The sequence below is a fragment of the Synechococcus sp. BDU 130192 genome, from assembly GCF_963876085.1.
Lineage (GTDB): Bacteria > Cyanobacteriota > Cyanobacteriia > Cyanobacteriales > MRBY01 > MRBY01.
The window spans coordinates 115,344-171,250 of the sequence record NZ_CAWNNO010000059.1; the positions used below are offsets into that span (position 1 = coordinate 115,344).

The following is a 55,907-nucleotide window of genomic DNA, read 5'->3' on the forward strand; positions in this document are numbered from 1 at the left end:
ACAAACTGCTGGGTATTGCTTGTCAGGGGGCGATTCCGTTGGGTTTGATGATGGTGCCTTTCATTGAAAGCGTCAACAAATTCCAAAACCCCTTCCGTCGTCCGGTGGCGATGGCTGTTTTCCTCTTTGGGACTGCGGTCACCCTCTGGCTCGGTGCGGGTGCTTGTTTCCCCATTGATGAGTCTTTGACTTTGGGCCTGTTCTAAAACCCACGCCTAATTTTTTGGACTAATTTTATTTTTCATTTCTAAACAGATTGGCGATCGCCCCCTTTGGCTCCGGCTAAACGATGGCGATCGCCTTTTGCGTGACCCCTATCAGCATTTCCAGACGGAGAAGCGTCAAGGCTAGACCCTGTGCCATGTATCATTTAGGCTGAGAAACATTCCGTGACACGACGCCTAAGCGATATGAGCAACCAGACCTCGAAAATTACCTACACTTTTACCGACGAAGCCCCCGCACTGGCGACCTACTCCCTACTCCCCATTGTGGAAGCCTTTACGACTGCGGCCAATATTGAGGTGGAAACTAAGGATATTTCCCTCGCTGGGCGGATCATTGCGAATTTTCCGGAATATCTCACCGCCGACCAACGCCGCCCCGATGCCCTCGCTGAATTGGGTGCTCTCGCAAAAACTCCCGACGCCTACATCATCAAATTGCCCAATATTAGTGCCTCCATTCCCCAATTGACGGCAGCGATCAAAGAATTACAGACTAAGGGTTACAACGTGCCGGATTATCCCGCTGACCCTAAAACCGAGGCAGAGAAGGAGATTAAAGCGAAATATGCGAAAGTTCTCGGTAGTGCCGTAAACCCAGTGCTGCGGGAAGGCAATAGCGATCGCCGGGTCGCCGCTGCCGTTAAAGAATATGCCCGGCACAATCCCCACAAAGTCGGGGAATGGACAAAAGACTCCAAATCCCACGTCGCCCACATGGATGAGGGAGATTTCTATGGCAGTGAACAATCGGTCGTTATTGAACAAGCGGGCACCCTGAAAATTGAACATCAAGGCACCGATGGCACCGTCACCGTTCTCAAAGAAGCCATTCCCGTGCTTGCGGGTGAGGTGGTCGATGCTGCGGTGATGAGCGTCAAGGCCCTGCGTGCTTTCTATGAAAAAGAAATCGCCGCCGCTAAAGCCGAGGATATTTTATTGTCCCTGCACGTCAAAGCGACGATGATGAAGGTGTCTGATCCGATTCTCTTTGGTCACGCCGTCACCGTTTACTACAAGGACGTTTTTGCGAAATATGCCGATACTTTCCAAGCCTTAGGTGTTAGCCCCAATAACGGTTTAGGGGATGTTTACGCCAAAATTGCCAATCTTCCCCCAGTAGAAAAAGCGGCGATCGCAGCAGATCTCCAAGCGGTTTATGACAAGCAACCCCGTTTGGCGATGGTCAATTCCGACAAGGGCATTACCAACCTCCATGTGCCCAGTGATGTGATCATTGATGCGTCGATGGCGGCAGCGATTCGCACCTCCGGGAAAATGTGGGGAGCCGACGGGAAACCCCACGATACGAAGGCGATGATTCCCGACCGCTGTTACGCCACCATGTACCAGGCCTGCATTGAATTCTGTCAAGAAAATGGTGCTTTTGACGTCAAAACCATGGGCAGTGTCGCCAACGTGGGACTAATGGCGAAAAAAGCCGAAGAATACGGTTCCCACGATAAAACCTTTGAAATTGCCGCCGCTGGTCAAGTGCGCGTCATTGATGGGCAGGGCAATATTCTAATGGCGCATCCCGTGGCAAAAGGCGATATCTGGCGGATGTGTCAGACCAAGGATGTGGCGATCCAAGATTGGGTGAAATTGGCCGTTAATCGCGCTCGCCTCACAGGGAATCCCACCGTATTTTGGTTAGATGAAAACCGCGCCCACGATGCCAAAATTATCGCTAAGGTTAAAGAGTATTTACCCCAGCATGATCCGAGTGGCTTGGATATTCGCATCCTACCGCCAGTGGATGCGATGAAATTTACCTGTGCCCAAATTAAAACTGGTCAGGACGTCATTTCGGTTACGGGAAATGTGCTGCGGGACTATCTAACGGATTTATTCCCCATTCTCGAACTGGGTACGAGCGCTAAAATGCTCTCGATTGTGCCGTTGCTGGCTGGGGGTGGTTTGTTTGAAACGGGCGCAGGCGGTTCTGCACCGAAGCACGTCCAACAGTTCCTCGAAGAAGGCCACTTACGGTGGGATTCCCTGGGAGAATTTTTGGCGATCGCCGTTGCCCTCGAAGACCTCGCCCAGAAAACAGGCAACGAAAATGCCCTCGTTTTGGCAGAGGCCCTAAACAAAGCCAACAGTCAGTACCTCAACAACGATAAATCTCCCTCCCGCAAGGTGGGCGAAATTGATAACCGGGGCAGCCATTTTTATCTGGCGATGTATTGGGCCCAAGCCTTAGCGGAACAGGACAAAAACCTCGAATTAAAAGCGAAATTTGCCCCCTTAGCCCAAGCCTTAACGGAAAACCAAGACAAGATCGTGGCGGAGTTAAATGCGGCTCAAGGTCAATCGGTTGATATTGATGGGTACTATTTTGCTAATTCTGAAAAAGCGAGTCAGGCCATGCGTCCTAGTGAAACTTTAAATCAGGCGATCGCCACCTTGATTACTGCTTAAAAACCCAATTTTTCGAGGATCGGCTTCGTGGAAACAAAATATTTTCTGAGGCCGATTTTTTGATCACTGGTTTATCTAGCAAAAAAGATATACTAGGAATAATTTTAAAGCCCACGAAAAAAAGCGATGGATTTGCTCACAGTTCAAGAAGCGCAAAATAAACTCCAGCGACTCATTGATGAAATTGCTGATAGCCATCAACCGATTGTGATTTCTAGTGAACACAATAAAGCTGTGATGATTTCACAAGCTGATTGGGACGCGATCCAAGAAACCCTTTATTTAGTCAATATTCCAGGCATGAAGGCATCCATTCAAGAGGCAGCTAGAGAACCTCTAGAAGAATGCATTGCCTTGGAGAATCTGGACTGGTGAGCTGGAAAATAATCTTGTCAAAGCAAGCAGCTAAAGATGCCAAAAAGATTGCATCTGCTGGTTTGAAGCCAAAAGTTCAAAAACTTCTGGGAATTCTCCAAGAAAACCCCTATCAACCTCCCTACGAAAAATTAGTGGGCGATTTAAAAGACTATTATTCACGCCGCATCAATATTCAACATCGTCTGGTTTACCAAGTTTTAGAATCCGAGAGAATGATTAAAATTTTGCGGATGTGGAGTCACTACGAATAAACATTTGACTCTTTTCTTAAAAACCCAATTTTTCGAGGAGCGGCTTCGTGGAAACAATATGTTTGCCGAGGCCGAGTTCCTTAGGAGAAATACCCAATGCAAGAGCCACTAATTGGGGCAAATGGAGCACAGGAATCCCTAATTTCTGGCCAATGACTTTTTCGACTTCTGGTTGGCGCGAGTCTAAATTGAGATGACAGAGGGGACAGGGGGTCACAAGGCAATCTGCCCCGGCGGCGATCGCCGCTTGTAGATGTTTCCCTGCAAGACGAAACGCTTGTTCTGTGGCATAACTAGAGAGGGGCCAACCACAGCATTGGGTGCGACCATCATAGATAATTGGCGTTGCCCCAACCGCCGAGAAAACAGACTCCAGAGAATGGGGCTGGACAGGGTCATCAAAGGGAAGACTATTTTGAACCCGGAGGAGATAACAGCCATAAAAGGCGGCACATTTGAGTCCTCGGAGGGGCTTAATTACTTTTTGGGTGAGCTTATCAAGGCCATAATCTCCCACGAGCGCCCAGAGTAGATGTTTGACTTCGCTAGTGCCTCTGTAGGGTGAACAGTGGGATTCACTCAGGAGATGATTGACCTGAGAAAAATAATCTGGATTATTGTCTTTGGCTGCTTTGAGGCGTTCATCGACATGGCCGATTACCCCTTGGCAGGTGCTGCAGTGGGTTAGTAAGGGTAAATTAAGCGATTCAGCCAACGCGATGTTGCGGGCATTGACGCTATCTTCTAGGAGTTGGGATTCTTCTTTGTAGGTGCCAGAGCCACAACAGGCAGCTTGCTTGAGTTCGATTAATTCAATGTCGAGGGCTTGGGTGAGGGCCGCCGTGGAGAGGTACAGTTCCCGACAGGCTCCTTGGGCGACACAACCGGGAAAATAAGCATAGCGCAACATTTCAGCCAAACCTTAGGATCTTGGAGGATGTAGGTTCATCTTATCGTTGCTCGTTTCGTAGTCTGTGAAAATAGTTATGTTTTGTTATGTCTAATGGTCTTTCTGCTTTGAATACGGATTTGGCGATCGCCCTCCAGTGGGGACAATTTCAGGCGCGGTTTTTTGGCCAAGTGGCCCACGAATTGCGATCGCCCTTGAGCACGATCATGGGGCTGCAGCAGCTCATTTTGAGTGATTTGTGTGAAAATCCCGCTGAAGAACGGGCCTTTATTGCCGAAAGTTATGCCGCCAGCCAAAAATTACTGGGGTTACTTGATTTGGCGATCGCCGTTTCAAAGTTAGATTATGGTCAAAGTTCTAAACAGGCGGAGTGGTTTGAGCTCGAAACGCTCCTCGCAGAACTAGAAAGCCTGCTCAGGGTGAAAGCTCAGAATAATAATTTGTGTTTGGCCATTGCCCATCCGGTCGGCGCTACCCTGGATATTTTTGGCGATCGCCACCACCTACACCAATTTTTCCTCACCCTCATCGACACCACCCTACAACGGGCTGAACAAGGAACAATTCACCTCAGTTACGGGCTACAACAACCCAATAAAATCACGTTTCAACTGACCTCAACCCAGACCACGGACTTTTGGCGTGAAACCCACGTGCCGGATTTAACCCTAGGTGATCGCCCCAGCCTCGAAGAAGTCCAACAACTGGCCCAAGCCCTTGAATTTTCTCCGGCCCTAAAGTGGCAACTGTGCAAAAAGCTGCTGGCGAGCTACGGGGGTACCCTAACCCGCCATTACCAAGACCAAACTATGCAGGTAATGGGGCAGTTTCCTCAACCGCACAGGTAATCACGCTGATCGGATGCTCGTGGTTATGGAGCACCATGGTAGTCGTCGCATTTTCTTTAAAACCAATGCGCTCATAAAACGTCTGTTGGTGGGTCGTCATCAAATAAACCCGCTCGACTCGGCACATCCGTGGGTGGCTAATCAGCGTTTCCACTAACTTACGGCCTAAGCCCAACCCTTGATAATCCGGGTGGATCACCACATCCCACACCGTCGCCCGAAAGACACCATCTGAGGTTCCCCTGGTAAACCCAATCAGGCGATCGCCATCCCACACCGTCACCACCGGATCACTGTAGGCGATCGCCGTTTCTAGATCCGCCAAAGAGCGTTCCCTCGCCCAAAATGCCGTCGCATTAAACAACGCCTGCAATTGCACCAGATCAACCCTGGCCTTATCCACAGAAAATAAGATATTGCTGCAATCCGAAATTTTATTCATAGCCTTTTAGACGCAGAGGGAATAAAACAAAAACACCTAGGGCAACCCTTTCCTTGTCCCACGGGAATGTTCTAGGACAGGCGGATCGCGAGTGCAAAAGAACAATAGCTAAAAAAGCCACCCATTCTAATTAACCCATTAGCAATCTTAACCTGAAAAATTTGTCCATCATTGTAACCAGTTCCGCCATACATCCGGTGATGAATTGTTGATTTTTAGCTTTTTCCCCAGAAAATAGCGATTTTCCAGACTGCTGTCCAAAAATCCTTAAATCTGCCCAAATCCCGTCAGACCCTGATCCCAGCCCCGCCATACTTCCCAAGACTTTGCTAAGGAGTGATGTTAGAATTTATTGCCATAGCTAGGGGTGTCTGTCATAGGAATCAGACTGAGATAGTCCCTTAGAACCTGAGACTGGGTAATACCAGCGTAGGGAAGCTGTTAATAGAGGATTAAAACAATATGAGAGCTGATTGGGTCGCCAAACGGCAAGGTCAAAGTAACGTCTCCCAGATGCACTACGCACGCCAAGGCGTTATCACCGAAGAAATGGACTACGTGGCAAAGCGTGAGAATCTGCCCGTTGACTTGATTCGCGACGAAGTAGCCCGGGGCCGCATGATTATCCCGGCTAATATCAATCACACCAACCTCGAACCGATGTGTATCGGCATTGCTTCGAAATGCAAAGTCAATGCAAATATCGGTGCGTCCCCCAACTCCTCCGAAATTAATGAGGAATTAGCCAAGCTACAACAGGCCGTTAAATATGGTGCGGATACTGTGATGGATCTCTCCACTGGGGGCGGCAACCTGGACGAAATTCGTACCGCCATTATCAAAGCCTCACCGGTGCCCATCGGGACTGTGCCCATTTACCAAGCCCTAGAAAGTGTCCATGGCAACATGGAAAACCTCACGGCCAATGATTTTCTGCACATCATCGAGAAGCACGCCCAGCAAGGGGTGGACTACATGACCATCCACGCTGGGATCTTGATCGAGCATCTGCCCCTCGTGAAAAACCGGATTACGGGGATTGTGTCCCGTGGTGGTGGGATTCTTGCTCGTTGGATGTTGCATCACCATAAGCAAAATCCCCTCTATACCCACTTTGACGACATTATCGAAATCTTTAAGCGTTACGATGTGTCCTTCAGCCTTGGGGATTCTCTGCGCCCTGGCTGTACCCACGATGCTTCTGATGAGGCGCAACTCGCTGAACTGAAAACCCTCGGTCAACTGACCCGTCGCGCTTGGGAACACGATGTCCAGGTGATGGTAGAAGGCCCTGGCCACGTCCCCATGGATCAGATCGAGTTCAACGTGAAGAAGCAGATGGAAGAGTGCTCTGAAGCACCTTTCTATGTGCTTGGCCCCTTGGTGACTGATATTGCGCCCGGTTATGACCACATCACCTCGGCGATTGGGGCAGCCATGGCAGGTTGGTACGGTACAGCGATGCTCTGCTATGTCACCCCCAAAGAGCACCTCGGCTTGCCTGATGCGGAGGATGTGCGGAATGGTCTCATCGCCTATAAGATTGCGGCCCATGCGGCAGATATTGCCCGTCATCGTCCTGGGGCACGCGATCGCGATGATGAGTTGTCCCATGCTCGCTATAACTTCGATTGGGAGAAACAGTTTGAACTGTCCCTCGATCCAGAGCGGGCTCGTGAGTATCACGATGAAACCCTTCCGGCAGACATCTACAAAACTGCGGAATTCTGCTCGATGTGTGGGCCAAAGTTCTGCCCGATGCAAACCAAAGTTGATGCGGATGCGTTAACGGAACTGGAAAAGTATTTAGCTAGTACTGCCGCCAAGGAAGAACTTGCCAAAGCTTAATCTTATTATTAGGGTGCATTAAGCCCGTGCGTAACGTACTCATTATTAATAATTAAAAGTGCGTTACGCTTTGCAGATACATTCTACAAAAGTAAATCTATTCAAAAATCTCATTAAACTATAATCCTTGTTTCTTTTACAGCAAAAATCACCGTGAAGAAATATATAAAAATAGTTACACCTTTTCAGGCACCATTTAATAGTAGTGATGAATTAATAACAAAAGAATCTGAAAAAAGTATAGCTATCAACTTTGAAGATGTATGCGGAAAATTTACAATCGGCTTTTCCGATGATATTGATAATAAGCTAGTTCAAGAATTAATCAATACTGATGACTCTTCTTATTCACCGCTATGGCGTAATAGTGATGTTCGAAAATATAAATATCTTATTTTGAAGTTTGAGTTGGAATCATTTTCTAAAAAAGAATCCTACGATAAACCTGTTGAAAATTTGTGCTGTGAGGGGACAATTTTATCTGAAAATGCTTTTTCTTGGAGAGAGGTGGACTTATCAAGTACTTCAGAGTACGTTTATCGTCTCTTTATGTTGTCTATAAACTGTATTTACTTAAACAGATATGGATTTGGGCGAGGATATATTCTAATAGAAGAAAAATTTTTCTCTAGAACAGAGCCAATACAATATGTATCTATTGAAGATCATGAAGGCAATCTAAAGTTCACACTTGAAAAAATCACGCTAGAAGAAATTTGGGACTATTTACTAGAGTCGGATCTCTTTTATCTTAGTCGTAGTCATAATAATATCAATCGCGCTATCATTGCTATTTCAAAGATCCAATATGAGTCAAAAAATTCTTTTACAAATTTGATGTTTTCAATGATGGCAATTGAGTCACTTTATGCAAGAGGTCAAGGTAATAGTATTTCAAGTCAGTTACTGGATAAAATAAAACTTTTTTTAGGTAATGAATTTTTGGAAAAAGCATCATTTAGTAAAAAAAGAATCAATCGCATATATCAAATCCGGTCTAAATATATTCATGGCAACTCTGACCTTAGTTTTCCTTTTGTTGAGACAGAGTATTATTTTGATACGGAGAGTGAGATATTAGAAGCTTTTGAAGATAGTTATTTTATTCTAGTCTCAACTCTGATTAAAATCATCAAACAAAGCTTGTTTAATTTTGATTTTTGTTATTCGCTTAATAAGTATTAACTTGGTGAGGTCTGGTAGGAGCGTTAATAAAATGTAACACAATTTTTTATTTATTAATTTAAATATGCCTGTAATTAGAGAAAGCTTTAATTATTTAAAGTTTGTTCTTTTGTTACAGAATCTACCAAAGCATTCATTTTTTCTTCTCTATGATGCAGAGATAGATGTTCTTTATATTGATTTCTATAATCCTCCAATATCGAGTGATGATGATGAATTGACAGATGATGATGTGGTTATTCGGTATGGAGAAAATGATGAAGTTGTGGAGTTAACTGTTCTCCACACAGGCGATAAGTAAAAAAGAAGTTATGATAATTAATATATTTTCTGTATAAAAATACAATGCAAATCCAACTTGATGACAGTAAAACCAAAGAACTCTTGACAGAAATTGTGATTGATCTGATTCAAAATCGTCAGGAAGTTATTCGAGAAATTTTCCTTGATGCCCTTGAAGAAGTGGGACTCGGAAAAGCAATCATTGAAGGTAGACAAAATGATTTTGTGAGCGAAGAAGGGATCTTTACTTTGTTAGATGAAGAATAATGGAAATACTGTTTGAATCTCGCTTTCAAAAAGATCTCAAAAAAATCAAAGATAAAAAAATTCGCCAAAAAGCCAAAGAAGTTATTTTACAGTGTAAACAGGCCGGGCAATTAAACGAAATTAATAATCTCAAAAAAATGCAAGGCTATCAGACTTTTTATCGCATCCGGCTAGGTGATTATCGCATTGGCATTGAACTTTCGGAGAATACATTGATTTTTACCCGCTTCTTGCATCGGAAAGAGATTTATCGATTTTTCCCATAGGCCATGAAAATGGAGTGATATTTTTGGGCTACCTTGACGATCGCCTTTTTAGGGAGTCAACGGACAACCCTGGTCACGAGTGAAGGAAACAACACTATGACGCGCATAGGGTTCTGCCTTGGAGGTCTTTAGCAATGTCAATGCGGATTTTTATGACGCTCATTTGGGGATGGCTCGCGAAAATCGACGGCAATATAGAGGATGGCCCATTCTTGGTGCTCAACGGCATAGTCATTGATTCACACAAATTTTCTACTCTGAGTCCTTCTACTGTTTCCTCACTAATTCCCATGGATAAAGTCGAGCTAAGCTTGTGGGCAAGTTTTTGTACCTTTGCTTTCTTTGCCTATGGTTTTTCAGCGTGGTATCGTCCTCTGTCTTGGATATCTCATTGGTCTTGGTTTAACGGGATTTTGGGGGCCACTGAACCCGCAACCTTCTTTGCTGCAGTGGGGGTTATTGGTTGGGGCGATCGCCTTGGGGACAATCCTCGCAACAATTTTTCTTCCCCGTTATCTCTGGCAAGTGCCGCGCCGCTTCTGGCCGATGCTGGGATTGGTGATGCTGCTGGCTGTAGTTTATAGTCAAGGGCGTCTACCCCGTCCGGCGACCAATGGTCTCTACAGTCTCACCCAAAGTCAGCCCAGTTTATTACAAAGTCCCGTAGAAATCCAAGGGAAAATTTACCGCTCCATCACCACACAAGAGCCAGACAAACAACGGTTTTGGTTTCGGGTGCAAAATGTAAACCTAGGGCAAAATGTTGCTCCTCAAAGAGAAAATTTATATGTCACGTTAAGCGGAGATTTTTCTCAATTTAAGCTTGGCGATCGCCTCCAGTTGACAGGGCGTTTATACAAACCCCAACCGCCCCAAAATAAATTTGCCTTCAGTTTTCCGGATTACCTACGCCAAAACAATACTTTTCTGGGTTTTAGTGCTTGGGAAGCGGTATTAATTCGGCGAGAAGAGTCGCTCACAGAAATACTGCGCCAACGGATTCAACGGAGCCATCGGGAATTTTTACCAGACAAACCCGCTAGCTTGCTCAGTTCCATGGTGTTGGGACGTCAGACCACCAATTTAGACCCCGCAATTTATGATTTGTGGGTCAAAGCGGGCTTGGCCTACACCGTCGCCGCGTCTGGGTTTCATGTGTCGCTGTTGTTGGGGGTCGTGCTGTGGCTCCTGCGTGATCAAGAAGAGAAAACACAATTCTATGGCGCGGCAGGAACTTTACTTGGTTACGTGCTGCTGACGGGTTTCCAGGCTTCGATTCTCCGGGCGGCCTTAATGGGGATGGGGGGTTTAGTGGCCCTAGTGCTTGATCGCAAGGTCAAGCCCATTGGTCTTTTGCTAGTGACGGCAACGGTGTTGCTCCTCATTAAACCGCTATGGCTGTGGGACTTGGGCTTTCAACTCAGTTTTTTGGCCACCTTTGGTTTGTTTACGACCCTAGAGCCGCTTCAAAAAAAGCTAGATTTTCTTCCCCCAACGGTGGCAACGGCGATCGCCATTCCTATTGCCGCCAGTATTTGGACATTACCCTTACTGGCCTACAAATTTAATGTGATCGCCACCTATTCGATCCCCACCAGTATTGTGCTATCGCCCGTCATTGGCCTAGTCAGTTTGGGCGGTATGGTCAGCGGTGCTGTCGGTCTATTCATCCCAGAACTCGGTGGGGCGATCGCCTATGGGCTGGGTTGGCCTTTACGGGGGATGATTTGGCTCGTGGAACAGGTTGTGGCGTTGCCTGGGAGCCAAGCGAGTGTCGCCGCGCTACCTTTGCCGCAACTGCTTGTTTTCTATGGAGTGATGCTGTTGATTTGGCGCTCTCCCTGGGCCCAAAAACAGGCCAAGTCCCTGATCGGCGGTTTACTAATCCTTTTCGTTACAGTGCTGGTTTATCGTCACTTCAATACCACTCAAGTAACAATTTTTGGCGATCGCCAAACCCCTGTAATTGTCGCTCAAGCGGGCGGTAAAACCCTGGTAATTAATGTCGGTTCTCCTGGATTTTGGGAATATACCCTCGAACCCTTCCTGCGTCGCAGCGGCCTCAATCAAATTGATGGCTTGCTTTCCCTGACGCCCCCCGACCCCGCCGCCCAAACCGTTGATTTTTCCGGTGAATTACCCGTCAAAGATTATTTTTCACTCCCCCAATCTCCAACCGATAAGGTTACGATGCTCCGCCCCCTTGAGCCTAAGCGTATCGGCCCGATCCGCTTGCAACTCCTCCAGGAAGATTTGCATATTTTAGAAATTCGTCTCCAGGGCCAAGCCTTTTATTTGCTCAGTAAACAAACCGCCGACGCCGACTTTATCGCCCAGTGGAATCCGGCCATTCTCATTGCAAAGGCCGCTGATCTCGATTTCAAAATCTGGCAGACCCTCAAACCCCAAAAGGCGATCGCCATTGGTTCTCCCCAGGGTCATTTTTTAGCGCCCAATCGCATCGTTTACTGGAGCGAAACCGACGGCACGATTCAATGGACGCCCCGCCAGGGTCTAAGCAGCCTTGCGCCCAATCTCCCCTAGGCCCAAAGCCTTTTCCTGAGCCAGTTTATGCCCCAAAGACTGTGGTAAAATAGGAGTCTATTTGACCGAAAAAATCCAGTTAAAAAACGCAAAATAATCTTCCTTAATGTCTTTTTCTCTGGTTTTTAACCTTTTTTGACCTAGCGGAGCCGAAATCCTATGACCTCCCCCCAGGAGCGCATTATTCCCACCGATTTAAGCAATGAAATGTCACGCTCGTACCTAGAGTACGCCATGAGTGTGATTGTGGGGCGGGCGTTACCCGATGCACGGGATGGCTTAAAACCCGTACACCGCCGCATTTTGTATGCGATGTATGAATTGGGTTTGACCCCAGATCGCCCTTTCCGGAAATGTGCCCGGGTCGTGGGGGAAGTCCTCGGTAAATATCACCCCCACGGGGATACGGCAGTCTATGATGCCCTGGTGCGCATGGCCCAGGATTTCTCCATGCGAGACCCGCTGATCAATGGCCACGGTAATTTTGGCTCCATTGATAACGACCCAGCGGCGGCCATGCGTTACACCGAATGTCGGCTCCAGTCTTTAGCGACCAACGCCCTGCTGCGGGATATCGAATCAGAAACCGTTGACTTTGCGGATAACTTCGATGGCTCCCAACAGGAACCCGTTGTTCTCCCTTCTCGGATTCCCCAGCTTTTGGTGAATGGTTCTTCGGGGATTGCGGTGGGGATGGCGACCAATATCCCGCCCCATAATCTTGGGGAAATTATTGATGGGGTGACGGCGCTGATCCACAATCCTGAGATCACAATCAAAGAACTAATGCAATTTGTCCCGGCCCCTGATTTTCCGACGGGGGCACAAATTCTCGGTCGTTCGGGGATTAAAGATGCTTACATGACAGGTCGGGGTTCGATCACGATGCGGGGAGTCGCCGAAATTGAAACACTCCGTCAAAATGGTCGGGAAAAAGAAGCAATTATCGTCACCCAACTGCCCTACCAGACCAACAAGGCGGCGCTGATCGAACGCATTGCCGATATGGTCAACGATAAGAAAATTGATGGCATCTCTGATATCCGCGATGAAAGCGATCGCCAAGGAATGCGGATTGTCATCGAACTCAAGCGCGATGCTTATCCCCGTGTTGTTTTAAATAATCTGTATAAACATACGCCCCTCCAGGCCAATTTTGGCGCGAATATGCTGGCCCTGGTGAACGGCGAACCCCAACTGCTCAACCTGAAGCAATTCCTCCAGGTGTTCCTGGATTTCCGGGTGGAAGTAATTACCCGGCGCACCCGCTACGAACTGCGCAAGGCCCAGGAACGGGATCACATTCTCCAGGGATTACTCATTGCCCTCGATAATCTCGATGCGGTGATTCACTTGATTCGCCAGGCAGCGGATACGGCGATCGCCCGTCAAGGGTTAATGGACGGCTACAACCTCAGCCAAGCCCAGGCCGACGCCATTTTACAAATGCAATTGCGTCGCCTCACGGCCCTAGAAGCGGACAAGATCGAAGCAGAACACCAGGATCTGTTGCTGAAGATTACGGATCTCGAAGATATCCTCGCGCGTCGGGAACGGGTTTACGCGATTATCGAAGCAGAGCTCACCGAAATTAAGACTATCCACCAGAGCGATCGCCGCACAGAATTGGTCTTGGATGACGGCGATCTCCAGGATATTGACCTAATTGCCAATGAGCAAGCAGCTATTTTGCTCACCGAACAGGGCTATATCAAACGCATGCCTGTGGCCACCTTTGACGCCCAAAACCGCGCCACTCGCGGCAAAGCCGCCACCAAAATGAAGGAAGACGATGGCGTCGATCACTTCCTCACCTGCTGCGATCACGACCATGTGCTGTTCTTTACGGAGCGCGGCGTCGTTTATTCTCTAAGCGCTTACCAAATTCCCCAGAGTTCCCGCACGGCCAGAGGTTTACCGGCGATTCAACTGCTCCCGATCCCGAAGGATGAAAAAATCACAGCGATGCTGGCGGTGAGTGAGTTTACCGAGGATGAATACCTCGTCATGCTCACCCAAAACGGCTACATCAAAAAAACCGCCTTGTCCGCCTTTGCCAAAATTCGCTCGAACGGTCTAATTGCCATTTCCCTCGAAGATGGCGATGAACTCCGTTGGGTACGCCTCGCGCGACAGGAGGACAGCATCATTGTGGCCAGTAGTGAAGGGATGGCGATCCACTTCCAGGCCGACCATAACCAGTTACGTCCCTTGGGCCGTTCTACGAGAGGCGTGCGGGCGATGAAACTCAAATCCGATGATGACAAATTGGTGAGCATGGACATTGTGTCGTCTCAAATTACGGCGGTGATCGCCGCTGCGGATACAGCAGAAGACGAGGACGATAACGAAGAAGTCACCGAAAATGTTGACCAGGGGCCTTGGGTGATTGCCGTAACCACAAAAGGCTTCGGTAAGCGGGTGCCCGTGGGACGGTTCCGCTTGCAAAACCGCGCTGGGGTCGGCCTCCGGGCGATTAAATTCAAATCTAAGGCAGATCGGTTGGCTTCCCTGAGAATTGTCAATCCCGAAGATGAACTGATGCTCGTCACGGGGCGCGGCATTATGATCCGTCAGGCTGTGGAGTCGATTTCGCTCCAATCCCGCAGTGCTACGGGGGTCAGAGTACAACGCCTGGATGGGGATGATGCGATTGTGGCAGTGGCCCTAGTACCGCCCCCAGCAGAAGAAGACGGTTTAGAAACTGTGGATATTGCCGCCGAGGAAGACAATTTAGACATGGTGGAGGTCACAGCTGAGGAAGAATAACCTCTCCCAAGGAATAACACCCTCCGCCTACGACACCTCCCTTAAGGGAGGATTTTTTTGCTACTTAATGCGGGGGTCGAGGAAACGATAACTTAGATCGGCGATCGCATTAAAGATCACCACCAAGGCTGCATAGATAATCGTGATGCCCATGATCACGGGGGTATCGTTGCGGTTAATGGATTCAATGAGCAGCGCGCCGATCCCTGGCACCCGAAAAATTTGCTCTGTCACCAAGGCCCCTGTCACAATGCTCGGCACGTCAATGGCAATCAGGGTGACAACGGGAATCAAAGCATTGCGCAAAATATGTTTGCGGAGCACGGCAAATTCCCCTAAGCCCTTGGCATAGGCCGTCCGCACATAATCCTGGGGCAACTCTTCGAGGATCGCATTGCGCACAAACCGGGTCAAAATTGCCGTTTGGTACAACGCGAGGACGGTGATCGGCAGGATCGATTGCTGGATCTGCTGCCAAAAACTCTGAAAGTCATTGACCACCAGGGTGCTGTTGTACAGCGAGGGGAGCCACTGCAATTTCACGCTAAAGACAATGATCGCCAGCAAACCCGTGAAAAAAGTGGGTAGGGAATACCCTAAGAAAGCAAAGGTGGTGGCCAGTTGATCCAAAAGAGAGTTGCGGCGCAGGGCAGAAATAATCCCCAGGGGTAAGGCGATCGCCACACTCAAACCGTAGGCAAGACCCACCACCCAGAGGGTCGTCGGCAGGCGTTGCCAAATCAGACCCAGCACAGGACTTTTACTGGTGAAAGAATAACCCAAATTCCCCTGGCACAGCGCCCAGAGCCATTTGACATAACGAAGATAAAAGGGCTGATCCAGACCCAGCGATCGCCGGATATTTTCCCGCACCTCGGCCGTGATCGCCGGATTATTCGCAAATTCACTGAGGGGGTCTCCTGGTGCCAAGGCCAAAATCGTGAAAATTACAAAACTGATGGCGAGCAATGTCCCCAGGGCGATCGCCAAACGTTTTAGAAGAGTACGCATTACCATCGGCCTCCCCTCTTCCCTAGAGACAACCGACCCCCGGTTCCAGTTGCCATTCCAGGGTATCCCCCACAGCGGTGCCGTCGTGGTAGGCCGCCAAAAGCACTTCGCTGGTTTTTCCCCAGACAATATTGCCCTCGGCATCCAAGGCGATCGCCCCCAGATCCCGTTTATTTACCGTTGCTTCCTGGATTGATTTTTCCATGGCGGTTGGCAAACTTAAACCATCCGTGACCCGAATAACCACCTTCGCCGCAAGGCATTCGTCAATAATGTCTTCCCCAATGCCCGTGCAACTAACCCCAGCCACCTGGGTCGCATAATTTCCCGCAGGCATCGCCGAATCACTCACCCGACCAATCCGCTCTAAACCTTTCCCGCCCGTAGATGTGGCCGCTGCAACCCGACCATTGTGATCCAAGGCCACCACCCCAATGGTGCCGCGCCGCGCCATTTCATCCTCGGCGACAACCCCGGCCATACTACTGCGAAAATTTCCCTTACGTTCTTCCAGCCATTCTTCGAGGCGTAAATCGGTCAGAGGATCATGAATGGGGAGCTGTAGTAACCGCACCATCTCTGCCGCACCAACATCGGACAACACCCGATCATCTTCCGTTTGCAACGCCTGGGCCACTTCGATGGGATTTTTAATGCGGCCCACATTAATCACGCCGCTAAACTTTTGGGCCGTACCATCCATCAGGGAAGCGCTCATGCGAATTTGACCATCGGACTGGAGCACCGACCCTGTCCCCGCATTGAAACGCGGCTCATTTTCCAATAATTTTGCCCCTAGGATAACGGCTTCCACAGCACTGCCGCCCTGTTCTAAGAAGTCATAAACCTCTTGGATAATCCTGTGGAGCGACTCCCGTACGGCGATTAAGCCCCCTTTTCCCTTGAGGGAACTGCCGGCCCCACCGTGAATAATGAGTTTTGGTTGCACTGTCATCCCGCTGATTCCCCAGAATTTTTAACTAAAAGCAAACGCTAGGAAATTCTATCGAGAAATGTCGGCCCTGCCTACGGTATCAGCCCAACTCCCCAAAAAAAGCGCCCCAGGATTCGACTCTCCTAAAACGCTTTTTCTGAATGAAGGAATGGCTTTAAAACCTAGAGGAAACTCTGGACGTTCTTACAGGTTTCAAAGAAGAAGCGGACATTATCTTCAGGGGTGCCAACGAGCACGCCATGGCCGAGATTGAGAATATGTCCCCAATTGCCGGCTTTACGCACGGTGTCAATGATCCGCGCTTTGATGAAGTCCTGGGAACCAAACAGCACACCAGGATCAATATTGCCTTGGACTTTCATGTCTTTACCAAGGCGCTGGCGGGCATCGGCCATATCCACCGTCCAATCGACGCTGACGATATCGACACCGGATTTACCCATGCGCTCTAGAACACCGGCACTGCCACTGATGTACAGAATCAGCGGGAAGTCTGGGTATTTTGCTTTGACTTTGTCCACGACCCGTTTCTGATATGGCAGGGCAAACATATCGTAGTCTTGGGGACTGAGTTGGCCCGCCCAAGAGTCGAACATTTGGATCACCTGGGCCCCACATTCGATCTGGTAGCAAACATAATCGGCGATCGCATCGGCAATTTTTCCAAGGAAACTGTGCAACACAGCCGGCTCAGAAAAGGCCATATTTTTGATGATGGCGTAGTTCTTTGAACTCTTACCTTCAATGGCATAGGCAGCTAGCGTCCAGGGGGCACCGACAAATCCCAGTACCGTCGAGGCATTGCCCACTTCCTGGCGGAGGGTGCCAAGGATTGTTTTGATAAAAGGCAAGGATTCTGCCGGATCAAAGGGGGTCATGGCATCGACCTGGGCCTGGGTGCGGATCGGGTTTTCAATGATTGGCCCTTTGCTTTCGATGATGTCGAAGGGAATCCCCATCCCTGGTAGGGGAGTGAGAATATCCGAAAACATAATTACACCGTCAGGCTGGAATGCATGCCAAGGTTGGAGCGAAATTTCGATGGCGAGATCAGGATTTTCAGAACGTTCCCGGAAGCTCGGGTACTTCTCCCGCAGGTCGCGATAAATTTTCATGTAACGTCCGGCTTGACGCATCATCCAAACCGGTGTCCGCTCAACTTTTTCCCCCCGTGCAGCCCTCAATAAAAGAGGTGTATTATTGCTTTCCGACATGATTTATTAAAATAATTTTTGTGCATTTGTAAGCTTATCATCTCGGTTTGTGAAATAAACTTGAGGCACTATCGTAAGCAGTTAACAATTATTAAGAAATATTGTGAACGATCCTTTCTCTCGTAATATTCAATTCTCTTCTTCGGGCATCGGCTGTTTTTTGACCTTTATTCTGATCGCGGCGTTACTGACTTCGGTGGGCCTCGGCTGGGTTGTCAACGGGTTTATTATTCTCATTCTGCTCATTCCCGTGGCGATCGCCTTGGGGGTGGTGGGCTTCCAGTGGTGGCTCAAGCGCAATTTGGTAGAGGCAGATTGTCCGGTCTGTGGCTATGAATTTACGGGTTTAAACAATTCCATGGCCCGCTGCCCTAGTTGTGGTGAAGTGGTGCAAATTACAGAAAAGAAATTCCAGCGCCAGACCCCTGAGGGGACGGTAGAGGTGGCCGCTGTGGAAGTGGACGGGCCGCAAGGGACGGATAACGCCGACGCTAAAACGGTGGATGTGCAGGTGCTAGAGCCGGGCGAAGATTAAACAGAACAGGTTATGATCTCTTGGGTATTGGCTTGATTTTCTTTGAGTATGTCCCATCCGCTAACCCGTTTATTCCGCTATGGTAGTCGCTACCGCAAACAGATCAATTTGGCGATCGCCTGTTCCGTTCTGAATAAACTCTTTGATCTGGCACCTCCGGTGCTGATCGGGGTGGCAGTGGATACCGTGGTACAGCGGGACAACTCCTTTGTGGCCCAGTTTGGTGTCACCAGCATCATCGGTCAATTGGTCGTCATCGGCATTTTGTCTTTCCTGATCTGGAGTGCCGAGTCCATCTTTGAATATTTCTACCAACGTCTGTGGCGCAATTTAGCCCAAAAAATGCAACACAATCTCCGTCTCGATGGTTACGGCCATTTGCAGGAACTGGAGTTGGGCTACTTTGAAGAACGCAGCACCGGGGAACTATTAGCCCTGCTCAATGATGATGTGAACCAGTTGGAACGCTTTCTCGATGTGGGCGCCAACGAAATCTTGCAGGTGATCACGACAGTGATTTTGATTGGAGGCTTATTCTTCTACGCGACCCCCTCAGCGGCCTGGATGGCGATGGCGCCGATTCCGATCATCATTTGGGGTTCGGTGGCATTTCAGAAAAAATTGGCTCCCCGCTATGCCGATGTGCGCGAAAAGGTAGGGGTACTCAGCTCGCGCCTATCCAATAACCTCAGTGGCATCACGACCATTAAAAGCTTTACGACGGAGCATTACGAGCTAGAACGGCTCCGCTTTGATAGTGATGCTTATCTTCAAAGTAATGAGCGGGCGATCGCCTTAAGTGCCGCCTTTATCCCCTTAATCCGGATTGCGATTTTGGCTGGGTTTACGGCGATTCTCTTTTTCGGTGGATTGCAGGTGGAACAAGGAGCCTTGGCTGTGGGTACCTACAGTGTGTTGGTGTTTATGACCCAGCGGTTGCTATGGCCCCTGACCCGCCTGGGACAAACGATGGATCTTTATCAACGGGCGATGGCTTCGAGTAACCGGGTCTTTAATCTCCTCGACACGGAAGTGCAAATTCGTTCTGGGGAAGTAGCCCTACCCACCCATACCGTCAAAGGAGAAATCAAACTCGACAATATTTCCTTTGCCTACTTTGAGCGGGCACCGGTTTTGCAAGATTTTTCCCTCCACATTCCTGCGGGTCAAACCATTGCGATTGTGGGGGCGACAGGTTCTGGGAAAAGTACCATCGTGAAATTGCTCCTGCGTTTCTACGAAATTAACCAGGGACAAATTACCGTCGATGGCCTTGATATTCGCGATATCTATCTCAAGGATCTGCGGCGCGCCATTGGTCTAGTGAGTCAGGATGTGTTCCTCTTCCATGGCACCGTGGCCGAAAACATTGCCTACGGCAATCCCGATGCAACTCTTCCAGAAATTATCCAAGCCGCAAAACTTGCGGAAGCCCACGATTTCATTGAAACCCTGCCCCAACAGTACGACACCATCGTCGGGGAACGGGGACAAAAATTATCCGGTGGCCAGCGGCAACGCTTGGCGATCGCCCGCGCCATTTTGAAAGATCCGCCCATCTTGATTTTGGACGAGGCTACTTCTGCTGTGGACAATGAAACCGAAGCGGCGATCGCCAAATCCCTCGAAAAAATCACCCAGCACCGCACTACGATTGCGATCGCCCACCGCCTTTCCACGATCCGCCATTCCGACTGCATCTATGTGATGGATCAAGGCAAAATTGTTGAACAAGGCACCCATGAACAACTCCTTGATCGGCAGGGTTTATACTACAGCCTCTGGCAAGTCCAAACCGGAGCACGTCTAGCAGTTTAACTTCCTTGGGTTTGGGTTTTAGTCGTTCTTTTTGACTTTTATATTTTTGAAAAAATATGGAGATGTTGCCCAAAATGACTTCCCTAGTAGAAATTGAAGCCGCCATCAAAAATCTGTCTGAAAATGAAATTCGCCATCTCTCGGAATGGATTCAAGCTTATCTTGCTGAGCAGTGGGATCAGCAGCTTGAGATGGATTTCAATACAGGCAAGCTAGATCAACTGATTGCCAAAGCCGAGGCAGACATTACGAACAATCAGGTCAAAGATTTACATGCAGTCCTTCGTAACCTCTGAGTTCTGGAAAGCCTATAAAAAACTGCCACCAGAACTTCAGCAGAAGGCAAACAATACCTATCATTTGTGGCAAGCCAACCAAGATTATCCCTCCCTTCACTTTAAGAAAGTAGGCAAAAACCTATGGTCAATTCGGATTACCAATAATTATCGAGCTTTAGCCCTAAAAAAAGGGGATGATTACTATTGGTTTTGGATTGGCAACCATGCTGAGTACGAGCGTCTTATTAATTCGTGACAACGGTTAGCTAGGCCAATTGTGGCTGTAATTCAAGAACAGCTTGTCTGGCCCATTGATCTGCCTGCAAAATGTCGTCTAGGGTCGGGTTTGTCTTGTTGTCGTTTTGGTGGCGATCACAAACCTTTTCGATCAAACGAGGGATATCGAGGAATTCAATTTTTTCTTCGAGGAAAAGGGCTACAGCTTGCTCATTCGCTGCATTTAAAACCGCTGGCATCGATCCCCCTGCCCGTCCCGCAGAATAGGCCAAGTTCATGCAGGGATATTTATGGTGATCCGGCTCCCGGAAGGTAAGATCGCCCGCCTTCACAAGATCAAATTGCTCCCAATCGGTGTGAATGCGCTCAGGATAGGAGAGGGCATAGAGCAAAGGCAAACGCATATCCGGCCAACCCAACTGGGCTAAAACCGAGGTATCTTGCAGCTCGATTAGTGAGTGGATGATGCTCTGGGGATGCACCACAATGTCGATGTCGTCGTAATCTTTACCAAAGAGATAATGGGCTTCGATCACCTCTAGACCCTTATTCATCAGGGTGGCAGAATCAATGGTGATTTTCTGGCCCATCGACCAGTTGGGGTGTTTCAGGGCATCTTTAACGGTGACAGTGGCTAATTTTTCTACGGGCAGATCCCGGAAAGCGCCCCCGGAAGCCGTGAGAATAATCCGCTTCAAACCCCCTTCCGGCACACCCTGGAGACATTGAAAGATCGCGGAATGTTCAGAGTCGGCGGGCAGAAGTTTCACGCCATGTTTTTCGATTAAGGGTAAAACCACTGGCCCTCCAGCGATCAGGGTTTCTTTGTTAGCAAGGGCAATGTCTTTGCCGGCTTCGATCGCGGCAATGGTGGGTAAAAGTCCGGCACAGCCCACAATCCCCGTTACCACGCTTTCGGCATCACCATAACGGGCCACCTCGGCGATCGCCGCTTTGCCAGCGATGATTTGGGGTTGGTAATTTAAATCTTTGAGGAATGCTTTGAGTTCGGGTAAAAGGCTTTCCTGACTGGTGGCGACAATTTCCGGGTGAAACTCCCGCACCTGTTCGGCTAGGAGTTGAATATTACGCCCAGCGGCCATCCCCACCACGCGGAATTTATCGGGGTGCGATCGCACAATGTCGAGGGTTTGCGTCCCGATTGATCCGGTGGAACCAAGGATAGAGATGGCTTTAGCGTTGGTCATGATACTTGTTTGCGTGAACCCGTTTGTTGCAGACAATCATCTCATAATCGGGGCTTCGTGGGGACGACTTAATGGGCGATCACCGCTGGGATTTCCTCGCTTTTCTGGAAAATCGTCAGTAAAACACCGAACATCAAATAATGGTGCGCCACGGTTTCCAGGCCGACCCGTTCCCCCATGGCGGTTCGTTCTGCCCGGGAATAGAAGCGCAATCCCCCAGGCGAAAAGGGAAAACCATCCCCTTGGCACAATTCTCCCTTGCCATAATCCGCTAGATAAAATTGGCCCCCCGGCTTAAGCACCCGCTGCACTTCCCCTAAAACCGTTTCGGGGTGGAGATAGTGCAAAAAGCTAATCGTATTAAACGCCGCATCAAAGGTATTTTCCGGAAAAGGTTGCGCCTCGGCATTCCCCTGGACAAAGGAAAGGCGATCGCCATGGATATTTTTCCGTTGGGCCTGGGTTAACATTTCTGGAGATAGATCCAACCCCACCCCCGTTAATTCTGGATAAAGCTTGCCGAGTCGTTTAAATAATTTGCCCGTCCCACAACCCAGGTCGAGCACATGGCCATCTCTGGGGAAATCAGCATCGGTGAGTAACCGCTTATGGACAGCCTGATAAAAAGGCGTGGTCAATAAAATGTCGTAATTTCTCGCCCAGCGGTCAAAAAAAGTCTGCTTCCGTTGAAAAAATTGTTCGCTCATGGAGATTTAGCCCAAGAAAACCACAAAGATCCTTTTCGCAGTGTACCGAAGCCCACCAAAAACGGCAGTATAGTAGGACAAATGCGCCCTGACCGTTGACGAGGAGAAAAAATGGGGAAAACACAATTTCAACCGGTAAGCCAGATCCTCGCCCTGGCAAGTTTAGCAACCCTGGCTTTTAGCCCCCAAAGTCTGGCCCAATCCCAAAAGACCTGCGATCTCTCTGGCACTATTTCTCAGATTCTCCAGCGTCCAGAACAGCAACAAACCCAGTGGGGCATTGCGATCCAAGATCCCCAGACCGATAGTTTCTTATTTGAGCACCAAGCCGACACTCTTTTTGTGCCAGCCTCTAACCAAAAACTCCTCACCACTGCCGCTGCCCTCACCGACTTAGGCGCAGACTACCAATATCAGACGCCCATTTCCCTCGTTCGGCATATCCACGGAGAAGTTCGTTATTTGGTAATTGAAGGTCAAGGAGACCCGACCCTAACCACGGCAAAGCTCCGCACCGCCCTCGAAGAACTTAAAAACCAAGGGATTACGGATGTGGGAGAAGTCGTGATTATTGATAGTCCGCCATTCCAAACGCCCCATCCCACTTGGGAATGGTCTGATTTACCTTGGTATTATGCAACGGCTGTAAATCAGCTTATTCTCAATGAAAATGTTGTCACTGCCACTGTGACGCCCGGAGCCGTGGGGAGTCGCGCCCGTGTCACTTGGTCGGATGCGATCGCCGCCCGCCAATGGCAACTGGATCACCAACTTTTTACAACCCCAGAAGGCGCAACTATTCCCCCAGAACCCCGCCAAACCTATGGGACAAATAGCCTCACCCTCCGGGGAGAATTGGCCCCCGATGCACCACCAAGGCAATGGTTTTTATCGATTCCAAATCCTGGCCGCTATGCCCTCGAAACGGTACAAACCATCCTGCGCAGTCAAAACATTAGCTTCAAAGGGGGACGGGTCATCAATACCGATATCCAATCCCTACTCCCTGATCCCCTTAATAAAGAAAGCCTCCTCTACAAAATTGAACCACTCACGGCGATCGCCTCTGACCCCTTGGCTGAAATCCTCAAAACTACCAACCAAGACAGCAATAATCTCTTTGCCGAAAGTCTCCTAAAAACCCTTACTGCCGCTGACCGAGACCCAGAAACAATCTTAGAATCTATTGGGGTCAATCCTGCCACCTACCGATTGCGGGACGGCTCTGGTCTTTCTCGCCATAACCTTGTCACTCCCATGGCCTTAATCCAGACCTTGGATGGTATGCTGACCCATCCCCAGGCCAACATTTACCGCGACTCTTTGGCGATCGCCGGTCGCACAGGCACTCTCCAAAACCGCTTTCAAGATACCCCAGTCGAAAACCAATTCTTTGGGAAAACAGGCACCATGACCCACGTTTCTGGCCTCTCTGGCTACCTCGATCTACCCGATGACAGCACCTTATTGGTCAGTATTTTGGCGAACCAAACTGGCCAATCGGCTCGAATTACCCGTCAAGCCATTGATGATGTTGTCGTCGCTGTCCATGATTGGCACTCCTGTTCCACGACCCAGCCATAACCTCCGCTGTTGATCGAGTACAAGGCGAATATTCAATTTTTCCGATTCAAGTTGCAACAATGACCCCAGACGCCATCTCCGCTACCCTCACTGAATTTTTTCCTGACGCCAAAATTAACCACACAGACAACAAAACTTGGAAAGTACACAAATCCCAAGCCCGGTTTCACCTGCTGGTGAGCCTGTCTAGTGATGGTCAAATGCTGCGGATCTTCGTGCCTGTTGCGTCCCAGGATGATGCAGAACCCTATTATGGCCAGTTGCTCGAGAGTAACTTTAATGAAAATAAACTCGTCCGCTACGCCCTCAACCAGGGTTTACTCTGGGGCGTATTTAAATATCCCCTAGAACAACTTGACACCACCATTTTCCAACAGGTGTTAACGGAAATGGTGGCCTTACACCAACAAAATCTCAGTCCCTTTTTTAATCAACTGGCCGAAGATAAAGTGCGAGAAATTATCCGTGCCGCCAAGTCTCAGGGGCAAAGTATCGAAAAGACGATGCAAACGATTACCCGGTTTTACCAAGAAGGGATTATGGGGGGCCTCGACCAAGAACCCAGGGAACAACAGCGGGCTTTATTGGCTTGGCAGCACCAATTAGAACGGCTCTGGGATGAAGAGGAATAGCCACGAAAAAACCTCGTTGGGGTTGAACGAGGTCTTGAAAAAATTAAATTGCCGAAATTTGCTTGGAAACCAAACAGATTGGATTTATTCGTAGAGCCAAGCTTTGGTGGCGGGTTCCCAGTTGGCCAATTCAGATTCGGAGAACCAGAGGGCAATTTCACTGGCAGCGGTGTCGGGGCCATCGGAACCGTGGATCAGGTTACGGCCAATGTCCACACCGAAGTCACCCCGGATTGTGCCGGGTTCTGCTTCGAGGGGGTTGGTGGCACCGATGATTTTCCGGGCGGCGGCGATCGCCCCTTTCCCTTCCCAAACCATGGCGACGACGGGGGCAGAAATAATGAATTCTACGAGGCTACCGAAGAACGGTCTTTCTCTGTGAACGCCGTAGTGCTGCTCTGCTAATTCGCGGGAAACAGAAACCAATTTTAGACCGACGAGCTTAAAGCCTTTTGCTTCAAAACGACGGATAACATCGCCGACCAAACCGCGCTGAACACCGTCCGGTTTAACCATTACAAATGTGCGTTCCACAGAATTCTCCTTTGGACATATACAAAACCACAGGTCAGCGTAACATAAGTTTTACCCTTCGTTGCGCCTAAAATGGAGTGGGCGATCGCCTTTATTTTTCTAAGAATTTTTTGGGTGATGGCGCTGACTTTTTTCTAGCTGACGGAATTGTGCTTCGAGGGGATCGATGAGATCGGTTTCTGCTTCCACTTGCCACAGGGACAATTCCAAATCGGCGATCGCCGTATCCAAACTTCCCCCCATTAATTCTTGCTGGAGGGTTTGTAACTGCTGTTGGGCGATCGCCGTCCGCAACCGCGTCACATACCAATCTTTTTGCAGTTTAATGTGGTTGATTTTGTCTTCGAGGGCCTCAAGATCGTGGCGTACGCCTCGGATAAAGGCTTGTTGTTCTTCCCGTTGCGCCTCCAGTTTCGCCAACATTTCCCCATAGGTTTGTCGTCGGGCGATCGCCGCTTTTGCTAAGGTTTCATCGCCACAATCCAGGGCCAATTTTACCCACTGCTGCCATCGCTGTACCATTGCCGCCATGGTTTTTCGGTGTCGTTCTCCCCGTTTAGCACTCGCCACCGCCTGGGCCACGGCCCGCCGCATTTGGATCAATTTTTTTTCCATGTCCCAGAGGGTCTGCTCCAGGAGGTGCTCTGGATCAGCGGCAGGTTGCCACCATTGTTGAATGCCATCCCAGGTGCGCCGGAAAAAATTCATCGTGCCCAGTGTCCCGCTTACTGACGCGTTTCAACTACTAATCTAGCCCAGGGGGCGATCGCCTCGTCTAGGAAGCTGGCGACAGTTGATGGTAATAAACCTCCGCTGCAATTTTTTGGGCCTTAAATTGACGCATCAGATCATCGGCTTTGGTGGCTGAATCGACTTCTGCCATCTGAATGGCTTGGCCCACAGGGAACTGTCGCACAAAAGCTCCATCAACCACTGCTTGAGCACGCTCCAGGGCGCTGGGACTCGTATTTCGGAAAATCACGTAGTAATATCCCAATTTCAAACCATCGGGGGTGGCCAAAGGTGTCCCCGGAAAGCCCGGTACTGGCGCAAGGGGAGTTGCTGTCCCTTGATCTGGAGTCGAGGGTTGTGTTGTAGCACTGGTAGAAGCAGTGGCATCGGCATCGGTATTTTCGGTGTCCGTGGGTACGCTGGGATCAATGATGCTGAGATTGTCTAGGCGCAATTCGATAAATTCTTGGGAGGCTAGATTAACGGTGCTAGAGGCCGCCGGTGTAGTGGTCTCTGGCGTTGTTGCCGTGGTCTGGGCAGGGGAGGATTCTGCGGCTGTTTCCGGGGCTGGGGTCGGGGTAAATAAATCGGGAACGGCGATCGCCAAGGCCACCAATCCACCCCCTAAAATGGCTGCTCCCAAAAAAGCAAGACCTAATTTCCAACGTGGCGTAGGCGGGGTAACAGGTTGGCTGCTGGCATCTAAACTTTTGAGGAGTTCTTCCGAGGATTGCAGGTAATCTTCCGGGGGGGGCGTGGGCTGCTCCCAGGGGGAAAGGGGGCCAGCAACGGCAGTGATGGTCTCGGTAGTGTCTGTTTCAGAAGCCTGTGCTGGTTGTTGGGCCATTAATTCGCCATCATCACCCTGATCGAGAGCTGCAGATCCCCCATCGAGAGGCGGTTCTGGACTCGGAGGCGGTGTGAATCGCTCGGATGGTGGCCGCTGTTGTCGATAACGTTGCAATTCTCGGTCTAGATCTAGGTCTAAATTGTCTAAAGCAGCCTGAAAGCTGGCATTTGCGGCGTTAGGGGGGGCTTGATTCATCCGAAAACTCCTACACTCTCAACGGAGAACAATCAATGGGATGGGGAAGGCGATCGCGGCTCAGTAACCCCGCTGTCAAACTAAGGGGTTGGGAGACTCAACTTTCTCTAAAATACTGCATTTTTTTCGGGCACCGTCAATTGTTCTAAATTGACCTTTTAGGGCCGGATCTTTTTTCCTTTTATCTTAAGGAAATGGCCCCGGCGATCGCCCCAGAATAGACCCTTGTTTGATCAAGTTTTGCCGAAAAAGCAAGCTACTGCGGCCCTAGGGCGCGGGAAATAAACGTTAACTTCTGTAATATTTTTTAATCTTTCCGAGGGATAGCCCCTGACTCCCTTATGCTAATCAGTAAGAAATTTTATTTTTTAAAGTCTTCTGATATAACGGAGGTCTGGTTTGACAATTCCTTTATTACAATACGCCCCCTCGAGCCAAAACACTCGGGTAGCAGGGTATACCGTCGGTGGCGACGAGCAGCCTTTTGTTTTTACAACCGATAACGTCATTAGCGATTCTGACTTTGACGTTCTCATCAACGCTGCCTATCGTCAAATTTTCTTCCACGCTTTTAAGTGCGATCGCCAACAGCTACTCGAATCCCAGTTGCGCAACGGTCAAATCACTGTCCGTGACTTCATTCGGGGTCTGTTGCTGTCGGAAACCTTCATCGATAGCTTCTATAACAAAAACAGTAACTATCGCTTTGTTGAGCAGTGTATCCAACGGGTACTCGGTCGCGATCCCTTCAGCGAACAGGAAAAAATTGCCTGGTCAATCGTGATCTGCACCAAGGGTCTAGCGGCCTTTGTTGACCAACTTCTCAACACTGATGAGTATATGGAAAACTTCGGCTATGACACGGTGCCCTACCAGCGCCGCCGTAGCCTCGCTAGCCGTGAGCAAGGTGAGACACCCTTTAACATCAAGTCTCCCCGTTACGATGCTTACTACCGCTCCCAGTTGGGCTTCCCCCAAGTGGTGTGGCAAAATGCAGTCCGTCGTTTCCGGACTCCCGACCGGGTGCCCCAAGCTGGCGATCCCGCTCTCTTCCTCAACATGGCGCGTTCTGCCCAGATTCCCAAAGTCAACGTTCGGGTTTCCGCCGCAGACATCAGCCTTGCCGCAGTGCCTTACCGCAACTAAGACGGACAACTTTTAGCACCCCATGGGGTGTTATTGTTTTGTTCTAAAAAATTGAATTACCGTCTTTAATCTTAGTTTGAGCAATTTTATGTTGTTTGGACTGATATTAAGGGGCGGTAATTTTGTTATGGGGTATTGAGCCTTTGCCCAAGCCCCAGAGGAACAGAAAAAATCTGATTTTGTTTTCAGTCAAAGACTTGGGAAAATAGCAAACGAGACGATAAGTATAGCGATAGGTTTTGCAACAGAGGTGGTGACCATGGCGAAGGGGATTGTGATTTTTGATATCGACGGGGTGATTCGCGATGTGAGTCAGTCCTACCGGCGGGCGATCGCCGATACCGTTGAACATTACACCCAGGGGGAATATCGCCCCAGCAATGGTGAAATCGATAGTCTCAAGGCCGAGGCCATTTGGAATAACGATTGGAAAGCCTCCCAGGAACTGATCCGCCGTTGGGATGAGACGATTCCTGTCAATTTTAAAGAGCTCGTCGCTTTTTTCCAGCGCAAATACCGGGGTCACAATTTTGATGGGTATATCAACGATGAACCGTTGCTCGTCACCAAAGCCTATTTTGAGTCCCTCACCGCTGCCGATATTGCCTGGGGCTTTTTTAGTGGTGCCATGCGGGGTTCTGCTGAACACGTACTAAAAGGTCGTTTAGGCTTAGAAAATCCTGTGCTCATTACCATGGAAGATGCCCCCGAAAAACCTGATCCCAAGGGATTACTCGCGGCGATCTCCCAACTCGAAGCCGCATCAGCCCAGACCCCCGTCGCCTACGTGGGAGATACCGCTGCCGATATGCGCACCATTACCAATGCCATCAGCCAACAGCCCCAACGACGATGGCGAGCCATTGGGGTGATCCCGCCCCATGCCCAGACTGGTGACGACAAGGAGTATATGTATGCCTCTAACTTACAGGATGTCGGGGCCAATATTGTTCTCCCAGGAGTGCAAGAGCTCTTACCTGAGGTTTTATTACAACTATTTTGACGTTTTTAAAACCCAGAATTTCGAGCAATCCCCCAAGAAAAAACAGCCCGGAGGCTGCCTGATCAACTTATTTCAAGTGAGCTCGTTGAAGTGCGTCAGATTGTGACGGTATAAAAAGACATCTCAAAAAGGGTTTTATGATGACAGCGAGACTGGGAAAAAAAACAACCCAGGCAGAAGAGCTATGGGGCTTGATGTTAAAGGGTAGCTGCCCGCTTAATCTTCATGATCTTCAAAGGGATCCTCAAGTTCTACCGAAGGAGGCCCGAAGGCTGTGTAAATCGAAAACCCTGTTACGGCGATCACAACCACCGCAATGCCGATGCTAAGAACTGTTGCAGAATCCATAGGTGTATCTCAGTTTATGATGACTCTTCCTCTATAATATTACGGAACATTACAAAAATCCTTTACGATACACGAATCCTATGGCACAGCGTACTCGGTTGGGAGATATTCTCAAGCCTTTGAATTCTGAATACGGTAAAGTCGCTCCCGGTTGGGGCACCACACCGCTCATGGGCGTCTTCATGGCGTTGTTTTTAGTATTCCTGCTTATTATTCTCCAGATCTACAATTCTTCTCTGATTCTCGAAGGTTTTGAAGTGGATTGGACTGCCCTTGGTTTCTAAGGATTTACCAATCACCATTTTTGAAGCCATTTTTCTGCTGAGATCCGGGTCTACCCGGATTTTTTGTGGTCGGTCGCTATAACCAGGGCACAATTTCCCGCAGGGTATCCCGAAGCACTTCTTTCAGGCTATCAGCTCCTTCTTTAAAATCATCTTGGGCTTGTTCCCACTGGAGACGCTCCTGGGCATCCTGGCGATCGCCTAAAATATCTGGGTCATTGGGCTTGTACTGGAGCGCTTCGTCGTAGGCATTGATGGCAGTTTGGTACTGACCGGTCGCTTTGTAGGCATTCCCCAAACGCGCCCAAATATCTCCATCGGCATCGTCTAGGCGGAGGGTATTTTCGTAGGCGGCGATCGCCTCGGTGTAATTTTCAGAGTCATAGAGTAAATTTCCTAGACTGCGCCAACTGGGACGATCATCGCTATTTAGGGCAACGACACGTTGGTAGGCATCGATGGCCGTGGGGCGATCGCTGTTTTGTTCTGCATTCCAGGCGAGGTGATACCAAGCCCGGTCGTTGTTAGGTTCGAGGCGAGTGACATTGGCAAAGGCATCCTGGGCTTCGGTGTAATTGCGGAGATTTTCCTGGGCCATGCCGAGGCTATACCAGGCGGGAGCGCGGTCTGGCTCCAGTTCTACCACCCGGACATAGGCATTTTTGGCGTCCCGGTACCGTTGCAGTTTGCTATAGCTGTTGCCCTGCTGGTACCAAATATCGGCGTTCCGGTCGTCAAGTTTGAGGGCCTGCTGGTAGGCGGCGATCGCCGCATTATATTCGGCACGGTTGTGGTGAATCCAGCCCTTCTCAAACCAGGCCCAGACCTGCTGGGAATCCAACCTGAGAAACGCATCAAGACTACTAAGGGCGGCATCGGTTTCTTCGCGACGGAGATGAAGTCGCGCCTTTGTCTCCCAAACCACCGCTTGCCGGGCATCTTCTTGAATAGCGCGGTCGAGAAAGGTTAGGGCTTGGTCGTCCTGTTGGCGATCGCTGGCGATTTTACCTTTGCTCCACCAAGCTTCCCAACGGCGGGGATTGACCTCCAATAGCTGATCATAGGCCCCTAAAGCCGCGTCAAATCGTTCGAGGGCTTGGAGGACTTGGGCCTTTCCCAAAAGCGCTCCTTCATGGTCTGGGACGGTCTGTAAAATTTCTTGGTATTGGGCGAGGGCCTGCTCCAGTTGATTTTGAGATTGGGATAGTTGGGCCTGTTCGTATTGGGCCATCAGGGCTTGGCGCTCTGACCACCACCGCCACCCCGCATGAACACCTAGACCAGTGCCCACCAACGCCGCTAAGCCAACACCGAGGAGTGCGGCCTTGATCGCCTGGTGATTAACGCTCAAACGCTGGTATTGCTGGGAAACGACCGTTGAGAGGTAATTGAGGGGGGCGATCGCCGTTTGTTTAATGTGTTGAATGCTGCCCGTTACGGGTGACAAAACACGAGTGCTCGTTTGCGGTGACTGTGTCCCCTGGGCCGCCAATGGCAGCAAGGCTTGTTGGGCTTCTGTGGCTGTCCCAAAGCGATCGCGCCAATTATGGTGCACCATCTTAGAGAGAAAATGCCTGACCTCTGCTGAAATTTCCACTTGATCCTGCCATTGCACTTCCCCGGTTTGGGCATCGAGGGGAATTTTGTCGGGGGCGGTACCCGTCAGGGCCGTAATCGCAATCATCCCCGCCGCATAAAGGTCGCTACAGTAACGGGGATAGCCCTGAATCTGCTCTAGGGGCATATAGCCTTGGGTGCCGATGGCGATGGTGGGCCGACCGGAAGTAGTCGCAAATTGGTGGGTGACCTGTTTAACCGCACCAAAATCAATGAGGCAGAGTTTTTGATCGGCTTGGCGGCGAATGAGGTTACTGGGGTTGAGATCCCGGTGAATTACCTGGTGCTCGTGGACAAAAACCAACAATTCCAGGATTTCTTGCACAAGGGCGATCGCCCCTGCCGGAGGACAAGGAGAAAGCTGCTGTAGTTCTTCCCAGAGACTTTGTCCTTCAATATATTCTTCAACTAAATAAAATTCTTGGCCTTCTTCAAAATAAGCCAGCAACTGGGGAATTTGCGGGTGCTGACCCAATTCATCGAGAATTTTTGCCTCGGTTTCAAACAAACGCCGGGCCGTTGCCAAGGTTTCTGCATCGGTGGTTTGGGGCTTGAGGAGCTTCACTACACAGATGGGCCGCTTTGGGCGATCGCGGTCTTCTGCCAAAAAAGTCGCCCCAAATCCTCCCTGGGCCAGAGACCGGAGAATATGGTAACGTCCGCGCAGGGTGTGTCCGGGGGCCAATAGGGAAGCAGTCATCGGCAGCGGGGAAATAAAAGCAACAGATTAAAATCGCAGGGGCAAGGATTACCGGAGGACAAAATTTTCAAAAAGATCACCTTGTTCCATAGTAATCGGGACTTTCACAAATCGGGGACCGTCTCAATTTTGTAAACGATTGGGGGAGAGGTTGAAAAATAGGGTTGATCGCCGAATATCTTGGGTACTGCCGGCACTGGTGAGGGTAAAGGCGCGGAGATGGTTAAAGAAGGGTTTGGCCACATAATCGACCACCCGCAGGATCGGCACTTGGGTTTTGAACAGTTGGGAACCTTGACGCCAATCGGCAAAAAGATAGCCGCTGTTTTCGGGAGGCAGTTGGGCAATGCTGGTCTGGAAATCTTTGTTTTTCAGGAGCGATCGCCCGGTATTAGCTTGGATCGCCCGGCTGAGGGTTTTTACAGAAGTGGCAAAGAGTTCGTACTCGTCAACGCTGAGGTGCGCCCCCCGGACATCGGCATTGAGTTGTACCAGCTCATCTTGGTCTTGGGTATCGATGGCTGTCCAGGCAGTGACGCGGCGATCGCCCAAGGGTAAACGCCCCACACTTAAGCCTTTTTCCTGGGCCAAGCTATCAAAATGTTCAATGACGGGATCGAGGTTGACCTCCGGTTGTCGTTCCGCCACAAAGAGCCATTCCACATCATTGCGTTCGGCATCGGGGACGAGGGCCAGGGCATATTCTCCAGAAATCCACGCGAAAATATCTTCGGGGAGATCAATGCCGAGGGGATCTTGGATTGCGGCGACCGCCTGTTGCAAGATCTGGGATAAGGGACTTTTCGGATTTAACCCCGTGGTCGCTTCACCCCAGAGGGCCTTTAAATCTCGCCCAGCCACGGCAAACATCGCTTCCTGGGGAATGTAGTTGAGGACATGGGTCGGCGCAGTGGTCGCCCCTGGCATCAGGCTAGGTTCAGTGTCCCCAATCAAAGCCGTTTCCGCCACTAACCCCTCTGGATGAAGACCGATGGCGATCGCCAAGCGTTGTTCGAGGGTCGGTTCCTCTGGGGTCGGATCGTTGGCAATCCAAGCGCTGAGGGCGGGTAAATTTGCCACCATCACGCCGATATGTTTCCGGTCAATGGTTTCTAGGGCTTCTGTATATTGCGGGTCATGGCTCAAATTCAAATCTGGCACCTGCACCGTATTAATCGCACTGCGCAGCACCTTTGCTTCGTTGGCAAACAGTACATAATTGCCCACAATCGCACTGGCAAACCGATGGCTACCCGCCTGGGGAATGACTAAATTGACCCCTTTATATTGATCAAACGTCAAACCCGCTTCCGGGGCGATCGCCTGTTCCGTATAAGAAAGCTGTAAAAATTCCTTAGCTAAGGCCTGATCCCGTGCTTCTACCACCAATAAATAACCCGGCTGCACCCCATTACTCGGATCGCGATCCACATCTAAAGTAGTCACCGCCAAGCTCAACTCGTCCCCCAGCCACGGTTCAATCTGCTTGCTGTAATCCAGTCCCGTCGCACTGAGTAAACTTGTTTTCACCTGTTGTAATTCCGTGAGCGTTGCCCGCCGTTTACCCCAAGGGGTTTGCACGAGGCCCAGGGCGGCTAATTTCTCTGGATTCACCACTAGCGAAAGCATCAATGGCGCTTGCCGGGGAACAAACAAGGCTGCTGCTGGATTTCGCGCTACCCCACCCTGCAACCAAGGTAAGGGACTCTGTTTAAAAATAGCGAACCAACTGCCTAGCCCCACCGAGAGCAGAAGCACCACCAGAAGACCGAGATACACAAAAAAGGAACGAGATTTCATGGGCTGCCTAGAAACGCACGGCATTCATTATCCCATTGTGCTGGGAGGATCGAAAATTCCCGACCGCGAAAAGGTCTATTTACGTTTTTTCGCCTTCCAGGTGCCGCCGTAGTGATAGTTAGGATTATTGGTTGCTAACTCGCGCCGACAATCAGGGCAAACTAACACCCACTGCTCACTCGCATCATATTGAATCCGGTAACGAACTGCCGCAATGGTTTGGCAATAATCACAGTTTTTCTCTCGAATACGCATGACTTCAGAACTGAGGCTAAAAAATTTATTTCTTGTTGCATGGCGTTAAGGCTGGGGGAAAATCAGCGTCCAATGGCGTTCTGAAGATTGATAAACTTGGGCCTTGGTTAAGCCCGCTTCGGTGGCGATCGCCTCAATTTCAGGCACCGTAAACGCCGCATGGAGCGAATCCCAGAATAATTGCCGTTGACGCGCATCAAAACCTGGCCCCTCGGCAGCAGCAACGATCTGGTCAATGGCGGCGGTGCTATCGGGACGAAACAAATCCCGCACGATAATGTTTCCCTGGGGTTTGAGGAGACGGCCCATTTCCTGAAAACAGGGCAACGGATCAGGTAAATGGTGAATCAGGCTATTGGAAATAATCACATCAAAGCTTTGGTCGGGCCAGGGCAAATGTTTCGCATCGGCATAAACCAACTCGATTTGCGTCGTTAAACCTGCGGCCACAACGTTTTTTTGTCCCAGGGCGAGCATCGACTGCGCTAAATCGGTGCCTTTAATCTGCCATTGGGGGCGCTGTTGCCCTAACAAAATCGGAATTTGTGCTGTCCCTGTGCCTAAATCTAAAACCAAAGCGGTTTCTTGGGGGTAAGTTGTAACCACGAGATCCGCAAAATCTTGATTCACCGCCCGAAAGTCCATCGCATCGTAGGCGATCGCCTCGGCGGGATTGTCCATCACTTCCGGTTCTAAAATTCTTGTTAACGCCATCTTTCGTTTATTCCTGAAAAAATATCTCCGGATTGATCTGATTGTCTAATGTTCTAAAAAATTCGCTACACTGCCGATGTTGAGTGTTCGTCTGTAATGTCCTTGTTCTCGCCCTTTCGTCTGATTTCTCTCATCGGTTGCACCAGTCTTTTGAGCCTTGGCGCTTGCCAAAGGATTGACCCGGCCCTCTACGACTGTCAAAAACTTTTGGCGCAAATCCAAAGCACTGTCACGGAAGCCCAGACCCTTGTCCAGAACGAACCAACGGCAGAAGCTCCCCAAACTTTTAATTTTGAGCGTTGGCTCCAGGCGGCCGATGCCCTGAAAATGGGGGCCGAGGCGATCGCCCAACTGCGCTTACGGGATAGCCAGATGAAAACCTACCAAACGCAAATTAGCGACATTTATCAACGTCAGGCCGAAGCCACCTATGCCATGGTAAAAGCGCGCCAGGACAAAGACCTAGAAGCTGCCCAAACAGCCCAGTCCCTGAGCCAGACCGCAGGCACCGAAGAACAAACCATCGGCCAAGCCCTTAATGATCATTGCCAAGCCAAATATCAAGCTGTCACCGCTACAGAAGACCCATAAGCCAAGCAAAATTTTAAATGCTTAGGGTTTCCGGGAGGGTTTAGGTTTGCGGGCGATCGCCTGACCCGCCCCATCCTGGGGAAAACCGAGGGGCCGAATCACCTGGTTTTTCCTGGCGGCTTCTTTGGCCTTTAGTTCCGTGTAATCTAGCCAATGAATGCAGTCTACCGGACAGGTATCAATCGCCTCTTGGACGACTTCCTCCGCATCTCCATCCTGGCGATAGGCCCGGGCGCGACCATGTTCTTCTTCGATATAAAAGGTGTTGGGGGCCGTGTGGGCGCAATGTTTGCAGCCGATGCAGGTGGTTTCATCCACATACACCCCTTTTTGGCGCAGCAGGCCACCTAGTTCCGGTTCAAACCCAGACCATTCCGTGTCATTTCTTAAAAAGCCCCCCAACTCCGGCTCAAAACCAGACCGCTGGGGGGAATTTTCAAAAGTCATACATTAGCTCCAGCGCTGGACGACGAGGCGAATCGAGCCATCTTCGTTTTTCTGCTGTTCACTGACTTGGAAGCCTTGTTTGTTGGTTTCGTTGAGGATGGTGTGGTAGGCATAGCCCTGGGTGAGACGTTGGAGGAAGCCATCAACGGTTAGGGGTTGCTGCCAGTATTGCAAGTCAGCGACGAGTTCATATTCATGGCCATTCCAGCTAAAGCCGATGTCGTAGTCATTGTTCTGTTGGATGACAACTTCAGCGGTGCGGCGATCGCCTTTATAACCCCGCACAGCACTGGGGCCTTCTTTCCACTCAATGTCCATGTCCTTGAGGGCAGACTTGAGGGAAGTCAAATTACGGATTTTGGTTTTGATATTGCTGAAATGAGACATAGGATTTAACGGGGCTATTTATAGAGGTTTGCAAAAAAAATCACCAATTGCTTTGGACGGGGTTCGTCGTCGTTGCAGTTTGGCTTACCGGTTGGGCAAAATATTCCGAGGTTTGCTCTTGGGAGAGAACAACACCCAGTTGCTCTTCGATCGCAGCGGTCACTTCTTGGCATGAAGACCCGACAATGCCTGTGACCTTTTCTTGGACACGGCCATCAGGATAAATGATGAATTCTAATGTCTCCATGTTCATGGGTGCGCTTCCTCATTGGCATGGTGGGAAAGTTGACCAATTTGGCGGGGGACAATATACGGAATTTTGCCCTTAACTTTCCAGCACATTTGTGTTTACAGCAGTTTAACAAATCTCGACAATGGGGGGGTAGCTCGCCGCCGCAAATCGTAAGATTCCTTTCATTTTCAGGTGGCTAAATAGATGATTTTCAATGGTGATTAGGCGATCGCCCCAATGGTTGACTCCCTCGCCTAGCGCAATGGCCACCAAGCCACCTTATCGCGGGTCGCACTATAAACTTCCTTGAGGCCTTCTGGATTCAACACATGGATCAGATCCCCTTGTCCCTCAGCGGATTTTTCTGTCTTGATCAGTTCCACCTTCGTCATGCCCTTCAACACCTGTTCCACAGTGCGGTGATTTAACTGGCAGGCATGGGCAATGATATCTACGGGGAGATCAAAGCTAAAAACGCCATCACGCTGGGGTTGATTGGCCAGCGATCGCTCTTGGTAAATCAAAGCCCGCAGCAGGGAAGCGACGGCCTGGGGTGGGTAGGTACTACAGTTCAGCAGATGGTACTGGAATTTTTCTCGCAACTCGAAACTCAGATTATAGCGATCGCGAAAATCAGCACTCTGGTCATAGATCCGTTGTACCGTTGCTACCGGAATTTTCAGCACATCGGTAGTTTTGTAGGCTTCCACCAAACTGGGAAAACTCCGACTCACCTGTCCAAACCCAACGGGAAGATTGCGCATCCCAAAACAACTGCCCATGTAGGTAATCGCTAAGATGCGGTCGAGGGGCGTACTCCGCACAATCACTGGCCCCCCCGCAAGTAACACATAAAGAAATTCCAAATTGTGGTTCGGGCGAAAAGCTGTATAGATCGGCCGACTGGAATAGAGTTTCTCAGTGATTAATTCTGCTGGATCAAGCCAATTTTGCAGTGCATCTGGATCCATTTCCCGAAAGAAAAAATTGTTTTCGGTTAACTCAGTGATGATTTCTGGCACTTTGGGAGCTTGGAAAGATTTTGCCATGGAAATTACAAACGTATTAGATTCAGAAGCTACAGGCGTTTCTTTCTGATTCTAGTCGAAAAGCTCGATGTAACCGAGTCATCAATCGCCCATGGGTGAGGTTTTGCCATGGCCCAAGTTTCCTCAAACCGGGACATTAAGATTGCCTCGGCACAGGTTGGGACTCCGCATTGACCGCAAAGACTTTTGCCTGTTTTGGCCTGAGATAAACGGTTTGGCCAACTTCAACGTGTAATTGGGCAAGTTTTTCTCGACTAAGGTGGGCCATGATAATTTCTTGATCTGCCGTTAGTACCTCTACTTGAACATCGGAGCCTCGGTAAATGATTCGCTTGACTGTACCGGGCAAAGCAGTCGGATCACCATCGATTTGTAAATCTAGATCATGGGGACGAACAAATACAGCATGGGTCGCGTGATGGGGGGTTGTGTCCGGGTGATTACGAATCAAGGAGTGATGACTGGGTAAAACGTTCACTTCCCCAATGAAGTTCATCACAAACGGAGTCGCAGGGTGGTCATAAATTTCCGCAGGGCTGCCGACCTGTTCAATGCGCCCGTGGTTCATCACAACAATTTCATCGGCAACTTCCATCGCTTCTTCTTGATCATGGGTGACAAAAATACTTGTGACATGAACTTCTTCATGGAGACGACGCAGCCAAGCTCGGAGTTCTTTTCTGACTTTTGCGTCTAGGGCACCGAAAGGTTCATCAAGCAGTAAAACCTGGGGCTGTACCGCTAGGGCACGGGCTAAGGCGACCCGTTGACGTTGACCGCCGGATAACTGGGAAGGGTAGCGATCGCCTAAACCTTGCAGTTGAACCAGATCTAACAGTTCTTCGACCCGCTGGCGGATCAGATGCTTGGGTTTTTTGCGGATCTCAAGCCCAAAGGCAACATTTTGGCGGATGGTTAGGTGTTTAAACAGGGCATAGTGCTGAAATACAAAGCCAATATTCCGCCGCCGAATATCTACATGGGTCGCATCTTGACCGTTGATAATCACTTGTCCATGATCAGGGGTTTCTAGTCCGGCGATCGCCCGGAGGAGGGTCGATTTTCCAGAACCAGATGGCCCTAATAAGGCAACCAATGTCCCTTCTTTGACTTCTAAATTGATATTTTCTAAGGCCTGAAACGTACCAAATTTTTTATAAACTGAATCAACAAAAATACTCATTTTTTTCTACAGTAATAAGGGGAATTTTTATCAAGTTAAGCGAAATGAATCATGGCCTAAATTGCCATTAAGCGGAGTGAGTATTCCGTTCTAGGATCTCTTTCAGCACCAGCGTCACACAGGCAAGTAAAGCTAAAACAACCGCCGCTGCGAAGGCCGATTCTGTTGCGTAATTCATATGTTCTTGCTCTACAAAAATCGGTAGTGTTGCTGTTTTGCCGAGGATACTCCCAGAAACGACAGAAACAGCCCCAAACTCTCCCATCGCCCGGGCATTTGTCAGCAAAATGCCGTAGAGTAACCCCCAACGAATATTGGGTAATGTCACCCGCCAAAAAATTTGCCAATCACTAGCACCAAGAGTACAAGCAGATTCTTCTTGATCTGATCCCATTTCTTCTAAAACAGGAATAACTTCTCTGGCGACAAATGGCAACGTTACAAAAAGTGTGGCAATCACCATGCCTGGTAAAGCAAAAAGGATCTTGATATTTGCTTGTTCAAAAAGAGAACCTAGCCAACCATTTTGCCCATAAAGCAAAACAATCATCAAGCCAGCAACAACAGGGGAAATTGAAAAAGGAAGGTCGATTACACTGAGAAACAGAGTCCGCCCCCAAAATTGTTTTCTTGCCAATACCCAAGCGGCGCAAAGACCAAATATTGTATTCAATGGCACACTAATTAAAGCAATGATCACCGTTAATTTAACTGCTTGAATAAAAGCGCGGGCTTGGATTGATTTAAAGAAAACTAAAACTCCTTGGTGAAAGGCTTCATAAAAAATGGCAAGAATGGGAATTAAAAGAATTAAAGCGAGATAAGTAAGCGTAATCCCAATTAGCCATTGGGGAGAAAGTTTAAATTCAAAGGATTTAAGTTTAGTTTGCATAGCGCCTTCCCCATTGTTGTAGAAAATTGATAATAAATAGAAGCAGCAAAGAAACAATTAACAGCACTGAACCAATCACCGTCGCCCCTTCGTAATCAAAAGCTTCTAGGCGTTGGAAAATTAACACTGGAGCGATTAAGTCTTTAAAAGGAATCCCCGATGAAACAAGCACAACGGAGCCATATTCACCCACTGCCCGGGAAAAACCGAGGGCAACGCCCGTTAAGATTGGTGGGATTAGGGGTGGAAAAATAACGCGCCAAAAAGTCTGGCTTTCTGTCGCTCCTAAAGACCAAGCAGCGTGTTCTGTTTCTTCTTCGAGTTCGCGTAATACTGGCTGGAGAGTGCGCACCACAAAGGGGAGAGAAATAAATAACATCGCAATAAAAACGCCGATGCGGGTGTAGGCAATCTTGATCCCTAGGGGGGCAAAAAGTTGTCCAATCCAACCTTGATCGTTATAGAGCGTTGCTAAGATGAGACCTGCAACGGCTGTCGGTACAGCAAAAGGAATATCAATGGCTGCGTCAACAATTCGTTTGAGGGGGAATTCATAGCGGACTAAGACCCAAGCGATGATCGTGCCTAATAGGCCATTAATTGCCCCAGCGGCGATCGCCGTAATAAAAGTCACACCATAGGCAGACAAAGCCACCGGGGATAAAGCAATTTCTAGGTATTCTGAGGTGCTTAAGCTCAGGGATTTTTCGATTAAAGCGAAGGTCGGCAAAATCAAAATCAACGCTAGGTAAGTAATTGTTACTGACCAAGGGATCGTATTTTTTGGAAATTGGATTGACCTTGCCGAAAATAATTTACGCGGCAGAGCTAAAGATAAAATTTTCATCGTTTACATAACAGAAATGACTGGTAGATTACTGAAAAAAATTAAAGATATTTATCTCACCACCCGTCAGTTTCCGAAGATTTTTTATGATAAACACCGATGTTATGATCTTCTAGGTAGAGGAGTGCGTCTTTCACTGCTTGATTAGGGCCAGAAATTTGTAGATCGAACCAACCGCTAACCGTCGTATCTGTGCCAAGGGTTGCCGCTAAAATATTAACTTGAATATTATGTTTAACGGCTAGTTGGGTGATGATTGGATCCTGTTGATATTGTTTCGGGATTTGTACCAAGATATTTACTTGAGTGTGGCGATCGCCTGGATTTTTTTCTGCTGATTCATGAGACATAATTGCTGTACCTCTCCTATTCAAGAATTTAGCTTGATTTCTAATTCTTTACTGTTGAAAAATTTGATCAAAGATGCCACCATCACCAAAGAATTTAGGTTGTGCTTCGCGCCAGCCACCAAAGTCTTCAATGGTCGCTAGGTTTTCAATCTCTGGGTATTGATCCGCGACTTGAGCCGCAACATCAGGATCTGTCGGTCGGAAACCAACTTCTGCAAAAATAGCTTGGGCTTCAGGGGTGAAGAGGAACTCAACAAAAGCCTCTGACACGTCCCGCGTATTGCGTTCATCGACGGTTTTATCCACAACGGTCACGGGATTATCGATCGCGATATTGAAATCCGTCAGGACGGTGTAGGGTTGCTTTTCCCCTTGTAAGTTGGCGAGATAAACTTCATTTTCATAGTTCAGCAGAATATCTCCCTGTCCCTGTTGGTAGAAGACATCGGTAGATTCCCGTGCATTTTTTGGCAGAATTGGCGCATTTTTATAGATTTTGGTGACAAATTCCCGTGCTTCGGCTTCAGTACCACCCGTTTGAGTGATGGCACCCCAAAGACCAAGGAAATTCCAGCGGGCACCACCGGATGTTTTGGGGTTGGCCGTAATAATTTCTAAGTCGTTTTCAGCAAGATCAGTCCACTGTGTAATTTTCAAATTGGGGTCACGGGGCACGATCGCAATCACAGAGGAAGTAACCACACTGTCACGGGGGGCTTCTGTTTCCCAGCCGGGGTCAATTAGACCAGCCTCTTCAATTTGGTTGATATCAGACCCCAGGGCGAGGGCGACAATATCTGCTTCCAAGCCATCGATGACGGCACGGGTTTGGGAACCAGATCCGCCATAGCTTTGCTCGATGGTTACGGTTTGTCCGGTTTCTGTTTTCCACTGCTCAACGAAGAGCGGGATGATTTTTTCGTAGGCGCTCCGGGTAACGGCATAGGTAACCAGGGTTATGGTAACTGGCTCTTGGGATTGAGTCTGAGCCGTTGTGGTTTCAGACTCGGGGGTAGTGCTCTGGTTTTGGTTGGGGTTACCGCAAGCGAAAAGACTACTACTCAATAGGGTGGCGATCGCCAAAGTTTTTAGGGACAAATTAGACTTTCTCATTTTTGATTCAATTTCTTTTGAATTGATAGCCAATCATAATCTAGTCTTGTTTGAATTGCAATTCATTTCAAATTCAATCTTGAATCATTCTCTGCTGTGCCATGATGAGAGTTGAAAAAAATTGACCCTGCCAAGGGTGCATGGCAATCCGTTCTAAGCTGTCAACCCTTCTCTATGCCTTTGTTTCAGATTTCTAAATCTTTTTTTCAGTCCTGGCGATCGCCCCGAACTTGGAACGCGATTCTGCCCTTTAATGTCATAAAAACGACTAAATTCTTTTCAACGGCGCCCATGCTAGGCGTTCTATGTGCTGGAGGATTTTCGATGGCAATGTTTGCGCAGTTGCCTTCTTTGGGGGAGGCGGCTTTCTTCGGTTTGGGTTGGCAAGGTTGGTTGACCCTCGGTCTGACCCTGGTGGCCTTTCTTTTAAATGCCCTGACGCCTCTCCCTGCCGAGGTGATTTTCCTTGGTGCCTTGGGAGCCTTGCTGCTGACGGGGGTGCTTGATACGAGTACTACCCTCGCCGGGTTTAGTAACGAAGGTTTGGCGACCATTGCGGTGCTTTATCTCGTGGTGACTGGCTTGCAACAAACCGGCTCCCTCAGTTGGATTTCTCAGCGGGTTTTAGGACTGCCGAAAGGAGAGTCTGCGGCCTTGATGCGGTTGATGGTGCCCGTGATGGGCCTGAGTGCTTTTCTAAACAACACTCCCGTAGTGGCGATGTTTATCCCGGTAGTGAACGAGTGGTGCCGCAAGCTGCGCATTAGCCCCTCAAAATTGATGTTGCCCCTGAGTTATTCTGCTTCTTTTGGGGGCGTCTGTACTTTAATTGGTACCAGTACAAACCTGGTGGTCAATGGCCTCTTGATTGCCGAAACAGACCATGCCGGTCTCGGCCTCTTTGACATTGCCTTGGTGGGATTACCCTGTGCGATCGCCGGTGTGACCTTTCTAATGCTGAGTCACAGTTGGCTACTACCAGAGCGCAAACCGGCCATTAGTGACCAGGACGATCTGCGGCAATACACCGTGGAAATGGTTGTCCACGAAAACAGTCCCCTCATTGGCAAAAGTATTGAAGAAGCTGGCCTACGAAATTTGCCAAACCTGTACCTGATTGAAGTGGTGCGGGATTCCTTGGTGTTGCCAGCGGTCAGTCCGCGCGAAGTTTTACAGGAAAAAGATCAGTTAGTTTTTGTCGGGGCAGTGGATTCGATCCTCGACCTCAATCGACTCCGGGGATTACAGCCAGCCACGGATCAAGTTTTTAAATTAGATACTCCCCGCTCTGAACGTTGCCTAATTGAGGCGGTTGTTTCCAATACCTGTCCGCTAATCCGACAAACGATCCGGGAAGGAAAGTTTCGCAGTCGCTATAATGCCGTCGTTTTAGCCGTGGCCCGCAACGGGGAGCGCCTCAAGGGAAAAATTGGGGAAATGCGCCTGTTGGCAGGGGATACCTTATTACTCGAAACCCACCCCACTTTTTTGGAGCAGCAACGGGGTTCCCGGGACTTCTACTTAGTCAGTGAAATTCCTGATTCGGAGCCGATGCGCCATGACCGTGCTCCCCTCGCCCTGGGAATTCTGCTGGTGATGGTGGTTTGTGTGGTGTTCGGTTGGCTCTCGATGTTAAAGGCGGCAACCCTAGCGGCGATCGCCATGATTGTTTTCGGTTGCTGTTCCCCCAGTCGTTCCCTCAAGAGTATTGAATGGTCTGTGTTGCTCGTCATTGGGGCCGCCTTTGGTTTGGGGAAAGCCTTAGAAACGACCGGGGCTGCTGGGGCGATCGCCGCCAATCTCCTGCAACTGGCGGGAGACAATCCCTGGCCCACCCTGGTTGTCGTCTACGGAATTACGACCCTCCTCACAGAATTAATTACCAACAATGCCGCCGCGGCGTTAATGTTCCCCATTTCAGTATCCCTAGCTAATACCCTCGGTGTGGATGTGATGCCTTTTGTGATTGCGATCATGATCGGCGCTTCGGCGAGTTTTTCGACTCCCATCGGCTACCAAACTAATTTGATGGTCTACGGGCCAGGGGGCTACAAATTCACCGATTATTTTCGGGTGGGGATTCCCTTGAACCTCCTGTTTTGGGTGGTGGCTTGTAGCATTATTCCTTTTATATTTCCTTTTTAGAACGATGGCACCACTTCACCTAGGGGAACTTTTCTAACCTCACCTATGTCCTGGAAAACTGATTCCATTCCCAGGAAATCAGGAAGGAATTCAACTTTGCTGTTATAAAAATTTTTTAGGATCATGACATTTTTTGGAAAAGCCCTTCTTGCAACCATTGCGAGTAGTGGCTTGTTTCTAACTTCCATCCCGGCGATCGCTGATGATGATAATGAAATCGAAGGATACATCACGTCGATTAACCGACAGGATCAATCTTTAACTGTGAACGGAATTAGAATTTTTGCAAGCCCCGAAACTGACTATGATGATGGACTCAATCGATTCAGCGATCTGCGGGTAAATCAAAAAGTTGAGGTGGAGTATTTGACCTTCCGGGGTAACTACATCGCCATCGAAATTGAACTGGAAGATTAACTTTTTTTCTCTTCTTTTCTTTTTTTTTGTCTTCCTATGAATGGTCTTTGCCCCCGCAAGCATCCTCTATCTGGATAAACCTGGGGTGATCGCCATTCTTTTTTTGTGCCTGCCTCCGGGATCTGAAAACGAAAAGCTTGACTTATTCCTAAATAAGAATTATTCTGGCTTATTAAGAAAGGTTGAGACCTTTCCTAAAATTTTCTGTTATCACATTATTCAAGAGGTCCACATGGCTAGAGTACCTGACGTTGTCTTCAAAACCCGCGTCCGCGATGAGTCCGTAGAAGGCCCCAACCCCTACCGTTGGGAAGACAAAACCACCGCTGACATTTTCGGTGGCAAGAAAGTTGTTCTTTTCTCCCTGCCTGGTGCTTTCACGCCCACTTGTTCCTCCAACCACTTACCCCGTTACGAAGAGCTTTATAGCGAATTCCAGGCCCAGGGCGTTGATGAAATCATCTGTCTGTCCGTAAACGATGCTTTCGTAATGTTCAAGTGGGGTAAGGAAATCGGTGCTGACAAAGTCTTCCTCCTTCCCGATGGTAACGGTGAATTTACCCGCAAAATGGGGATGCTCGTTGAGAAGTCTAACCTCGGTTTTGGGATGCGTTCTTGGCGCTACTCCATGCTCGTCGAAGATGGCGAAATCAAGAAGATGTTTGTAGAGCCTGACTTCTCTGATAACTGCCCCACCGATCCTTTTGAAGTATCTGATGCAGATACCATGCTGGCTTACATCAAGGGCGAATCTGCTCCTGGTGTTTCTGAACCCCGCAAAGAATTTGTTGGCTAAGTTTCTATCACTGACGCTCACCAAATAATTTTTTTAGACTAAGGCAAGGGGGGCGGCGATCGCCTTCTTTGCCTTTTTGATTTCTCGTACCACCGCCAAACCATTGGGGGACTCTGCCATGAAGCTTTCTAGTAAAAACCTCGAAACCCGTTTAGATACCGTCTATGATGCCATTATTGTGGGGGGCGGCATGGGTGGTTTATCCGCTGCAATTTACCTCGCCCGCTATGGCCTGAAGTGCCTCATCGTCGAAAAAGGCAGGGGCCGCTCCTTCTGGATGCAAGATCTCCGCAACTATGTCGGCTTAGACCCAGAAACTCCTGGGCGAGATATTATCCTCCAGAGCACCAAGCAGGCCATTGATTGGGGTGCGGATCACCTGCGGGGTTATGTCGAAGAAGTTACTGATGAAGGTGAAACCTTCGCCGTCAAAGTCAAAGTTGGCAGAAAAAATAGTAGCTATCCTGTTTTCCGCAGTAAATATGTAGTCGCCGCCTCTGGCATCATCGACAATCTCCCCGAAACCGATGATATGCAAAATGTCTATGATTATGCTGGCTATACGCTCCATGTCTGCATGATCTGCGATGGCTTCGATATGTGGGATCAAAAGGCGGTCGTCATTGCGGGCACCGAAGGACAGATCAACGCCGCTTTCGTCTTAAATTGGTTTACCCCCTACATCTCCGTGCTGACCCATGGCCTCGTGGAAGTGAGCGATGAAATGAAAGAAAAGCTCGCTGAACACGGCTATCCCCTCTACGAACAAAAAATTGTGAAATTCCACGGCGAAAATCACAAGATGAGCGGTGTTGAACTCGAAGATGGCACTATCGTCGAAGCCACGACAGGTTTGGTGAATATGGGCTCGACCTACTACAACGACTATTTGAAAGGGATCGACGGTTTGGAGTGGGACGGTGAAAACCTCGTAACCAATAATATGTGTCAAACGACCCATGAGCGAATTTTTGCCCTTGGTGATCTCAAGAAAGGCCTCAATCAAGTCTCTGTGGCGGTGGCGGATGGGACCTTGGCCGCAACGCAGATTTGGCGTAATATTCGTCGGGCGGCTCCACCCCGCAAGTGGGTTGAAAATGTCAGCGAGCCCCATCCTTTTCTAAATGTCTAATTTTAGATAGGGCCTTGGTACTTTTGCTCGGCCAGGTAAATTGGCGATTTGATTCCTCAACTTTTGGGGAATTTTTTTGTGCCAATATTCAGCTATCTAGGCGATCGCCCAGGCATTTTTTCGGTTTGATGGAGGAGATCCTCTACGTGTGAAGTCCCCCATGTTTTCTTTCCACATTCAGCCCGATAGCGAAATCCCTGCGTCCCAACAGCTCCTGGACCAATTGCAATTTGCGATCGCCTCCCATCAGTTTAGGCGCGATCAACGGCTGCCGAGTTTGCGGCAATTGGAAATGATGACTGGACTCCACCGCAATACCATCAGCAAGATTTACCGGGAGCTTGAAGTCCTTGGCCTCGTCAAGTTAATTCCCGGCTCAGGGGTTTATGTTCAGGATCAGCGCCAGTCCTCCACGACGCCATCCGAAACCACTCAAGAGCCGTCGCCGCAACCCCAGGCCATTTTTGATGACGCAATTCAGCGACTGTTGGAGGCGGGCTATAGTTTGCCTCAAATTCAACAACTGTTTACTAAGGCCATTGATTGGCGTCTCGCCTGTGCCGCCCAGGTGATGATCACTATTCCCCAGCGGGAATTGGGGGCTGGCCAGTGGATTTTGCAAGAAATAAGTCAGGCGATCGCCATCCCGATCCAACTGGTTCCCCTAGAAGCATTGGCCGAACGTTTAGAACAGATCACGGCGGCAACCCTGGTTACTACCCCCTATTTCGTTCAGGCTGTGGCGGCGATCGCCCCCCCGAATATCCAGATTATTCCGGTCACACTCCATGATTACGGCCCCGAACTGGCCCACATCAAAGCGCTTCCCCCCAACCACTGCCTCGGTCTAGTGAGCCTGAGTCCTGGCATTCTCCATGCTGCCCGCACCATTATCCATAGTCTCCGGGGGACTGAGCTGACCCTGATTACTAGCACGCCGACGGATCTGCCTCGTCTCCAGGCGCTAATCCGACGCAGTCACATGATTTTATGCGATCGCCTTAGCTTGGAAACCGTGCAGCAACAAATTAGCCGACTCCAACCCAGTCTTAGTCAGCGACCTAAAGTATTTCCTTGTAACAATTACATCAGTGAAACATCACTACAGTCACTGCATCAAGCCTTACAAAAATCCTAATATTCTAGAAATTCTTATGTTTTGGCTGAATAAAGCTGCTTATAAATATTGTTGGTATTTTTCATAAATGTCTACTGCCGGAATTGGTTCCATAAATGCCTGCGGTAAACTATAATCCTGAGCGGAATACTCTTTTCGCAAATCAACAATATTTAGATAAGGAAGTTGCCAATCCCGTAGCCGCTGCAATAACTCTTGAAATTCGATGTCATTTTTTTGATAACGATATTTAAACGCAATAAATTGCAGCATCCGCGCATAGGAACGGGGGTTATCATGTTCTGCTGGAATTTGGAGAATTTCAGTTAAATGATTGAAAACATCTTGATTATCACGAATGTGTAAACTGAGCTGCGTCACATCATAAGTATCAGATTTTGTTAGGGTTTTTGAGATACTAGAAATCGCCCGCAGCACCGTATAACTGTAGGTTGCCTGCTTAAAAAGCCTCAGCAATTCCAGTCCATCTGGATATTGGGCGACATTATCAATCGCCTTTAAATATTCCTGGAGCACAATCCGGCCTTTGTCTGTTTTAATGCGGTCGAGCAGAGGCCATACTTTTTTGTGAAGAATAGCGATCACTGTTTGGTGATCTTGGGTTGCAAGCACCTGGGAAATAAATTTGTAAATACTTTTTTGAAGCGGACTGCGGAACTGTAATTCTGTTTCAGAAATCAGTAAATAACTTTCCGCCGCTGTTAAAGCCAATTCTAAAAACTGAATAATTCGTTTTAAACCCTTAAACTCGCCAAGTTCTTTCTCGATTAAGACCCGCATTTTGGCATAGGTCAAAAAGTCTTCATTGTCGAACTTATTTAGTTCGATTCGCTGCACATGCCAGGCCTTTGCTCTAATTTCGCGATTATACTTTCGGTGTGCTAAAACAACTTTTTCTGGCACTGACTTCTTGCTAATCAGTTTCACAATTTTTTCTGAAAAACTGGTCTCACCGATTAGAGGCTTATTCCACCATTGTGTTTCATCCATGGTTATTTAAGGCAAGTAATGGAGTTGATTGCTGGTGAACGGGATAGTGTTTTCTGTTCCTAAACTATTTTTTAGTTTGCTGATAGGGAAAAATAGACTTTCTTAACCATATCATCGCATATTCTTTGTCTAGGTTGGGGCGTTTATTATTACATAAATCCTGTCGAAATTGTGGCTTAGAGCGAGCAGTCAAGCCACTTTAACAACCCTCACAGTGCCCTAAGGTAACGAAATTACTGAAGACTAGTCGGAAGAATCAATGCTTTGGTGGAGATGTTGTTTTGCCCGTTGCCAAAGGGTTTCTAGTTCTGCGAGGGAATAATCTGCCAGGGACTTATCTGCAAACTTTTCCATCAGAGAAATGCGTTGCACCATGCGGTCGTTGGTGCCGTGGAGCGCCCCATTGGGATCGAGATCATACCACCGGGCTAAATTGACAATGGTGAATAGTAGATCGCCGAGTTCAGCCTGTTGATGGGCCTTATTCTCAGTTTGGAGTGCCTCGCGAAATTCCTGGAGTTCTTCCTCAAATTTTGCCCACACTTCCCCAATGTTTTCCCATTCAAATCCGGCGGCGGCAGCTTTTTCGGACATTTTTAGGCTCGCCATCAATGGGGGGAGGGTGCTGTTATAGCGGTCTAATTTACGGCTGAGCTGGGGCACAGTTTGCGGGGATTCGCCTTTTTCCTCGGCCTTGATGGTCTCCCAGTTTTGACGGACTTCGGCGACGGTGCTGGCACTGGTTTCACCGAACACATGGGGGTGACGGCGAATCAATTTTTCGCTAATGCCCTCGGCGACTTCCTGGAGGCTGAAGTGGCCGTATTCCTGGGCAATTTGGGCTTGTAAAACGACTTGCAGTAAGAGATCCCCTAATTCTTCGGCGATCGCCTGTTGGTCATCCTGACGGAGGGCATGGACAACTTCATAGGCTTCTTCGATCACGTAGGGAATCAAGGTTTGGGGTGTCTGTTCTAAGTCCCAGGGACAACCACCAGCGGGCGATCGCAATTGAGCAACAACCTCAATTAAATGTTGTAGAGCCGTTAGGATTGCGTCGGTCGTTTGTTTCGGTGCCATAGCTTTTTAAGGGAATTTTTGGGTCAGAGTGAGGGCGCGACAACATCCCCAAAAGAAAAAAGCAGTGTTGCCACTGCCTTAGGTTAACGGTAATTGGGTTTTAACTACTGGCGGAAGAACGGCGACGGCGACGGCGACGGCCATTGGTCTTTTCTTCAGCGTCTTTTTCTGCTACTTCCGGTTCCGCCTGGGGTGAAACTTTTGTTTCTACGGGTTGAGCAGTTTGAAGAGCTGTGTCGTCTGCTTCGAGGGCGACCTCTCCAGTTTCAGGGGTCTCAATCTGGAGTTGTTGCGGCTCTAAATTTTCGACTGGTGTTACTTTTTCCGAAGTGGCATCGGTTTCTTTGGCGGTTCCCGGTCGCACAATTTCGATAATCGTTGAGCGGGGGTCTTTTTTCCCAGCAGCGTCTAAACGCACCAGGGGTGATACCCCAATCAGGGCATAGACATTTTTTTCCTGCTCCGTCATTTCCACCTGGACGGTTTCTTTGGGCTCGTCACGGCGGTAACGACTCCGTTCGCGACGGTCATAGCGGGAAGACGTATTGCTGTTGTCTTGGGACGAAGACGTTTTTGTTTCTTTTTTCTCTTTTGTCGGCGTCTCAGCAGAGGGGCGATCGCCACCATTATCTTGGGTCTCTTTTTCGTCCCGGAGCACCGGCTTACTCGAAACCTCTGGCGATCGCCGGCGACGACGACGATTATTATTATTGCTGCTTTGTTCCTGATAATCGGGATGATGCACTAGATTTAACGGCTCTGCCGCAGGCGTATTCCCTGCATTAATCAGCTTGCTCCGAGCAACCCGTGATGTAATCCGTCGTCCGTGGCTGGTGGTGCCGCGCCGTCCCCCAGACAGTACAGGCCGACTTTCTCCCGGTGTCCGCGCCCCGCCCTGGAGCGAGAGAGAAGACAGAATATTTAACTGGAGTGGTACAGGTTCCTCTTCACCGGGTAAATGTACCAAGTGACCAAGGCCATTACAGTGGGCGCAGGGCTTACCGAACAGTTCGTAAATATTTTGACCCTGTCGTTTACGGGTTAGTTCTACCAAACCGAGTTCAGACAACTGGGCGATCTGGGGCCGGGCCTTATCCGCCTTGAGAATACTTGTAAAATGCTCCAGCAACTTCAACTGATCATGGCGAGAATCCATGTCGATGAAATCCACCACGATTACCCCACCAATGTTGCGTAACCGCAGTTGCCGCGCAATTTCTGTGGCCGCCTCATAGTTCGTCCAGAGCACCGTTTCCCGTGCGGTGGCGGATTTAGTAAAAGAACCAGAGTTTACGTCAATGACAGTTAAAGCTTCGGTAGGTTCAATGATGATGTAGCCCCCAGAAGGCAACTCAACCCTGGGCTTGAGGGCTTCACGAATGGCTGCATTCACCCGGAAATAGTCCAGAATCGATTGCTTTTCGCGGTGATGATCAATTAACAAACCGTCGGGCGCTTTCCCCCCTTCCCAGTTCATGAGCTGGCTTTTCACCCGTTTCATGCCGCTGGCAGAATCCACCACGATGCGGTTCACTTCATCGCTGTACATGTCCCGCAGCACCCGCTGAATAAAGTCGTCATCACGGTTGATCAGGGTCGGAGGACGGCCGTAGTTTGCCTGCTGCTGGATCACTTCCCACTGTTTTTGGAGCAGTTCTAAATCTTCGATGATCGCTTCTTCGTCGGTACCTTCGCCCTCAGTCCGCACCAAAAGTCCCATGCCGGGGGGTTTCATCAGCACGGCGAGGGCCCGCAGACGGTTACGTTCGCTATCACTACTGATGCGGCGGGAAAGGTTAACTCCTTTGCTGTAGGGCATCAGGACGACGTAGCGACCGGGGAGGGTAATATTGCCTGTGAGCCGTGGCCCTTTGTTTCCCGTGGGTTCTTTCATCACCTGAACCAGGGCTTTTTGTTGGGGTTCGAGGAGTTCGGTGATTGAGCTGGAATTTTTTCTGAGTCGAATGGGGCCGAGATCGCTGACGTGGATGAAACCGTTTTTTTCGGTGTCACCGATGTTGACAAAGGCCGCGTCAATGCCGGGAATGACGTTTTCGACGATACCGAGATAGATGTCACCGACCTGTTGGGCACCGGTGGATACGACAATTTCTTGGATTTGGTCTTCCCAAAAAACGGCAGCAATCTGATGCTGCTCTGCAATAATAATTTGCTTAGGCATTCAAATTCCTCGATTTTTTTCGCTTAATGCTGAAAAAACTGTTCTATGCAAGTTCTGTTGTCTGAAATAAATGCTTTGAAACTAGGCTGGATATTTCTTGTTTCGTGCAGACTTCACCGCAGACATGAGTCTATGTATGGCTGGGTGAGATGAAATGGTAGGCGATCGCCGGATCTTGTGTCATTGAGGAAAAGGTTAGGATTACCGCAACAACAAACAAAGACCGGAGCAAATTCTTTCTTCACACGCTGTGTAAAGGGAGAAGACGGTTACGGCTAAATACAGGAAGGTTTAGCGGCATATTTGCAATCGCCTCAGATCCCATTCTAAAGCCAAGTGTTCACTTTGGATCACTTTCATGGGGTCTTGGTGGGCATTTTCCGGAGGCTGTGGAGGGTGTGCTGTAGGGTGTGGGCGACGTGATCGATATCGGTAGCGGTGGTGAAGCGGCCTAAACCAAAGCGCAGGGAGGCGCGACAAAGGGCTGGCGATCGCCCCAGGGCCGTGAGGACATGGGAGGGTTTACCGGAACTACAGGCGGAACCAGCGGAAAGGGCGACGGTATTGCGCAGTGCCAAAAGGAGGGCGGTGCCGTCAATATTTTCGATACTGATGTTGAGATTGTGAGGGAGCCGTTGGTCTAGGTCGCCGTTTAGATAAATGTCCTCTAGGGGTTGGAGCTGCTGCCAAAGGCGATCGCGTAATAGTTTAAGCCTGGTATTTTCGCGTTCCATCTGGGCCAGACCGATTGCAATGGCCTTACCAAAGCCAACAATTTGCGGTGTGTAGAGGGTACCCGATCGTCGGCCCCGTTCTTGGCCACCGCCATGGAGTTGGGGCGCGAGGTTGACACGGGGATTTTTTCGGCGCACATACAACGCACCGATTCCCTTGGGGCCATAGATTTTATGGGCTGTCAGGGACAGCAGGTCAATGTTTTGGGTTTGGACATTCAGGGGAATTTTGGCGATCGCCTGGGCCGCGTCACAGTGAAATAAAATGCCTTGGTCATGACAGAGGGTGCCAATTTCTGCGACAGGTTGGAGTACACCAATCTCGTTATTGGCCGCCATTACCGAGACCAGTACTGTATCTTTACGGAGTGCTCTTTCCAACAAGGATAAATCCAATAAGCCATTGGCTTGCACGGGCAGATGAGTTACCTCAAACCCCAAAGTTTCCAAATAGGCACAGGGGTCAAGCACCGCTCGATGTTCTGTTTGCACCGTAACAATATGCCTGCCCTTGTCAAAATAAGCCTCAGCAACTCCTTTAATCGCTAGATTATTTGCCTCCGTCGCCCCGCTAGTAAACACAATTTCCTCTGGCTCTGCCCCAATGCTGCTGGCGATTATTTCTCTGGATTGTTCTACCGCCGCCGCCGCTTCCCACCCATAAACATGGCCAGCACTCGCAGGATTACCAAACTGCTCCGTAAAATAGGGCAACATCGCTTCTAATACCTGCGGATCAACGGGAGTTGTCGCATGGTTATCGAGATAAATGGGACGCTTCATCACAAAAAATAGCCTAATTTTTTAACCAAGCAAAAATCTCATCTCCCCTTAAAGTCAATGATCGAGCAAAAGTCGGCATTGGTAAACTTTGGGCTTGCTGATCAAACACCTGTACAGATTTATCTGGCTGATAAACGAAAATACAGGCTTCTTGGGGGTCAATCAGCCACCCCATTTCTGTTCCATAAGCTAAACAGTGGAGGATGTTACGAATAACACGGCTATGGCTTTGATTGGGAGACAAAATTTCAATTAACCAATCCGGTGCAAGCTTAAAAACATTGGCAATTTCACCGTTGTCATCCCGGGGGACACGTTCTGTTTTAAACACTGCAACGTCCGGCACAATGGAGCGTTCCCCAAAAGTACAACGTAGTTCTGGAAAAACCTGAGCTGTTTTCTCTGGGCGGAAAGCCATGGTGAGGGCAAGGGTTAATTCCCGTTGTAGGAGGCTATGTTTTCCTGGGGGCATTGGCTTTTGACGAATCATCCCATCGATATATTCGTTGGCAGGTTTAGTCTCTGGTAGCGCTAGGAATTCTTCTAAGGTAATTGAGCGACTTAGTGCTTGCACGATGGAACGTACCGTAGATGGGAACTATTTTTTATTTTAGTGAATGTAACTGACTGAGTTCTGGCTTAGATCGTGGGTGGGTTTCCATTAAGCGCCGCACCTGTTCGGCATGGTAAGAACTACGGGTGAGGGGGCTAGAAATCACTTGCAAAAAGCCGAGGGATTCACCATATTCGCGCCAAGCGTCAAATTGTGCTGGGGTAATAAAATCTTGCACCCCTAAATGTTTTTGGGTGGGCTGGAGGTATTGACCAATAGTGAGAATGTCACAGTCTACGGCTCGCAGATCACGAATGACTTCACGCACTTCGGCATCGGTTTCCCCAAGGCCAACCATAATCCCCGATTTGGTGTAAACCCAGGGGGTTAGCTCGCGGGTGCGCTGGAGTAACTCCAGGGAACGTTGATAATCCCCTTGGGGACGCGTTTTTTTATAAAGACGGGGGACGGTCTCGGTGTTGTGGTTCAACACTTCGGGGGCCGCATCAAGGATCGTTTTGAGGGCGTCCCAATTACCGCAGAGGTCAGGAATCAAGACTTCAATGGTGGTTTTGGGTGACAGTTCGCGGGTGCGCTCGATACATTTTACAAATTGGCTTGCGCCACCATCGGGGAGATCATCACGGTTGACGGAGGTGATCACGACATGGTTTAGATTTAGACGGCGGACGGCTTCGGCGAGATTTTCGGGTTCTGCGGGATCTAAACCCCGGGGCACTTTGTCAAAGTCAATGTCGCAGTAGGGGCAAGCACGGGTGCAGGCTGGCCCCATAATCAAAAAGGTGGCGGTGCCTGCATTGAAACATTCGCCAATGTTGGGACAGGAGGCTTCTTCGCAGACGGTGTTGAGGCTGAGGTCCCGTAAAATTTCTTTGACGCTGCCAACCCGTTGCCATTGGGGGGCCTTTACTCTGAGCCAATCTGGTTTTACCGTCACGGCGATCGCTCCTTATCTTTTGAGAATTTTGGACTTAACGGACAAGTTTTTATCGTAGCAAGGTTTACCTGTGTTAGTATAGGTTCTGTTTTTCGGGATGTAGCGCAGCTTGGTAGCGCACCTCGTTCGGGACGAGGGGGTCGTAGGTTCAAATCCTATCATCCCGATTTTTTAGAAAACCATGACCAAAGATCTCCTGGATGTTTTGCTAATTCCCAGGGGGACTAATCTTTACAGTTGAGACTATAGCGGGTGTCGGTACCGGTAATGGTATTGGTGCCGCTGGCTCGTTTGCAGAGCTCGGACAGTTGATAGCGGTCGAGGAGCGCACCAGAAAAATCAGCCCCATCGATAATCGCTTCGGCAAAGTTTGTCCCCGGTGCAACGGCATCGACAAAAAGGGCGTTGGTGAGGTTTGCACCTTCCATGTTGACTTGATCCATAAAGGCTTCGGAAAGGTTGGCTTCGGTGAGATTGGCCTCCATAAATTTGCCTTCGGTGAGGATGGCTCGGCTTAGGTCACTGCCAGTAAAGTCACTCCCCCGCACATCGGCCCGGGCAAAGCTCGCTGCCTGGAGATTTTCGTGGGCAAAGTCATGGTTCGGCAGTTCGGAATAGGTATAGTTCAGCTTACTAGCGGCGATCGCCTCTGGGGTCACCAAAATTATCACGGCGATCGCCAACAGAAAAACCATTCCCACACGTCGAACAAATTGCGCGGCTACAGAAACCATAATTTCACTAACCTCAAAAAATATTTTTCTTTTTCTAGGATACAAGCCTTCCCCAAGGGGGTTACATCCAGAACTTCCATGTAGTACCCGCTAAATTTGCATCACCGCCACGATTTCGTAGGAAATACTACAAAACTTCCACCATAAGTCATGGCAAAACTAAGCCATTCATTTTTTAA

Annotated in this window: 59 protein-coding genes, 1 tRNA gene and 1 riboswitch (1 of these 61 only partly in view); of the genes, 28 read left to right on the forward strand and 32 right to left on the reverse strand. The window is 49.2% G+C overall.

The genetic code is table 11. The features are described from left to right. The 4 genes from petD to AACT35_RS13130 form a co-directional block, all read left to right on the forward strand. A protein-coding gene (gene petD, locus AACT35_RS13115) for a cytochrome b6-f complex subunit IV (RefSeq protein ID WP_012306469.1) crosses the window boundary here: on the forward strand, positions 1 to 206 show its 3' portion. It extends 277 nt beyond the left edge of the window; only the last 206 of its 483 coding nucleotides appear in the window; its start codon lies beyond the left edge, outside the window; its stop codon occupies positions 204 to 206. Positions 207 to 389: 183 nt separating this feature from the next. After that, the gene (locus tag AACT35_RS13120; protein WP_254047958.1) at positions 390 to 2,648 is read left to right on the forward strand and encodes an NADP-dependent isocitrate dehydrogenase; all 2,259 of its coding nucleotides are present in this window, start codon (positions 390 to 392) and stop codon (positions 2,646 to 2,648) included. A gap of 126 nt (positions 2,649 to 2,774) precedes the next feature. Next, on the forward strand, positions 2,775 to 3,023 hold the full coding sequence (locus AACT35_RS13125; protein WP_030007568.1) for a type II toxin-antitoxin system Phd/YefM family antitoxin: 249 nt from the start codon (positions 2,775 to 2,777) through the stop codon (positions 3,021 to 3,023). Next, a complete protein-coding gene (locus AACT35_RS13130) occupies positions 2,993 to 3,277 on the forward strand; it encodes a Txe/YoeB family addiction module toxin (RefSeq protein WP_254903391.1) in 285 nt (94 codons plus the stop codon). The genes AACT35_RS13125 and AACT35_RS13130 overlap by 31 nt, the downstream gene beginning before the upstream one ends. 16 nt (positions 3,278 to 3,293) lie before the next feature. On the opposite strand, the gene AACT35_RS13135 is transcribed toward AACT35_RS13130, so the two are convergent. Next, complete coding sequence (locus tag AACT35_RS13135) at positions 3,294 to 4,196, reverse strand: CoB--CoM heterodisulfide reductase iron-sulfur subunit B family protein (protein WP_371410749.1); 903 nt, start codon at positions 4,194 to 4,196, stop codon at positions 3,294 to 3,296. A 77-nt stretch (positions 4,197 to 4,273) separates the two neighbouring features. Between AACT35_RS13135 and AACT35_RS13140 the strand changes: the two genes are divergently transcribed. Beyond that, entirely contained in the window at positions 4,274 to 5,035 is a 762-nt protein-coding gene (locus AACT35_RS13140; RefSeq protein WP_099238147.1) for a histidine kinase dimerization/phospho-acceptor domain-containing protein, read from the forward strand. Here AACT35_RS13140 and AACT35_RS13145 read toward each other — a convergent pair. Then, complete coding sequence (locus AACT35_RS13145; protein ID WP_030007571.1) at positions 4,995 to 5,477, reverse strand: GNAT family N-acetyltransferase; 483 nt, start codon at positions 5,475 to 5,477, stop codon at positions 4,995 to 4,997. The genes AACT35_RS13140 and AACT35_RS13145 overlap by 41 nt on opposite strands. Positions 5,478 to 5,830: 353 nt before the next feature. Next, a riboswitch (TPP riboswitch) is annotated at positions 5,831 to 5,930 on the forward strand. 9 nt (positions 5,931 to 5,939) lie between these two features. Here AACT35_RS13145 and thiC point away from each other — a divergent pair. The 7 genes from thiC to gyrA all read left to right on the forward strand — a co-directional run bounded on the left by thiC (position 5,940) and on the right by gyrA (position 14,638). After that, the gene (gene thiC / locus AACT35_RS13150; protein ID WP_012306459.1) at positions 5,940 to 7,325 is read left to right on the forward strand and encodes a phosphomethylpyrimidine synthase; all 1,386 of its coding nucleotides are present in this window, start codon (positions 5,940 to 5,942) and stop codon (positions 7,323 to 7,325) included. 153 nt (positions 7,326 to 7,478) lie between these two features. After that, on the forward strand, positions 7,479 to 8,510 hold the full coding sequence (locus AACT35_RS13155; RefSeq protein ID WP_099238149.1) for a HEPN domain-containing protein: 1,032 nt from the start codon (positions 7,479 to 7,481) through the stop codon (positions 8,508 to 8,510). 64 nt (positions 8,511 to 8,574) lie between these two features. After that, positions 8,575 to 8,811 carry a DUF2283 domain-containing protein gene (locus AACT35_RS13160; protein ID WP_099238151.1) on the forward strand — a complete coding sequence of 79 codons (237 nt, stop codon included), beginning with the start codon at positions 8,575 to 8,577 and terminating at the stop codon, positions 8,809 to 8,811. Between the two features lie 44 nt (positions 8,812 to 8,855). Further along, positions 8,856 to 9,059: a ribbon-helix-helix protein, CopG family gene (locus AACT35_RS13165; protein ID WP_173867219.1), complete on the forward strand. Its 204-nt coding sequence runs from the start codon at positions 8,856 to 8,858 to the stop codon at positions 9,057 to 9,059. Continuing rightward, positions 9,059 to 9,325: a type II toxin-antitoxin system RelE family toxin gene (locus AACT35_RS13170; protein WP_030007578.1), complete on the forward strand. Its 267-nt coding sequence runs from the start codon at positions 9,059 to 9,061 to the stop codon at positions 9,323 to 9,325. The genes AACT35_RS13165 and AACT35_RS13170 overlap by 1 nt, the downstream gene beginning before the upstream one ends. 348 nt (positions 9,326 to 9,673) lie before the next feature. Continuing rightward, complete coding sequence (locus tag AACT35_RS13175; RefSeq protein ID WP_099238153.1) at positions 9,674 to 11,869, forward strand: ComEC/Rec2 family competence protein; 2,196 nt, start codon at positions 9,674 to 9,676, stop codon at positions 11,867 to 11,869. A gap of 159 nt (positions 11,870 to 12,028) precedes the next feature. Further along, complete coding sequence (gyrA, locus tag AACT35_RS13180) at positions 12,029 to 14,638, forward strand: DNA gyrase subunit A (protein ID WP_099238155.1); 2,610 nt, start codon at positions 12,029 to 12,031, stop codon at positions 14,636 to 14,638. 60 nt (positions 14,639 to 14,698) lie between these two features. On the opposite strand, the gene AACT35_RS13185 is transcribed toward gyrA, so the two are convergent. The 3 genes from AACT35_RS13185 to hemE form a co-directional block, all read right to left on the reverse strand. Beyond that, entirely contained in the window at positions 14,699 to 15,655 is a 957-nt protein-coding gene (locus tag AACT35_RS13185) for an ABC transporter permease subunit (protein ID WP_099238157.1), read from the reverse strand. A 16-nt stretch (positions 15,656 to 15,671) separates the two neighbouring features. After that, positions 15,672 to 16,598: an isoaspartyl peptidase/L-asparaginase gene (locus AACT35_RS13190; RefSeq protein WP_216820512.1), complete on the reverse strand. Its 927-nt coding sequence runs from the start codon at positions 16,596 to 16,598 to the stop codon at positions 15,672 to 15,674. Positions 16,599 to 16,765: 167 nt separating this feature from the next. After that, positions 16,766 to 17,818, reverse strand: coding sequence for a uroporphyrinogen decarboxylase (hemE, locus tag AACT35_RS13195; protein ID WP_012306451.1), 1,053 nt, complete (start codon positions 17,816 to 17,818; stop codon positions 16,766 to 16,768). 103 nt (positions 17,819 to 17,921) lie between these two features. Between hemE and AACT35_RS13200 the strand changes: the two genes are divergently transcribed. The 4 genes from AACT35_RS13200 (at position 17,922) to AACT35_RS15840 (ending at position 20,705) form a co-directional block, all read left to right on the forward strand. After that, complete coding sequence (locus AACT35_RS13200; RefSeq protein WP_099238161.1) at positions 17,922 to 18,353, forward strand: FYDLN acid domain-containing protein; 432 nt, start codon at positions 17,922 to 17,924, stop codon at positions 18,351 to 18,353. 48 nt (positions 18,354 to 18,401) lie between these two features. Further along, the gene (locus AACT35_RS13205; protein WP_099238163.1) at positions 18,402 to 20,171 is read left to right on the forward strand and encodes an ABC transporter ATP-binding protein; all 1,770 of its coding nucleotides are present in this window, start codon (positions 18,402 to 18,404) and stop codon (positions 20,169 to 20,171) included. A 74-nt stretch (positions 20,172 to 20,245) separates the two neighbouring features. Further along, positions 20,246 to 20,467, forward strand: a complete 222-nt coding sequence (locus AACT35_RS13210) for a hypothetical protein (RefSeq protein ID WP_062436498.1) — start codon at positions 20,246 to 20,248, stop codon at positions 20,465 to 20,467. Next, complete coding sequence (locus AACT35_RS15840) at positions 20,445 to 20,705, forward strand: ParE family toxin-like protein (RefSeq protein ID WP_099238165.1); 261 nt, start codon at positions 20,445 to 20,447, stop codon at positions 20,703 to 20,705. The genes AACT35_RS13210 and AACT35_RS15840 overlap by 23 nt, the downstream gene beginning before the upstream one ends. A 10-nt stretch (positions 20,706 to 20,715) precedes the next feature. Here AACT35_RS15840 and dxr read toward each other — a convergent pair whose 3' ends face one another. Continuing rightward, positions 20,716 to 21,894 (reverse strand): 1-deoxy-D-xylulose-5-phosphate reductoisomerase, encoded by a 1,179-nt coding sequence (gene dxr, locus AACT35_RS13215; RefSeq protein ID WP_099238167.1) that lies wholly within the window; start codon positions 21,892 to 21,894, stop codon positions 20,716 to 20,718. Positions 21,895 to 21,962: 68 nt separating this feature from the next. Beyond that, on the reverse strand, positions 21,963 to 22,601 hold the full coding sequence (locus AACT35_RS13220) for a class I SAM-dependent methyltransferase (protein ID WP_099238169.1): 639 nt from the start codon (positions 22,599 to 22,601) through the stop codon (positions 21,963 to 21,965). A gap of 111 nt (positions 22,602 to 22,712) precedes the next feature. Between AACT35_RS13220 and dacB the strand changes: the two genes are divergently transcribed. Next, on the forward strand, positions 22,713 to 24,185 hold the full coding sequence (gene dacB / locus AACT35_RS13225; protein ID WP_099238171.1) for a D-alanyl-D-alanine carboxypeptidase/D-alanyl-D-alanine endopeptidase: 1,473 nt from the start codon (positions 22,713 to 22,715) through the stop codon (positions 24,183 to 24,185). Positions 24,186 to 24,244: 59 nt separating this feature from the next. Beyond that, positions 24,245 to 24,817 (forward strand): hypothetical protein, encoded by a 573-nt coding sequence (locus tag AACT35_RS13230; RefSeq protein ID WP_099238173.1) that lies wholly within the window; start codon positions 24,245 to 24,247, stop codon positions 24,815 to 24,817. Positions 24,818 to 24,901: 84 nt separating this feature from the next. On the opposite strand, the gene ndk is transcribed toward AACT35_RS13230, so the two are convergent. From ndk to AACT35_RS13245, 3 genes are all read right to left on the reverse strand, one after another. Further along, positions 24,902 to 25,351: a nucleoside-diphosphate kinase gene (ndk, locus tag AACT35_RS13235; protein WP_030007591.1), complete on the reverse strand. Its 450-nt coding sequence runs from the start codon at positions 25,349 to 25,351 to the stop codon at positions 24,902 to 24,904. 99 nt (positions 25,352 to 25,450) lie between these two features. Then, entirely contained in the window at positions 25,451 to 26,059 is a 609-nt protein-coding gene (locus tag AACT35_RS13240; RefSeq protein WP_099238175.1) for a PspA/IM30 family protein, read from the reverse strand. A gap of 67 nt (positions 26,060 to 26,126) precedes the next feature. After that, positions 26,127 to 27,128 (reverse strand): hypothetical protein, encoded by a 1,002-nt coding sequence (locus tag AACT35_RS13245; protein ID WP_099238177.1) that lies wholly within the window; start codon positions 27,126 to 27,128, stop codon positions 26,127 to 26,129. 399 nt (positions 27,129 to 27,527) lie between these two features. On the opposite strand from AACT35_RS13245, the gene AACT35_RS13250 reads away from it, so the two are divergent. Continuing rightward, the gene (locus AACT35_RS13250; protein WP_030007594.1) at positions 27,528 to 28,274 is read left to right on the forward strand and encodes a phycobilisome rod-core linker polypeptide; all 747 of its coding nucleotides are present in this window, start codon (positions 27,528 to 27,530) and stop codon (positions 28,272 to 28,274) included. 259 nt (positions 28,275 to 28,533) lie between these two features. Beyond that, positions 28,534 to 29,277 (forward strand): TIGR01548 family HAD-type hydrolase, encoded by a 744-nt coding sequence (locus AACT35_RS13255; RefSeq protein WP_099238179.1) that lies wholly within the window; start codon positions 28,534 to 28,536, stop codon positions 29,275 to 29,277. Between the two features lie 216 nt (positions 29,278 to 29,493). Here AACT35_RS13255 and psbN read toward each other — a convergent pair whose 3' ends face one another. After that, entirely contained in the window at positions 29,494 to 29,625 is a 132-nt protein-coding gene (gene psbN / locus AACT35_RS13260; protein WP_012306437.1) for a photosystem II reaction center protein PsbN, read from the reverse strand. Positions 29,626 to 29,705: 80 nt separating this feature from the next. Here psbN and psbH point away from each other — a divergent pair, with 80 nt between their 5' ends. After that, positions 29,706 to 29,909, forward strand: a complete 204-nt coding sequence (psbH, locus tag AACT35_RS13265; protein WP_012306436.1) for a photosystem II reaction center phosphoprotein PsbH — start codon at positions 29,706 to 29,708, stop codon at positions 29,907 to 29,909. Between the two features lie 76 nt (positions 29,910 to 29,985). Here psbH and AACT35_RS13270 read toward each other — a convergent pair whose 3' ends face one another. The 4 genes from AACT35_RS13270 to AACT35_RS13285 form a co-directional block, all read right to left on the reverse strand. Then, a complete protein-coding gene (locus tag AACT35_RS13270) occupies positions 29,986 to 32,226 on the reverse strand; it encodes a serine/threonine-protein kinase (RefSeq protein WP_254047959.1) in 2,241 nt (746 codons plus the stop codon). A gap of 123 nt (positions 32,227 to 32,349) precedes the next feature. Further along, positions 32,350 to 34,026: a DUF3352 domain-containing protein gene (locus tag AACT35_RS13275; protein ID WP_065716089.1), complete on the reverse strand. Its 1,677-nt coding sequence runs from the start codon at positions 34,024 to 34,026 to the stop codon at positions 32,350 to 32,352. A 75-nt stretch (positions 34,027 to 34,101) separates the two neighbouring features. Then, entirely contained in the window at positions 34,102 to 34,281 is a 180-nt protein-coding gene (locus tag AACT35_RS13280) for a hypothetical protein (RefSeq protein WP_099238181.1), read from the reverse strand. Between the two features lie 45 nt (positions 34,282 to 34,326). After that, positions 34,327 to 34,995: a class I SAM-dependent methyltransferase gene (locus tag AACT35_RS13285; protein WP_099238183.1), complete on the reverse strand. Its 669-nt coding sequence runs from the start codon at positions 34,993 to 34,995 to the stop codon at positions 34,327 to 34,329. 96 nt (positions 34,996 to 35,091) lie between these two features. Here AACT35_RS13285 and AACT35_RS13290 point away from each other — a divergent pair, with 96 nt between their 5' ends. Further along, positions 35,092 to 35,586 (forward strand): hypothetical protein, encoded by a 495-nt coding sequence (locus AACT35_RS13290; protein ID WP_099238185.1) that lies wholly within the window; start codon positions 35,092 to 35,094, stop codon positions 35,584 to 35,586. Between the two features lie 21 nt (positions 35,587 to 35,607). Here the strand turns inward: AACT35_RS13290 and AACT35_RS13295 are convergent, their stop codons facing one another. The 10 genes from AACT35_RS13295 to AACT35_RS13340 all read right to left on the reverse strand — a co-directional run bounded on the left by AACT35_RS13295 (position 35,608) and on the right by AACT35_RS13340 (position 42,086). After that, entirely contained in the window at positions 35,608 to 36,033 is a 426-nt protein-coding gene (locus AACT35_RS13295) for a ferredoxin (RefSeq protein WP_099238187.1), read from the reverse strand. 3 nt (positions 36,034 to 36,036) lie between these two features. Then, positions 36,037 to 36,420, reverse strand: coding sequence for a DUF1257 domain-containing protein (locus tag AACT35_RS13300; RefSeq protein WP_012306430.1), 384 nt, complete (start codon positions 36,418 to 36,420; stop codon positions 36,037 to 36,039). Positions 36,421 to 36,460: 40 nt separating this feature from the next. Continuing rightward, entirely contained in the window at positions 36,461 to 36,673 is a 213-nt protein-coding gene (locus tag AACT35_RS13305) for a DUF2997 domain-containing protein (protein ID WP_012306429.1), read from the reverse strand. Positions 36,674 to 36,778: 105 nt separating this feature from the next. Next, on the reverse strand, positions 36,779 to 36,922 hold the full coding sequence (locus AACT35_RS13310; RefSeq protein ID WP_157096827.1) for a hypothetical protein: 144 nt from the start codon (positions 36,920 to 36,922) through the stop codon (positions 36,779 to 36,781). After that, entirely contained in the window at positions 36,907 to 37,701 is a 795-nt protein-coding gene (locus AACT35_RS13315) for a Crp/Fnr family transcriptional regulator (RefSeq protein ID WP_099238189.1), read from the reverse strand. Before AACT35_RS13315 ends, AACT35_RS13310 begins: the two co-directional genes overlap by 16 nt. Positions 37,702 to 37,837: 136 nt before the next feature. After that, positions 37,838 to 38,884 (reverse strand): sulfate/molybdate ABC transporter ATP-binding protein, encoded by a 1,047-nt coding sequence (locus AACT35_RS13320; RefSeq protein WP_099238191.1) that lies wholly within the window; start codon positions 38,882 to 38,884, stop codon positions 37,838 to 37,840. A 67-nt stretch (positions 38,885 to 38,951) separates the two neighbouring features. Then, positions 38,952 to 39,776 carry a sulfate ABC transporter permease subunit CysW gene (cysW, locus tag AACT35_RS13325; protein WP_099238193.1) on the reverse strand — a complete coding sequence of 275 codons (825 nt, stop codon included), beginning with the start codon at positions 39,774 to 39,776 and terminating at the stop codon, positions 38,952 to 38,954. Continuing rightward, positions 39,766 to 40,623 (reverse strand): sulfate ABC transporter permease subunit CysT, encoded by an 858-nt coding sequence (gene cysT / locus AACT35_RS13330; protein WP_099238195.1) that lies wholly within the window; start codon positions 40,621 to 40,623, stop codon positions 39,766 to 39,768. Before cysT ends, cysW begins: the two co-directional genes overlap by 11 nt. 56 nt (positions 40,624 to 40,679) lie before the next feature. Then, positions 40,680 to 40,973, reverse strand: a complete 294-nt coding sequence (locus tag AACT35_RS13335; protein ID WP_099238197.1) for an NIL domain-containing protein — start codon at positions 40,971 to 40,973, stop codon at positions 40,680 to 40,682. A 48-nt stretch (positions 40,974 to 41,021) separates the two neighbouring features. Further along, entirely contained in the window at positions 41,022 to 42,086 is a 1,065-nt protein-coding gene (locus AACT35_RS13340; protein ID WP_099238199.1) for a sulfate ABC transporter substrate-binding protein, read from the reverse strand. 324 nt (positions 42,087 to 42,410) lie between these two features. Here AACT35_RS13340 and AACT35_RS13345 point away from each other — a divergent pair, with 324 nt between their 5' ends. The 5 genes from AACT35_RS13345 to AACT35_RS13365 all read left to right on the forward strand — a co-directional run bounded on the left by AACT35_RS13345 (position 42,411) and on the right by AACT35_RS13365 (position 47,714). After that, positions 42,411 to 44,231, forward strand: a complete 1,821-nt coding sequence (locus AACT35_RS13345; RefSeq protein WP_065710270.1) for an SLC13 family permease — start codon at positions 42,411 to 42,413, stop codon at positions 44,229 to 44,231. 123 nt (positions 44,232 to 44,354) lie between these two features. Further along, positions 44,355 to 44,648 (forward strand): DUF5666 domain-containing protein, encoded by a 294-nt coding sequence (locus AACT35_RS13350; protein ID WP_099238201.1) that lies wholly within the window; start codon positions 44,355 to 44,357, stop codon positions 44,646 to 44,648. A 232-nt stretch (positions 44,649 to 44,880) separates the two neighbouring features. After that, entirely contained in the window at positions 44,881 to 45,444 is a 564-nt protein-coding gene (locus AACT35_RS13355; protein WP_012306421.1) for a peroxiredoxin, read from the forward strand. Positions 45,445 to 45,562: 118 nt separating this feature from the next. Beyond that, complete coding sequence (locus tag AACT35_RS13360) at positions 45,563 to 46,576, forward strand: NAD(P)/FAD-dependent oxidoreductase (protein ID WP_065710268.1); 1,014 nt, start codon at positions 45,563 to 45,565, stop codon at positions 46,574 to 46,576. Positions 46,577 to 46,736: 160 nt separating this feature from the next. Next, positions 46,737 to 47,714: a GntR family transcriptional regulator gene (locus AACT35_RS13365; protein ID WP_099238203.1), complete on the forward strand. Its 978-nt coding sequence runs from the start codon at positions 46,737 to 46,739 to the stop codon at positions 47,712 to 47,714. Between the two features lie 39 nt (positions 47,715 to 47,753). Here AACT35_RS13365 and AACT35_RS13370 read toward each other — a convergent pair whose 3' ends face one another. From AACT35_RS13370 to lipA, 6 genes are all read right to left on the reverse strand, one after another. After that, entirely contained in the window at positions 47,754 to 48,704 is a 951-nt protein-coding gene (locus AACT35_RS13370; protein WP_099238205.1) for a hypothetical protein, read from the reverse strand. A 243-nt stretch (positions 48,705 to 48,947) separates the two neighbouring features. Continuing rightward, positions 48,948 to 49,784, reverse strand: coding sequence for a nucleoside triphosphate pyrophosphohydrolase (mazG, locus tag AACT35_RS13375; RefSeq protein ID WP_099238207.1), 837 nt, complete (start codon positions 49,782 to 49,784; stop codon positions 48,948 to 48,950). A 100-nt stretch (positions 49,785 to 49,884) separates the two neighbouring features. Further along, on the reverse strand, positions 49,885 to 51,966 hold the full coding sequence (locus AACT35_RS13380; RefSeq protein ID WP_099238209.1) for an Rne/Rng family ribonuclease: 2,082 nt from the start codon (positions 51,964 to 51,966) through the stop codon (positions 49,885 to 49,887). A 356-nt stretch (positions 51,967 to 52,322) separates the two neighbouring features. Continuing rightward, positions 52,323 to 53,483 (reverse strand): cysteine desulfurase family protein, encoded by a 1,161-nt coding sequence (locus tag AACT35_RS13385; protein ID WP_099238211.1) that lies wholly within the window; start codon positions 53,481 to 53,483, stop codon positions 52,323 to 52,325. Positions 53,484 to 53,496: 13 nt separating this feature from the next. Next, on the reverse strand, positions 53,497 to 54,060 hold the full coding sequence (locus tag AACT35_RS13390) for a Uma2 family endonuclease (RefSeq protein ID WP_099238213.1): 564 nt from the start codon (positions 54,058 to 54,060) through the stop codon (positions 53,497 to 53,499). A gap of 28 nt (positions 54,061 to 54,088) precedes the next feature. Continuing rightward, the gene (lipA, locus tag AACT35_RS13395; RefSeq protein WP_099238215.1) at positions 54,089 to 54,994 is read right to left on the reverse strand and encodes a lipoyl synthase; all 906 of its coding nucleotides are present in this window, start codon (positions 54,992 to 54,994) and stop codon (positions 54,089 to 54,091) included. 93 nt (positions 54,995 to 55,087) lie between these two features. On the opposite strand from lipA, the gene AACT35_RS13400 reads away from it, so the two are divergent. After that, positions 55,088 to 55,161, forward strand: a tRNA-Pro gene (locus AACT35_RS13400). 57 nt (positions 55,162 to 55,218) lie between these two features. Here the strand turns inward: AACT35_RS13400 and AACT35_RS13405 are convergent. Beyond that, the gene (locus AACT35_RS13405) at positions 55,219 to 55,728 is read right to left on the reverse strand and encodes a pentapeptide repeat-containing protein (protein WP_099238217.1); all 510 of its coding nucleotides are present in this window, start codon (positions 55,726 to 55,728) and stop codon (positions 55,219 to 55,221) included. Positions 55,729 to 55,907: the final 179 nt, after the last annotated feature.

Excerpts from the sequence above, each read along its gene's own strand:
- cysT (WP_099238195.1), bottom strand. The coding sequence starts at position 40,623 with ATGAAAATTTTATCTTTAGCTCTGCCGCGTAAATTATTTTCGGCAAGG.
- AACT35_RS13280 (WP_099238181.1), bottom strand. The coding sequence starts at position 34,281 with ATGCGTATTCGAGAGAAAAACTGTGATTATTGCCAAACCATTGCGGCA.
- AACT35_RS13380 (WP_099238209.1), bottom strand. The coding sequence starts at position 51,966 with ATGCCTAAGCAAATTATTATTGCAGAGCAGCATCAGATTGCTGCCGTT.
- AACT35_RS13125 (WP_030007568.1), top strand. The coding sequence starts at position 2,775 with ATGGATTTGCTCACAGTTCAAGAAGCGCAAAATAAACTCCAGCGACTC.
- AACT35_RS13230 (WP_099238173.1), top strand. The coding sequence starts at position 24,245 with ATGACCCCAGACGCCATCTCCGCTACCCTCACTGAATTTTTTCCTGAC.
- AACT35_RS13355 (WP_012306421.1), top strand. The coding sequence starts at position 44,881 with ATGGCTAGAGTACCTGACGTTGTCTTCAAAACCCGCGTCCGCGATGAG.
- dxr (WP_099238167.1), bottom strand. The coding sequence starts at position 21,894 with ATGACCAACGCTAAAGCCATCTCTATCCTTGGTTCCACCGGATCAATC.
- psbH (WP_012306436.1), top strand. The coding sequence starts at position 29,706 with ATGGCACAGCGTACTCGGTTGGGAGATATTCTCAAGCCTTTGAATTCT.
- AACT35_RS13295 (WP_099238187.1), bottom strand. The coding sequence starts at position 36,033 with ATGACTTTTGAAAATTCCCCCCAGCGGTCTGGTTTTGAGCCGGAGTTG.
- AACT35_RS13335 (WP_099238197.1), bottom strand. The coding sequence starts at position 40,973 with ATGTCTCATGAATCAGCAGAAAAAAATCCAGGCGATCGCCACACTCAA.
- cysW (WP_099238193.1), bottom strand. The coding sequence starts at position 39,776 with ATGCAAACTAAACTTAAATCCTTTGAATTTAAACTTTCTCCCCAATGG.
- AACT35_RS13405 (WP_099238217.1), bottom strand. The coding sequence starts at position 55,728 with ATGGTTTCTGTAGCCGCGCAATTTGTTCGACGTGTGGGAATGGTTTTT.
- AACT35_RS13160 (WP_099238151.1), top strand. The coding sequence starts at position 8,575 with ATGCCTGTAATTAGAGAAAGCTTTAATTATTTAAAGTTTGTTCTTTTG.
- AACT35_RS13220 (WP_099238169.1), bottom strand. The coding sequence starts at position 22,601 with ATGAGCGAACAATTTTTTCAACGGAAGCAGACTTTTTTTGACCGCTGG.
- AACT35_RS13290 (WP_099238185.1), top strand. The coding sequence starts at position 35,092 with ATGTCCTTGTTCTCGCCCTTTCGTCTGATTTCTCTCATCGGTTGCACC.
- AACT35_RS13275 (WP_065716089.1), bottom strand. The coding sequence starts at position 34,026 with ATGAAATCTCGTTCCTTTTTTGTGTATCTCGGTCTTCTGGTGGTGCTT.
- AACT35_RS13385 (WP_099238211.1), bottom strand. The coding sequence starts at position 53,483 with ATGAAGCGTCCCATTTATCTCGATAACCATGCGACAACTCCCGTTGAT.
- AACT35_RS13270 (WP_254047959.1), bottom strand. The coding sequence starts at position 32,226 with ATGACTGCTTCCCTATTGGCCCCCGGACACACCCTGCGCGGACGTTAC.
- AACT35_RS13340 (WP_099238199.1), bottom strand. The coding sequence starts at position 42,086 with ATGAGAAAGTCTAATTTGTCCCTAAAAACTTTGGCGATCGCCACCCTA.
- AACT35_RS13185 (WP_099238157.1), bottom strand. The coding sequence starts at position 15,655 with ATGGTAATGCGTACTCTTCTAAAACGTTTGGCGATCGCCCTGGGGACA.
- AACT35_RS15840 (WP_099238165.1), top strand. The coding sequence starts at position 20,445 with ATGCAGTCCTTCGTAACCTCTGAGTTCTGGAAAGCCTATAAAAAACTG.
- AACT35_RS13240 (WP_099238175.1), bottom strand. The coding sequence starts at position 26,059 with ATGAATTTTTTCCGGCGCACCTGGGATGGCATTCAACAATGGTGGCAA.
- AACT35_RS13320 (WP_099238191.1), bottom strand. The coding sequence starts at position 38,884 with ATGAGTATTTTTGTTGATTCAGTTTATAAAAAATTTGGTACGTTTCAG.
- AACT35_RS13145 (WP_030007571.1), bottom strand. The coding sequence starts at position 5,477 with ATGAATAAAATTTCGGATTGCAGCAATATCTTATTTTCTGTGGATAAG.
- AACT35_RS13175 (WP_099238153.1), top strand. The coding sequence starts at position 9,674 with ATGGTTTTTCAGCGTGGTATCGTCCTCTGTCTTGGATATCTCATTGGT.
- gyrA (WP_099238155.1), top strand. The coding sequence starts at position 12,029 with ATGACCTCCCCCCAGGAGCGCATTATTCCCACCGATTTAAGCAATGAA.
- AACT35_RS13255 (WP_099238179.1), top strand. The coding sequence starts at position 28,534 with ATGGCGAAGGGGATTGTGATTTTTGATATCGACGGGGTGATTCGCGAT.
- mazG (WP_099238207.1), bottom strand. The coding sequence starts at position 49,784 with ATGGCACCGAAACAAACGACCGACGCAATCCTAACGGCTCTACAACAT.
- AACT35_RS13130 (WP_254903391.1), top strand. The coding sequence starts at position 2,993 with ATGCATTGCCTTGGAGAATCTGGACTGGTGAGCTGGAAAATAATCTTG.
- hemE (WP_012306451.1), bottom strand. The coding sequence starts at position 17,818 with ATGTCGGAAAGCAATAATACACCTCTTTTATTGAGGGCTGCACGGGGG.
- AACT35_RS13315 (WP_099238189.1), bottom strand. The coding sequence starts at position 37,701 with ATGGCAAAATCTTTCCAAGCTCCCAAAGTGCCAGAAATCATCACTGAG.
- AACT35_RS13300 (WP_012306430.1), bottom strand. The coding sequence starts at position 36,420 with ATGTCTCATTTCAGCAATATCAAAACCAAAATCCGTAATTTGACTTCC.
- AACT35_RS13285 (WP_099238183.1), bottom strand. The coding sequence starts at position 34,995 with ATGGCGTTAACAAGAATTTTAGAACCGGAAGTGATGGACAATCCCGCC.
- AACT35_RS13370 (WP_099238205.1), bottom strand. The coding sequence starts at position 48,704 with ATGGATGAAACACAATGGTGGAATAAGCCTCTAATCGGTGAGACCAGT.
- AACT35_RS13360 (WP_065710268.1), top strand. The coding sequence starts at position 45,563 with ATGAAGCTTTCTAGTAAAAACCTCGAAACCCGTTTAGATACCGTCTAT.
- AACT35_RS13345 (WP_065710270.1), top strand. The coding sequence starts at position 42,411 with ATGGCAATGTTTGCGCAGTTGCCTTCTTTGGGGGAGGCGGCTTTCTTC.
- AACT35_RS13170 (WP_030007578.1), top strand. The coding sequence starts at position 9,059 with ATGGAAATACTGTTTGAATCTCGCTTTCAAAAAGATCTCAAAAAAATC.
- psbN (WP_012306437.1), bottom strand. The coding sequence starts at position 29,625 with ATGGATTCTGCAACAGTTCTTAGCATCGGCATTGCGGTGGTTGTGATC.
- AACT35_RS13165 (WP_173867219.1), top strand. The coding sequence starts at position 8,856 with ATGCAAATCCAACTTGATGACAGTAAAACCAAAGAACTCTTGACAGAA.
- AACT35_RS13350 (WP_099238201.1), top strand. The coding sequence starts at position 44,355 with ATGACATTTTTTGGAAAAGCCCTTCTTGCAACCATTGCGAGTAGTGGC.
- AACT35_RS13140 (WP_099238147.1), top strand. The coding sequence starts at position 4,274 with ATGTCTAATGGTCTTTCTGCTTTGAATACGGATTTGGCGATCGCCCTC.
- thiC (WP_012306459.1), top strand. The coding sequence starts at position 5,940 with ATGAGAGCTGATTGGGTCGCCAAACGGCAAGGTCAAAGTAACGTCTCC.
- AACT35_RS13245 (WP_099238177.1), bottom strand. The coding sequence starts at position 27,128 with ATGAATCAAGCCCCCCCTAACGCCGCAAATGCCAGCTTTCAGGCTGCT.
- dacB (WP_099238171.1), top strand. The coding sequence starts at position 22,713 with ATGGGGAAAACACAATTTCAACCGGTAAGCCAGATCCTCGCCCTGGCA.
- AACT35_RS13210 (WP_062436498.1), top strand. The coding sequence starts at position 20,246 with ATGACTTCCCTAGTAGAAATTGAAGCCGCCATCAAAAATCTGTCTGAA.
- AACT35_RS13305 (WP_012306429.1), bottom strand. The coding sequence starts at position 36,673 with ATGAACATGGAGACATTAGAATTCATCATTTATCCTGATGGCCGTGTC.
- AACT35_RS13205 (WP_099238163.1), top strand. The coding sequence starts at position 18,402 with ATGTCCCATCCGCTAACCCGTTTATTCCGCTATGGTAGTCGCTACCGC.
- AACT35_RS13365 (WP_099238203.1), top strand. The coding sequence starts at position 46,737 with ATGTTTTCTTTCCACATTCAGCCCGATAGCGAAATCCCTGCGTCCCAA.